Source organism: Brevibacillus migulae (genome assembly GCF_004521915.1).
Taxonomy (GTDB): Bacteria; Bacillota; Bacilli; order Brevibacillales; family Brevibacillaceae; genus Brevibacillus_F; species Brevibacillus_F migulae.
Map to the genome: position 1 here is coordinate 1 of NZ_SDKD01000022.1, position 56183 is coordinate 56183.

General features: G+C 46.3%; 61 protein-coding genes, 2 tRNA genes and 3 pseudogenes (1 of these 66 running past the window's edge). 25 read left to right on the forward strand and 41 right to left on the reverse strand.

The genetic code is table 11. From position 1 onward, the window contains the following. Positions 1-182: 182 nt before the first annotated feature. Positions 183-845, forward strand: coding sequence for a cell wall hydrolase (locus tag EIZ37_RS20670; RefSeq protein ID WP_134686674.1), 663 nt, complete (start codon positions 183-185; stop codon positions 843-845). A gap of 316 nt (positions 846-1161) precedes the next feature. Here the strand turns inward: EIZ37_RS20670 and EIZ37_RS20675 are convergent, their stop codons facing one another. Continuing rightward, positions 1162-1929 carry an SDR family NAD(P)-dependent oxidoreductase gene (locus EIZ37_RS20675; protein WP_407921162.1) on the reverse strand — a complete coding sequence of 256 codons (768 nt, stop codon included), beginning with the start codon at positions 1927-1929 and terminating at the stop codon, positions 1162-1164. 101 nt (positions 1930-2030) lie between these two features. Here EIZ37_RS20675 and EIZ37_RS20680 point away from each other — a divergent pair, with 101 nt between their 5' ends. From EIZ37_RS20680 to EIZ37_RS26100, 3 genes are all read left to right on the forward strand, one after another. Further along, positions 2031-2333, forward strand: a complete 303-nt coding sequence (locus EIZ37_RS20680) for a DUF1811 family protein (protein ID WP_134686676.1) — start codon at positions 2031-2033, stop codon at positions 2331-2333. Continuing rightward, complete coding sequence (locus EIZ37_RS20685) at positions 2333-2779, forward strand: DUF441 domain-containing protein (RefSeq protein ID WP_134686677.1); 447 nt, start codon at positions 2333-2335, stop codon at positions 2777-2779. The genes EIZ37_RS20680 and EIZ37_RS20685 overlap by 1 nt, the downstream gene beginning before the upstream one ends. Positions 2780-2886: 107 nt before the next feature. Continuing rightward, entirely contained in the window at positions 2887-3027 is a 141-nt protein-coding gene (locus tag EIZ37_RS26100) for a hypothetical protein (RefSeq protein WP_167569058.1), read from the forward strand. Positions 3028-3222: 195 nt separating this feature from the next. Here EIZ37_RS26100 and EIZ37_RS20690 read toward each other — a convergent pair whose 3' ends face one another. From EIZ37_RS20690 to EIZ37_RS20700, 3 genes are read right to left on the reverse strand one after another with little or no spacing between them, the layout of a single operon-like run. Next, entirely contained in the window at positions 3223-3516 is a 294-nt protein-coding gene (locus EIZ37_RS20690) for a hypothetical protein (RefSeq protein ID WP_134686678.1), read from the reverse strand. After that, positions 3516-4361, reverse strand: coding sequence for a DUF1444 family protein (locus EIZ37_RS20695; protein WP_134686679.1), 846 nt, complete (start codon positions 4359-4361; stop codon positions 3516-3518). Before EIZ37_RS20695 ends, EIZ37_RS20690 begins: the two co-directional genes overlap by 1 nt. A gap of 35 nt (positions 4362-4396) precedes the next feature. Next, on the reverse strand, positions 4397-5506 hold the full coding sequence (locus EIZ37_RS20700) for a DUF3900 domain-containing protein (protein ID WP_134686680.1): 1110 nt from the start codon (positions 5504-5506) through the stop codon (positions 4397-4399). Positions 5507-5618: 112 nt separating this feature from the next. Between EIZ37_RS20700 and EIZ37_RS20705 the strand changes: the two genes are divergently transcribed. After that, positions 5619-6461 (forward strand): serine/threonine protein kinase, encoded by an 843-nt coding sequence (locus EIZ37_RS20705; protein ID WP_134686681.1) that lies wholly within the window; start codon positions 5619-5621, stop codon positions 6459-6461. Positions 6462-6484: 23 nt separating this feature from the next. On the opposite strand, the gene EIZ37_RS26105 is transcribed toward EIZ37_RS20705, so the two are convergent. From EIZ37_RS26105 to EIZ37_RS26110, 3 genes are all read right to left on the reverse strand, one after another. After that, on the reverse strand, positions 6485-6640 hold the full coding sequence (locus tag EIZ37_RS26105; protein ID WP_167569061.1) for a hypothetical protein: 156 nt from the start codon (positions 6638-6640) through the stop codon (positions 6485-6487). 93 nt (positions 6641-6733) lie between these two features. Further along, positions 6734-7963 carry a DEAD/DEAH box helicase gene (locus tag EIZ37_RS20710; protein ID WP_134686682.1) on the reverse strand — a complete coding sequence of 410 codons (1230 nt, stop codon included), beginning with the start codon at positions 7961-7963 and terminating at the stop codon, positions 6734-6736. 107 nt (positions 7964-8070) lie between these two features. Next, a complete protein-coding gene (locus EIZ37_RS26110; RefSeq protein ID WP_167569064.1) occupies positions 8071-8214 on the reverse strand; it encodes a hypothetical protein in 144 nt (47 codons plus the stop codon). A gap of 147 nt (positions 8215-8361) precedes the next feature. Here EIZ37_RS26110 and EIZ37_RS20715 point away from each other — a divergent pair, with 147 nt between their 5' ends. Next, complete coding sequence (locus tag EIZ37_RS20715) at positions 8362-9417, forward strand: phosphodiester glycosidase family protein (RefSeq protein ID WP_134686683.1); 1056 nt, start codon at positions 8362-8364, stop codon at positions 9415-9417. A 68-nt stretch (positions 9418-9485) separates the two neighbouring features. Here EIZ37_RS20715 and EIZ37_RS20720 read toward each other — a convergent pair whose 3' ends face one another. Continuing rightward, positions 9486-10352, reverse strand: a complete 867-nt coding sequence (locus EIZ37_RS20720) for a HEPN domain-containing protein (protein ID WP_134686684.1) — start codon at positions 10350-10352, stop codon at positions 9486-9488. Between the two features lie 47 nt (positions 10353-10399). Beyond that, positions 10400-11260, reverse strand: coding sequence for a hypothetical protein (locus tag EIZ37_RS20725; protein ID WP_134686685.1), 861 nt, complete (start codon positions 11258-11260; stop codon positions 10400-10402). 145 nt (positions 11261-11405) lie between these two features. Here EIZ37_RS20725 and EIZ37_RS20730 point away from each other — a divergent pair, with 145 nt between their 5' ends. The 7 genes from EIZ37_RS20730 to EIZ37_RS20770 all read left to right on the forward strand — a co-directional run bounded on the left by EIZ37_RS20730 (position 11406) and on the right by EIZ37_RS20770 (position 17360). Beyond that, positions 11406-11564, forward strand: a complete 159-nt coding sequence (locus EIZ37_RS20730) for a small acid-soluble spore protein P (protein ID WP_134686686.1) — start codon at positions 11406-11408, stop codon at positions 11562-11564. Positions 11565-13197: 1633 nt separating this feature from the next. Beyond that, entirely contained in the window at positions 13198-13563 is a 366-nt protein-coding gene (locus EIZ37_RS20745; RefSeq protein ID WP_235828143.1) for a hypothetical protein, read from the forward strand. An 82-nt stretch (positions 13564-13645) separates the two neighbouring features. Continuing rightward, positions 13646-13867, forward strand: a complete 222-nt coding sequence (locus EIZ37_RS20750; RefSeq protein ID WP_134686690.1) for a hypothetical protein — start codon at positions 13646-13648, stop codon at positions 13865-13867. A gap of 330 nt (positions 13868-14197) precedes the next feature. Then, positions 14198-14404, forward strand: coding sequence for a DUF6199 family natural product biosynthesis protein (locus tag EIZ37_RS20755; RefSeq protein ID WP_134686691.1), 207 nt, complete (start codon positions 14198-14200; stop codon positions 14402-14404). Positions 14405-14954: 550 nt separating this feature from the next. Continuing rightward, positions 14955-15500, forward strand: coding sequence for an RBBP9/YdeN family alpha/beta hydrolase (locus EIZ37_RS26780; protein ID WP_407921163.1), 546 nt, complete (start codon positions 14955-14957; stop codon positions 15498-15500). 281 nt (positions 15501-15781) lie between these two features. After that, positions 15782-16228, forward strand: a complete 447-nt coding sequence (locus EIZ37_RS20765) for a VOC family protein (protein WP_134686692.1) — start codon at positions 15782-15784, stop codon at positions 16226-16228. Between the two features lie 424 nt (positions 16229-16652). Further along, positions 16653-17360, forward strand: a complete 708-nt coding sequence (locus EIZ37_RS20770; protein ID WP_134686693.1) for a hypothetical protein — start codon at positions 16653-16655, stop codon at positions 17358-17360. Between the two features lie 57 nt (positions 17361-17417). Here EIZ37_RS20770 and EIZ37_RS20775 read toward each other — a convergent pair whose 3' ends face one another. The 6 genes from EIZ37_RS20775 to pdhA form a co-directional block, all read right to left on the reverse strand. After that, positions 17418-17573, reverse strand: coding sequence for an aspartyl-phosphate phosphatase Spo0E family protein (locus tag EIZ37_RS20775; RefSeq protein WP_134686694.1), 156 nt, complete (start codon positions 17571-17573; stop codon positions 17418-17420). Positions 17574-17707: 134 nt separating this feature from the next. Further along, positions 17708-18112: a hypothetical protein gene (locus EIZ37_RS20780; RefSeq protein ID WP_134686695.1), complete on the reverse strand. Its 405-nt coding sequence runs from the start codon at positions 18110-18112 to the stop codon at positions 17708-17710. A gap of 95 nt (positions 18113-18207) precedes the next feature. Beyond that, complete coding sequence (gene lpdA / locus EIZ37_RS20785) at positions 18208-19617, reverse strand: dihydrolipoyl dehydrogenase (RefSeq protein WP_134686696.1); 1410 nt, start codon at positions 19615-19617, stop codon at positions 18208-18210. Between the two features lie 4 nt (positions 19618-19621). Further along, positions 19622-21013, reverse strand: coding sequence for a dihydrolipoamide acetyltransferase family protein (locus EIZ37_RS20790; RefSeq protein WP_134686697.1), 1392 nt, complete (start codon positions 21011-21013; stop codon positions 19622-19624). 80 nt (positions 21014-21093) lie between these two features. Further along, positions 21094-22074, reverse strand: a complete 981-nt coding sequence (locus EIZ37_RS20795) for an alpha-ketoacid dehydrogenase subunit beta (protein ID WP_134686698.1) — start codon at positions 22072-22074, stop codon at positions 21094-21096. A 3-nt stretch (positions 22075-22077) separates the two neighbouring features. Further along, on the reverse strand, positions 22078-23160 hold the full coding sequence (gene pdhA, locus EIZ37_RS20800; protein WP_134686745.1) for a pyruvate dehydrogenase (acetyl-transferring) E1 component subunit alpha: 1083 nt from the start codon (positions 23158-23160) through the stop codon (positions 22078-22080). A 225-nt stretch (positions 23161-23385) separates the two neighbouring features. Here pdhA and EIZ37_RS20805 point away from each other — a divergent pair, with 225 nt between their 5' ends. Beyond that, positions 23386-24123: an alpha/beta hydrolase gene (locus EIZ37_RS20805; protein WP_134686699.1), complete on the forward strand. Its 738-nt coding sequence runs from the start codon at positions 23386-23388 to the stop codon at positions 24121-24123. Positions 24124-24126: 3 nt separating this feature from the next. Here the strand turns inward: EIZ37_RS20805 and EIZ37_RS20810 are convergent, their stop codons facing one another. After that, positions 24127-24321: a hypothetical protein gene (locus EIZ37_RS20810; protein WP_205683864.1), complete on the reverse strand. Its 195-nt coding sequence runs from the start codon at positions 24319-24321 to the stop codon at positions 24127-24129. A gap of 217 nt (positions 24322-24538) precedes the next feature. Between EIZ37_RS20810 and EIZ37_RS20815 the strand changes: the two genes are divergently transcribed. After that, the gene (locus tag EIZ37_RS20815) at positions 24539-25972 is read left to right on the forward strand and encodes an amino acid permease (RefSeq protein ID WP_134686701.1); all 1434 of its coding nucleotides are present in this window, start codon (positions 24539-24541) and stop codon (positions 25970-25972) included. 76 nt (positions 25973-26048) lie between these two features. On the opposite strand, the gene EIZ37_RS20820 is transcribed toward EIZ37_RS20815, so the two are convergent. The 3 genes from EIZ37_RS20820 to EIZ37_RS20830 all read right to left on the reverse strand — a co-directional run bounded on the left by EIZ37_RS20820 (position 26049) and on the right by EIZ37_RS20830 (position 27362). Continuing rightward, entirely contained in the window at positions 26049-27014 is a 966-nt protein-coding gene (locus tag EIZ37_RS20820) for a metal-dependent hydrolase (RefSeq protein ID WP_134686702.1), read from the reverse strand. A gap of 167 nt (positions 27015-27181) precedes the next feature. Beyond that, positions 27182-27254, reverse strand: a tRNA-Thr gene (locus tag EIZ37_RS20825). Positions 27255-27269: 15 nt separating this feature from the next. Beyond that, positions 27270-27362: transfer RNA gene (locus tag EIZ37_RS20830), tRNA-Ser, on the reverse strand. Between the two features lie 164 nt (positions 27363-27526). Here EIZ37_RS20830 and EIZ37_RS26585 point away from each other — a divergent pair. Further along, positions 27527-27658, forward strand: coding sequence for a hypothetical protein (locus EIZ37_RS26585; RefSeq protein WP_268898760.1), 132 nt, complete (start codon positions 27527-27529; stop codon positions 27656-27658). A gap of 45 nt (positions 27659-27703) precedes the next feature. On the opposite strand, the gene ltaE is transcribed toward EIZ37_RS26585, so the two are convergent. Continuing rightward, the gene (gene ltaE / locus EIZ37_RS20835) at positions 27704-28732 is read right to left on the reverse strand and encodes a low-specificity L-threonine aldolase (protein WP_134686703.1); all 1029 of its coding nucleotides are present in this window, start codon (positions 28730-28732) and stop codon (positions 27704-27706) included. Between the two features lie 113 nt (positions 28733-28845). Between ltaE and EIZ37_RS20840 the strand changes: the two genes are divergently transcribed. After that, complete coding sequence (locus tag EIZ37_RS20840; protein WP_134686704.1) at positions 28846-29148, forward strand: HesB/IscA family protein; 303 nt, start codon at positions 28846-28848, stop codon at positions 29146-29148. Between the two features lie 69 nt (positions 29149-29217). Here the strand turns inward: EIZ37_RS20840 and EIZ37_RS20845 are convergent, their stop codons facing one another. The 4 genes from EIZ37_RS20845 to EIZ37_RS20860 form a co-directional block, all read right to left on the reverse strand. Then, positions 29218-31434, reverse strand: a complete 2217-nt coding sequence (locus tag EIZ37_RS20845) for a HelD family protein (RefSeq protein WP_134686705.1) — start codon at positions 31432-31434, stop codon at positions 29218-29220. Positions 31435-31460: 26 nt separating this feature from the next. Beyond that, on the reverse strand, positions 31461-31823 hold the full coding sequence (gene crcB, locus EIZ37_RS20850; RefSeq protein WP_134686706.1) for a fluoride efflux transporter CrcB: 363 nt from the start codon (positions 31821-31823) through the stop codon (positions 31461-31463). Between the two features lie 86 nt (positions 31824-31909). After that, positions 31910-32107, reverse strand: a complete 198-nt coding sequence (locus EIZ37_RS20855) for a DUF896 domain-containing protein (protein WP_134686707.1) — start codon at positions 32105-32107, stop codon at positions 31910-31912. Between the two features lie 73 nt (positions 32108-32180). Next, positions 32181-32546: a LysM peptidoglycan-binding domain-containing protein gene (locus tag EIZ37_RS20860; protein WP_134686708.1), complete on the reverse strand. Its 366-nt coding sequence runs from the start codon at positions 32544-32546 to the stop codon at positions 32181-32183. Positions 32547-32699: 153 nt separating this feature from the next. On the opposite strand from EIZ37_RS20860, the gene lexA reads away from it, so the two are divergent. Beyond that, complete coding sequence (lexA, locus tag EIZ37_RS20865) at positions 32700-33323, forward strand: transcriptional repressor LexA (protein ID WP_134686709.1); 624 nt, start codon at positions 32700-32702, stop codon at positions 33321-33323. A 58-nt stretch (positions 33324-33381) separates the two neighbouring features. On the opposite strand, the gene EIZ37_RS20870 is transcribed toward lexA, so the two are convergent. Next, positions 33382-33867: a DUF456 domain-containing protein gene (locus tag EIZ37_RS20870; RefSeq protein WP_134686710.1), complete on the reverse strand. Its 486-nt coding sequence runs from the start codon at positions 33865-33867 to the stop codon at positions 33382-33384. A gap of 486 nt (positions 33868-34353) precedes the next feature. Further along, a complete protein-coding gene (locus EIZ37_RS20875; protein WP_134686711.1) occupies positions 34354-34911 on the reverse strand; it encodes a helix-turn-helix domain-containing protein in 558 nt (185 codons plus the stop codon). A 208-nt stretch (positions 34912-35119) separates the two neighbouring features. On the opposite strand from EIZ37_RS20875, the gene EIZ37_RS20880 reads away from it, so the two are divergent. Continuing rightward, on the forward strand, positions 35120-36637 hold the full coding sequence (locus EIZ37_RS20880) for an L-lactate permease (RefSeq protein ID WP_205683865.1): 1518 nt from the start codon (positions 35120-35122) through the stop codon (positions 36635-36637). Between the two features lie 237 nt (positions 36638-36874). Here the strand turns inward: EIZ37_RS20880 and EIZ37_RS20885 are convergent. The 5 genes and pseudogenes from EIZ37_RS20885 to EIZ37_RS20905 all read right to left on the reverse strand — a co-directional run. After that, positions 36875-37225, reverse strand: a pseudogene (locus EIZ37_RS20885) (DinB family protein); the annotation flags it as partial. Then, positions 37226-38038: an HAD family hydrolase gene (locus tag EIZ37_RS20890; protein WP_235828140.1), complete on the reverse strand. Its 813-nt coding sequence runs from the start codon at positions 38036-38038 to the stop codon at positions 37226-37228. Between the two features lie 145 nt (positions 38039-38183). After that, the gene (locus EIZ37_RS20895; RefSeq protein WP_134686712.1) at positions 38184-39392 is read right to left on the reverse strand and encodes an MFS transporter; all 1209 of its coding nucleotides are present in this window, start codon (positions 39390-39392) and stop codon (positions 38184-38186) included. 23 nt (positions 39393-39415) lie between these two features. Further along, positions 39416-40441: an ROK family transcriptional regulator gene (locus tag EIZ37_RS20900; protein ID WP_205683866.1), complete on the reverse strand. Its 1026-nt coding sequence runs from the start codon at positions 40439-40441 to the stop codon at positions 39416-39418. Between the two features lie 317 nt (positions 40442-40758). Next, complete coding sequence (locus EIZ37_RS20905) at positions 40759-41478, reverse strand: TetR/AcrR family transcriptional regulator C-terminal domain-containing protein (RefSeq protein ID WP_167569066.1); 720 nt, start codon at positions 41476-41478, stop codon at positions 40759-40761. A gap of 101 nt (positions 41479-41579) precedes the next feature. Between EIZ37_RS20905 and EIZ37_RS20910 the strand changes: the two genes are divergently transcribed. Then, on the forward strand, positions 41580-42374 hold the full coding sequence (locus EIZ37_RS20910; protein ID WP_235828144.1) for an N-acyl homoserine lactonase family protein: 795 nt from the start codon (positions 41580-41582) through the stop codon (positions 42372-42374). A gap of 42 nt (positions 42375-42416) precedes the next feature. Continuing rightward, the gene (locus EIZ37_RS20915) at positions 42417-42785 is read left to right on the forward strand and encodes a VOC family protein (RefSeq protein WP_134686716.1); all 369 of its coding nucleotides are present in this window, start codon (positions 42417-42419) and stop codon (positions 42783-42785) included. A 166-nt stretch (positions 42786-42951) separates the two neighbouring features. On the opposite strand, the gene EIZ37_RS20920 is transcribed toward EIZ37_RS20915, so the two are convergent. The 5 genes and pseudogenes from EIZ37_RS20920 to EIZ37_RS20930 all read right to left on the reverse strand — a co-directional run bounded on the left by EIZ37_RS20920 (position 42952) and on the right by EIZ37_RS20930 (position 45885). Then, entirely contained in the window at positions 42952-44004 is a 1053-nt protein-coding gene (locus EIZ37_RS20920) for a DUF1835 domain-containing protein (RefSeq protein WP_167569068.1), read from the reverse strand. A gap of 119 nt (positions 44005-44123) precedes the next feature. Continuing rightward, positions 44124-44348 (reverse strand): tyrosine-type recombinase/integrase, encoded by a 225-nt coding sequence (locus EIZ37_RS26650; RefSeq protein ID WP_328591371.1) that lies wholly within the window; start codon positions 44346-44348, stop codon positions 44124-44126. 23 nt (positions 44349-44371) lie between these two features. Next, positions 44372-44653 (reverse strand): tyrosine-type recombinase/integrase, encoded by a 282-nt coding sequence (locus EIZ37_RS26655; RefSeq protein ID WP_328591372.1) that lies wholly within the window; start codon positions 44651-44653, stop codon positions 44372-44374. 105 nt (positions 44654-44758) lie between these two features. Next, positions 44759-44854, reverse strand: a pseudogene (locus tag EIZ37_RS26660) (integrase); the annotation flags it as partial. A 641-nt stretch (positions 44855-45495) separates the two neighbouring features. Continuing rightward, positions 45496-45885, reverse strand: coding sequence for a MerR family transcriptional regulator (locus tag EIZ37_RS20930; protein ID WP_134686718.1), 390 nt, complete (start codon positions 45883-45885; stop codon positions 45496-45498). Between the two features lie 104 nt (positions 45886-45989). Here EIZ37_RS20930 and EIZ37_RS20935 point away from each other — a divergent pair, with 104 nt between their 5' ends. After that, positions 45990-46874, forward strand: a complete 885-nt coding sequence (locus tag EIZ37_RS20935; protein WP_134686719.1) for an SDR family oxidoreductase — start codon at positions 45990-45992, stop codon at positions 46872-46874. A 690-nt stretch (positions 46875-47564) separates the two neighbouring features. Here EIZ37_RS20935 and EIZ37_RS20945 read toward each other — a convergent pair. Then, a complete protein-coding gene (locus EIZ37_RS20945; RefSeq protein WP_134686721.1) occupies positions 47565-48014 on the reverse strand; it encodes a MerR family transcriptional regulator in 450 nt (149 codons plus the stop codon). Positions 48015-48185: 171 nt separating this feature from the next. Between EIZ37_RS20945 and EIZ37_RS20950 the strand changes: the two genes are divergently transcribed. After that, complete coding sequence (locus EIZ37_RS20950; RefSeq protein ID WP_134686722.1) at positions 48186-49037, forward strand: aldo/keto reductase; 852 nt, start codon at positions 48186-48188, stop codon at positions 49035-49037. Between the two features lie 436 nt (positions 49038-49473). Here the strand turns inward: EIZ37_RS20950 and EIZ37_RS20955 are convergent, their stop codons facing one another. Further along, positions 49474-50385 (reverse strand): DMT family transporter, encoded by a 912-nt coding sequence (locus tag EIZ37_RS20955; protein WP_134686723.1) that lies wholly within the window; start codon positions 50383-50385, stop codon positions 49474-49476. Between the two features lie 160 nt (positions 50386-50545). On the opposite strand from EIZ37_RS20955, the gene EIZ37_RS20960 reads away from it, so the two are divergent. Further along, on the forward strand, positions 50546-51910 hold the full coding sequence (locus EIZ37_RS20960) for an aminotransferase-like domain-containing protein (protein ID WP_134686724.1): 1365 nt from the start codon (positions 50546-50548) through the stop codon (positions 51908-51910). A 319-nt stretch (positions 51911-52229) separates the two neighbouring features. On the opposite strand, the gene EIZ37_RS20965 is transcribed toward EIZ37_RS20960, so the two are convergent. Next, on the reverse strand, positions 52230-53336 hold the full coding sequence (locus tag EIZ37_RS20965; RefSeq protein WP_134686725.1) for a DUF4179 domain-containing protein: 1107 nt from the start codon (positions 53334-53336) through the stop codon (positions 52230-52232). Positions 53337-53348: 12 nt separating this feature from the next. Next, the gene (locus EIZ37_RS20970; protein WP_134686726.1) at positions 53349-53897 is read right to left on the reverse strand and encodes a sigma-70 family RNA polymerase sigma factor; all 549 of its coding nucleotides are present in this window, start codon (positions 53895-53897) and stop codon (positions 53349-53351) included. 354 nt (positions 53898-54251) lie between these two features. Between EIZ37_RS20970 and EIZ37_RS20975 the strand changes: the two genes are divergently transcribed. Then, on the forward strand, positions 54252-54683 hold the full coding sequence (locus EIZ37_RS20975; RefSeq protein ID WP_134686747.1) for a VOC family protein: 432 nt from the start codon (positions 54252-54254) through the stop codon (positions 54681-54683). A 384-nt stretch (positions 54684-55067) separates the two neighbouring features. On the opposite strand, the pseudogene EIZ37_RS20985 reads toward EIZ37_RS20975, so the two are convergent. After that, positions 55068-56183, reverse strand: a pseudogene (locus EIZ37_RS20985) (MFS transporter); it runs 53 nt beyond the window's last position.

The window sequence follows — 56183 nt, forward strand, 5'->3', positions numbered from 1 at the left end:
GAAAAACCCCAGTAAAATATGGGGTTTCTCGTCAGTCTGAAACACAGCCGTTTGTATAGGCTGTGTTTTTCTTTTTAGCAATCATTACCGGTTGTTTTTTGAGAGCAGGCACGTTAGACTTGCACCTGACCCGATCGCACCAATTATCCGATCATTACGATGCGAAAAGGAGGATTACATTCATGTCTTTTTATAAACTTACTCGCTTGCGAGTGATTCATATATCCGTATTCTTGATTATCTCATTCTTGTTCCTGATCACGCCTACTTCCGCCATGGCACCGCAAATGTTGAAGCAAGGCAGCCAAGGGATCGATGTGTGGAAGCTCCAGCAGGATTTGTATGTATTGGGTCTGTTTACTGGACAAATCGATGGCGTTGCTGATCCTGAAACGATCGCGGCTATCCGTGCCTTCCAAAGGTTGAGTAGCCTTGCCCCGACAGGAAAATTGGATAGCAAGACGATTAGCGCCTTGCAAAAGCAGCGTATTTCCGCGAAAGAGCTGGACATGCTGGCCCGTCTCGTCTATGCAGAGGGGAAAGGTGAACCCTATGAGGGCAAGGTGGCCATTGCGGCTGTCGTTCTGAATCGACTGCACTCCCCTCAATTTCCAACTACGGTAAGCGGAGTCATCCTGGAGTCAGGTGCCTTTAGTGTCGTAAAAGACGGAAAGCTGCCGGCTGAAACCAACGAGGAAACAAAAAAAGCTGTGCTGGAGGCGTTAAGCGGCAAAGATCCGACGAATGGCGGCCTCTATTTTTTCAATCCCGAGCTGGCAACATCAAGCTGGATCTGGTCACGGCCACAAGCGGTTGTCATCGGCAATCATATCTTCGCCAAATAAGCGATTAAGGAAAATAAATATTGTTTGATTGAACTTTATTTTTATTTTATTCCCATTTCACATTTCCTTGGTAGGATAATTCCTGTAAGCACATTTCAACGTTTTGAGAAGCAGATGTGCCGCTGCGGTTCCTTCGAGGCGGTAAGCATGCTTAGGTCTTTCGATGTAAGTATGCCTACCGTGCTTGAAACGCTGGGACTGGTACTTCCGGGTGAGAGCGGAAGCATTGGTCTGTACGGAGCATCTGCCTTCTCAGAACGCCCCCAATACTTGGACCTTCCTTTTCGGGAAGGTCTCTTTTTTTTATGTGATCATGCTAAAATCCGTAAACGGACATCCCGCCGTCGACCGCAATGGTCTGGCCTGTTATGTACGCGGCAGCATCCGAGGACAAAAAAACAGTCGGCCCGATCAAGTCTTCCAGTTCGCCAATCCTCTCCATTGGAGTCTGACGCAAAATCTCTGCTACATATTGAGGATCCTCCAGCAGCTTTTCTGTCAACGGCGTCCGGAAATACCATGGAGCGATGGTATTAATGCATACGCCGAATTTGCTCCATTCCAAGGACAAGACACGGGTCATATGGATGACGCCTGCCTTGCTTGCCCCATAGGCTACGCCTGTGCGCAGTGCTACCAGCCCGCCGACGGATGCGATATTGACGATTCTTCCGTAGCGCTGCTCTACCATGTAACGTCCGGCTGCCTGAGTCATGAAGAACGTTGCCTTCAAATCAAGATCAACGACTCGGTCCCACTCCTCTTCGGTCACGTCCAGCGCTTTGCTCCGTATGTTCATGCCCGCATTGTTGACCAAAATATGCAGCCCGCCGAGTTGTTCGACCGTTTCCTGAACGATTGCATCCGCAGCACCTGTCGCTGTCAGGTCAGCCTGAATCGTACAAGCACGCACTCCTTTTTCTCTTGCTTCTGCCACGGTCTGCTCCACATCGGCGGCAGTCCGCGCTACAGCTGCAATATTTGCCCCTGCTTCGGCCAGCCCCAGCGCAAGTGCTTTCCCAATCCCTCTGCCCGCTCCTGTGACGATCGCGGTTTTTCCGTGCAAGTCGAATCGATTGTTCATCTTCATCCCTCCTGTGCTTCCATTCCCTGTTAGTTTCGCGATCAATCGCACTGAACCCTTTTTCCTGATACAATAGGATGTGCACAAGGAGGGATACACATATGCGTTTACTTAGTCAAATGACCTTGGCCGAGCTTCAGGAAGAAATGGAGCGTCTGCGAAAGCTTATGGAAGAAAGCAAGCAAAGCGGCAATCATACCCAATATCAAATCCTGGAACAGAAATTTTTTATGGCCAAATCCTACTTCATCGGAACGGAGCCGTTTTTTGTCGGGAAAACCTATCGTCTGCATGGCTTCGACCTGCCGTTCACCATCGACTACTTTAATGGTGTATTTGCTTGGGGACGCTTTCCCGGCAGTGACGAAGCGGTTGGCTATCCTGTGGGGATGCTGGAAGAGTAATGGACATCACCAATCTGATCTTGCTGCTGTTTCTTACTCTCGGGATCATCGGCAACAATTCCTCCATTTCGATCTCAGTCGCCGTTTTACTGCTGCTGCGTCTGATCCATGTTGACAAGTCCTTTGTCTATTTGGAACGATATGGCCTGCAAATCGGTATCATCATTCTGACGATTGGTGTTCTTGCCCCTGTTGCCAGCGGAAAAATTACACCGGAGATGATTGGCAAGTCCTTCACCGACTGGAAAGCACTCCTCGCAATAGCCGTTGGAATCTTTGTGGCCTATCTCGGGGGACGTGGAGCCCATTTGCTGACAGCCAATCCATTGATCGTGACCGGGCTGCTCGTCGGGACAATCATTGGAGTGACGTTTTTGCGCGGTGTACCGGTTGGTCCGCTTATTGCAGCCGGGATCCTGTCTTTATTCCTGCAGCGGATTTCCTAATCGTGATCTTAAGGCCCTTCCTTCCATCGAAACACATTTTGTATGCATCTTTTTCGGAATGAACGCATACAATGTGTGAAAGGTTACAACGGGAAGGAAGGTTGATCATGGAAATTTACGAACGTAATGGTGTGTTTATCGCCGAGACCGAGTACCAATCCGAGCGCATTGTTAAGGTTGGAAAAACGTGGGAAGAAGCCAAGGAAAGACTTTTGACAACCTTGATGGTTCTCGAGATGATTGGGTAAAAGCTTCTGTATATTATAGAAGCTTTTTTTACTTTGTCAGAAACTTCCCGAAAGAAGGACTTGATAACTTCTTTGAGCGGACGTCTATGGAAGTTTTCTCATTGCTGCGAAAGTGTGCGGGCAATTGCTCCTACTGCGGGCAGCGATCTGGAGTTGATGTTATCCATCAGGCAGCCCGCAATTCGACGCAATCGATTATTTGGAAGGTGGACGTTTGGTTGAGGCGTTTGGTTTTGTTCGGATGCTCGGTTTCATATTCATAGGCCCAGGCTTCCGCTGTTCTTTTGCCTGAGGCTTTCCAGACGAAGCTTGCCGCGGCGCTTGCTGTCTTGGCTCACGCAGGCCAAGCTTTTTCACGATGCTCAGGAAAAGCTCATAGGTGACATTCATCTGCTCTCCCGGCTTCAATGTCTTTTGGTACGTCTCAAAATCCTCATAGAGCTCATCCATCAAATCTTCCAGCAGCTCTTTTTCCGGTTTGGTCAGCATTATTCTTGCTCCTTTCCGGTCTCATTGTGAATCACGAGATAAGAGACCAGCTCTCCGTTTTCATACAGAAACGGGATCGGTGTAATCGGGACAGGCCCCTTTCTGGCAAAATCATAGGTAAGCCGCGCTAACAGCTGCGCCCCCTGATCATCCGCCAGATCGGCCAAAATCAGCACATCCTGATGGGGGATGGCGACTCCAAGCATCCGGCCGCGTTTTTCTGCATCGTATCGGTCAAGCATCGAATCCAGCAGAACCCGACTCGCTGCATAGCCATCAGCTGGGTTGATAAAATGGATAAAATGCTCTCCGACTTGCTGAGTGCGGACAGGAACCTCCAGTTTGCGCAAATTTTCCATGGCGTACTCATGCAGCAGTTCTGGACTCCAGCCCGCTTCCTCTAGCATGGACAACTCAATAATCGAGTATCCATGCGGTTGGTCGAGTGCGTAGACAATCACGGTTTCCGATGTATGCGGCCGAAATACATACGTTGACCCTTCCCCTGCATGGCTGATAAATGAATGATGCCGCAGTACCGGGTAGATGGCAGATTCCTTCCCCTGCAATTTGCGATCGGTCATGTAGCCATGGACGCTTGCCAAAATCCGTTTGACAACCGTATAAATTGCTTCCTTTCTCTGCTCCGGATATTGCTCCACACGAGCATACAAAGCTTCGAGCGAAACTGGTTTGCGGATATTTCGGTCCCCTGCTTGATGAATGAGAACCAATCCTTCGCCCTCCACCGTGCACTCCCAGCCTGAAGGCAGCTCGCGGGTCAGCAATTCCCATGCTCGACGCTTTAACGATTCACGAATACGGTTCGACTCGCTTGCTGTCATGCATGCTCCCCCCATCAAGGTTTGTCTTTCGCCTCTTACCAAGGCGGTAAATCATCATCATTATGGTTCGCTTGAGGCGCATCCATACTCCGCCGCTCGATCTCCTGCACGATTTCCTTCAATGACCTTGGCTTCAGGAATTCAATAGGGGATATCCCTCTCTCAAATTGCAGGCTCTCTCCTTCCAGCAGGATCAAATAGCGATCATTTGCCTTCGCGATGTGAACCTTGGTGCCGTAATCTGCGAGCAACGCTTTGACTTGCATGTAATCCAGCTTGAATCTCATTTCGACTTCTGGCTGCCTGTCCGTGATGATATGCATGGCTTCCATGACGGTCTCGTGCTCCCAGCGTTCCGCCAGCTCTCGCTTGGGACTTGCCGCCATCAATTCGATCGCTTCTTCCTCCCGCATCCGTACTTCCGCATGCTCGGGCTCGGGATACATGATTTCGATATGCTGTCTGGCAAGAGATACCACTTCCTGGGAGACGATGTCCGTGACGGTTTGCGGATATTCAATAAATTTGAGAAATTCCTCAAAATAGCGGGCATGAGAAAATTGATGGATCTTTACTTGGTACCAATCGACCATCCCCGGCTCGATCAGGTGGGGATACAGAATCGCCTTCATGTTCTTGGCATTGATCGCCATCTGAACATTGGAGATCAATGTGCGTTCATCGGTAATGACCGCGGTTTTTTGTTCAAAGTCGCATTTCAGCAGGAAAAGGAAATGATCGTCAAAGCGCTCCAGCTTTGCTTTGACAAGGATCAATACCCCGCTTCGCACTTGCGCGGTGCGCAGATACATCTGGAGAATCTCCTGGCCTACCTCTTTTGCCTTGTTTTTTTCTTCGGCAGCCAGCAATTTGTGCAACAGCACGTAGTTTGGATTTGTCTCCACGCCATGCCCTTCCGCTACGACAAATTGCCCCAGCTTGGTCGGACTTCCCTCCGACTTCGGATTGGCTTCGACTTTACGTTTGGCAATTTTGGCAAACTCACTATCTAAAAAAACTTTCAATTCACTATCCTGATATTCTTCATGGGAAAGAGCCTTGGTCAAGCGAATCTGCTTTGCTCCTTGCTCCCCTTGATCCGGTTCCATTACATAAAAGACCAGCCAATCGACGGAAAACTTCATTTCTTCTCTACTCCTCGTCCAGATTGAACCTTCTGATTATATCAGACGATGCCGTATCCTGCTATAATGTTTATGGTTCCAAAAAGCTGCCTAGAGACAGGAGTGAAGCCAGTTGCTCTGGCAAAAATGGAAAGCATGGTTTCACCGGGTATGGACGGATCGGCCTTTGCCAGTTGGGACGAGGCTCGGTTCCTATCGGATCACATCGATCCTCGGATTGGGCAGCTACGGGATTGCCTATCTCGCGGTCGAAGAAGCAACAGGAGAGCTGTACGTATTGAAACAGGTGAAGCCCAGCCTGCGTCGGCATCCAAAAGGCCCTGCCATGCAGCATTACGAGGCCCAGGTGCTTCGTTCGTTATCCCATCCGCGCATACCCCAGGTGAAAGAACAATTTGAGCAAAGCGGCCACTACTTTTTAGTCATGACCTACATGACAGGAAGTACAGTGGAAGATTTGCTTTTCGAAAACCATCGTGAATATCCCCAGCTCAAAGCGCTTCAGCTCGTCATGGAGATCGCTGAAATCGTTTTGCATCTCCATCAACGGGGAATCATTCACCGGGATGTCCGGATTCCCAATGTGATCCTGCGGGAAGGAAAACCGTATCTGATTGATTTTGGATTAGCTCGTTTTTTAGGAGACCCAGCTACGTACGAAAGCGACACTGTGGACAATTACCCGCTGGAAAAGCAAATCAAGCGGAGGGTAGAGCCTGCCAGTGACTTGTATGCACTCGGTCACTTCCTGCTGTTTTTGCTTTACTCGACTTATGAAGCATCCCCTGATCAGGAGGAGCGTTCGTGGGAAGAAGAACTGTCGATTCCTGGGGAACTGCGCAGCATTCTCAGACGGCTGCTCCAGCTTGACCCACCGTACGCGAATGTCGAAGAATTTCTCGCGGAAGCCCGCTCCTTATTGGAGAAAGAAAAGAGCAGTCACACTAGCCAATAGGCCAGATGGACTGCTTCTTTCGTTTACTCTTTTATCGGTTTATTCTTGGCTTTTTCCATCATCTGATTGATTTCTTCCGCTTCGCCCTTCAAAGTCTGGCGTTCTTGCTTGGACAATGATTGTCCGCCGACACTTCCATTAACCAACAGTTCTTCTTCATCTAGACGATCTCTGCGCATGAAACCCTCCTGTGTCGATTCGAAGTGGGGATGAAGTTGACTCTTCTTCTACTTTGTTCCGAAGCCGTCTATCTTATGTATCCCTCTCCACGATCAACGCTTGGGACGCTTTACCTTCGCTTTTGACTTAGCGGCACCATTTCCATTGCGAGTCTGTCCGCTGCGATTTGTCTGCGGACGTCCCACTCTCTCACCCGGATTGATCAAACCGCCAAAAGCCATTTCCTTTTCTTCGATGGGAATACCTGTTTTTTTGGAGAATTTCTCTACAATGAAGCGCTCTTGCGGCGTAATAATCGAAAAAACGAGACCTGCTGCCCCCATCCTTCCCGTACGCCCGCTGCGGTGAATATACGCATCAGCATCTGTCGCCGGATCGAAATGAACCACGCATTCGATCCCCGGAATATCGATCCCCCGTGCGGCCACATCCGTCGCGATCAGCACCGGAACCTCTCCGCTGCGGAATTTTTGCAGGGTCAATGCCCGCTCTTCTTTGCTGGCATCGCGATGCAAAAGCCGGCAGTCCAGATGATGAAACTTCAGCTTGTCAACGATTTCATCCACCTTCTCCAATGTATTCACAAATACAATGGACGAACGGGCATTGACCAAGCGAAGCAGCCTGCGTAAGGTATCCACTTTTTTGCGGCCCTCGGTAACCAGCACAATATGATTGACCCCCATCTCGCTTTCAGGCGCTTGTGCACGGATCATCACCGGATCCTGTACGAAGGGCTGTGTCATCTTCATGACTGCATCCGGAAGCGTGGCGGAGAAAAAGACGCGCTGCGTATCCCGCATGGTGCGCTTCATGATCTCCCGCACCGGTGCAGCAAACCCTTCATCCAGCATACGGTCCGCTTCATCGACCACAACCATTTTCACCATATGTACCTTTACTTTTCGCTGATCCAACAACTCTTTCAAACGGCCCGGAGTCGCCACCACGACGGCTGGTCTCGTTTTCAGCTTGTCCAGCTGTCTCTTCGCATCCACACCGCCGATCAGCGCGACTGCGTGCATGTCCAGGGCTGCCAACAGTTGCTCTGCTTCTCTAAAGATCTGCATCACTAATTCATGCGTCGGTGCCAGGATCAGCCCCTGTATTTCTTTATTGTCTTTGTCCAGCCGAGAGCACAATGGAAGCAAGTATGCTAAGGTTTTGCCCGAGCCAGTCGGCGACTGCGCCAGCAAATCCTTCCCCGCCATCATCGCAGGAATGGCCTCTGCCTGTACTGGTGTCGGACTATCTATCTTTCTTTGCTTAATCAATTCGACCAATGGTTCTGCAATTTCCAATGATGCAAACGAAGTCACCACGTATTTCCTCCTCTAACAACACTCGTACGGGATAGCTTACCATGTTTTCCCTATGATTGAAAGAGGCGAAATCCGCGCGGGACCTCGCCTATTTCCAAATCGAATCGTTAGCGGTTATTGCTGTCCAGACGGGTTTCCCGTTTTTCCATCTTGTCATGACGATCTTTCTCCGTGCGCTGATTCCGCGTCCCCGGTGGATTTTTCGCATATTCCTCTACCTGGTTTTGAAATTCTTTATCATAGCCGCGCACTATCCTCACCTCCTGCCAGTATTGTTCCCTTCCGCTCCCATCTCATGCCCGTATGCAAAAACAGACGCGTCTCTCTCCTTTTCGAAACTTTTTGTCCCCCCATTCGTCATATGTAATGGAATCAAGATAGAAAATGGTGGGGAACATATGCAAACCTTATCTCGTATGGAAAAGCAAAAAAAGATGATACGAAAGCGGAAACGCCGCAGCCCACTGCGCTTCGTCAAGCGCTTTCTCTTTTTCTCCGTTATGTGGCTGTTTATAATGGCAATCGGCGGTGGCATCTTCCTTTTTGGCACCGATAAAGGGCTGGAACTGCGGGAATGGGCCGCAGGAACCCTCCTGACGACACAACACGATTACTGGGCTCCTTACACCTTCTTGCCGGAAGACAGGATGGACAAGCTTAAGCAGGAAATCAAGCAGCCTGTCATCGTCAATTCACAGCCGACAGTGGCGAAGCCTGCCCCTGAGCCTGCCACGTTGCCCGAAAAACCGCGCGAGCTGATCACCATCGAAGAAATCAGCGTGGATAAAGGAAGCTACAACTTCAAAGGGAAAATCATGTATATCTCTGACCCCAACCGTGTCCACCTCGTCACCACACAACGAAAGGATCGCGGCGATTTGCTTGACGAATTTACCAAGAAGCATCAAGCTCTCGGGATCGTAAACGCCAGCGGCTTTTATGACCCGGATGGGTACGGAAAAGGAAAGCAGGCTTTTGGACTTGTGATTTCGGACGGGCGGATTCTGCAAAACTACAATCCAAAGGGCGGCGATACGGCACTTGCCATCACGTATGATGGAAAGCTGATCACCGGCAGCTATTCCGCTCAGCAATTAATCGATATGGGTGTCCGCGATGCGATGAGCTTTCGCCCACAGCTCATTGTGAATGGGAAAAATTTGTTCACGGATCGTCCTGCTCAAAGCTGGGGCATTCAGCCCCGTACGGCAATCGGTCAAAAAGCGGACGGCACCATTGTCTTTGTGGTCATCGATGGCAGGCAGCCCGGCCATTCCATCGGAGCAAGCATGACCGACCTGGCGAATCTGCTGGAGCAAAAGGGAGTCGTCAATGCGATGGCGATGGACGGAGGTTCAAGCTCCATGATGCTTTATAAAGGGGAAGCCATTACCAAAACGTCCTGCCCGTATTACCGGGGAAGATACCTGCCCAATGCATGGGCGGTATTATAGGCATAGAAAAAAAGCAGTGAGCACACCATTGCGTGCCACTGCTTTTTCTTTTCCCAGATTGATGAACGTCACAGAGAAATTTCTTCAAAAAACGCAGGCTGATAGCGCTGCCGATAACTTTCCCCTGACAGAATCAATTCGTCCAGCCGATTGCGAAGCTCCTGTTGGCTGATGGTCTCCAGATACATGTTAATCAGCGCTGCCCGTGCCATACTGCGCAGCAGCAGGATTTCTTCTTTCAAATCATTCCCTAACTGCTTGCCGCTATGGACGATTTCCGAACGGTGATTGTAAGAGCGTTTGATAAAATCCGATATGCGCTTGCGTTCCTCCAAGCTTTGCCCGAAATAATAAGCAATCCGCAAACGCAGCTTGTACATGATTTCGCCCTTTTTTCCATCAGGAACAAACAGCGACTCCAATGCGATCCACAAGTCCAGCAAACGGTCTTCCCAGCCTTCTTTTTCCAGAGAAAGCATGTACCGGTTATAGGCCAAATCAGGAAATTGTCCATCCTGGGCAAGTAACCGTTCGAAGATATTCCGTGTCTTTCCGGAAAAATGGATCGGATCGCCTTCCAACGATCGCTTGAGGTAGGTGATCCCATGGGTCGGCTTTTCTCTGGTCATCACATACGGTATCGAGCATACACCGGCTTGTGCTGCCAAGTTCAGCTTATGCTCAAAGCTTTCAATGAGCGTTCGATCTTCATCGGTCACCTTCATCTCGGGATATTTGGCAACGATGAACAAGCTTTGTGCACTCACCTTTTTATCAAAGAAAAAGCGATTTTCATTCATTTCATTTCGCAAGTACCTGGACGTGACATCATACAGCCATTCTTCGCCAGACACAAGCATAAAAGGGATACCCAATGGGATCGCTACGGGCTCGTCAGTCATCGAATTGAAAACAGGCGCTATCAGTGTTGGCATGCCCTCAAACTCCCCTCTCCCTGCCGGTGTATGATTCCGTGATCACGCTACCTTTTCTTTTTGTCTTCTCCCATGATTTCATTGAGTTTTTGGGCGAGTCTCGCCGTTTCTTCATAATCTGCCAGAGCGGCAGGCTGCCCTGCGTAAAACAGATCGTATTTGGTAATCGTTGCCACCATTTTCCCATCGGCCGCTTTTTCAGCACGCAATGCGATGTGATGGTCGTAATCAATGAATTGGACAAAGGTATTCGTGATTCGAGTAACCTTCCCATAGGAGTTAATCAGGTCCTGAAATGTGGCAGTTCCTTTTTGTTGTTTTTCATACAGCTCGTCCCGCAGTAAAAAAACGGGGGCTGCTGCCAATATTTTTCGTTCCTTCGTAAAGTAAAACGGATATGGCTTGTCGTACTTTTCTCCTGTTATGGGGTTCACCAGAAAAGAAGCCATGATTTGCTCGACTGGTTTTGAGCCTCCCGCTACTGGCACTTTATACGGTGTTGGTCTTATATCCGTCTTGACGGGTTGTCCATACGCCGCAATCATCTCATCCATAGTCGTTTTTCCGATCACGATAGACGGATGCAGGATCAGTTCATTGGTTAAGTTGTTTTTATTCGCAGGTGTCGGCTTCTTTTGCGGGACGGCCACCGTTTTTCCAGCTTCAGGTTGAGTCGGGGCTGGCTGCTGCTGCTGCCCACCCGTTGCAGGCTGAGGCTGCTCTGTTGGTTTTTGCGTATTGGGTGCCGTATTGGGCTCCGTTTTTTCAGGAGTCTTCCCTGCTGGTGGTGTCTGCGGCTGCTGTGCCGTTGGTTCTTTGGCAGGCTGCTCGGGAGATGATGCACAGCCGCTTGCAAGCACGAGCACACAGGCGCTCATCACGGCCATCCATGCTTTCTGTTTTTTCATTGTCTATTCCTCCACTCCTTCCAGTATCTATTAGGATACCAATAATTACCCTCATTAGTCATCACTTGTTCCAAGAGAATCGCGTTTTCCTCCTCGAATGGGAAGCCAGCAAGGATCACATACTACACCAGAAGGAGATGATCAGATGAAAAAGGATAACCGCATTAATGAAACGGTCGAAAATCCGCATCAAGTATACAATAACGAATTCGAGCCGATTGAAACAGGCGGTCAGCCCATGGCTGGATCCAAACAAGTGAAGCAAGAAAACCATTCCCGCCAAATTCAGACCAGAGAGGGCTAAACAGCTTTGGGTAGACAAGTCATCATCGTGGCAGGTCTACCCTGCTTTATTTGTGGGCTGGCGTCCAAGCCAACCATCTATTCTTACCTGCAGATTGATATCCTATGTTTCATGATATCGGTAATACTCTATTTCCTTTTCTGTCTTATCGATAATTTCTGTGCGATTATTTATCTGTATTTCTATTGATTTCCTCTCTTTTTCGCCATTGCGTGGTCAAATACGTGGTAATACAAAAAGCCCCCAACCAACTTCGGTTGGGAGGGCCATATTCATTAAAACCTCTGAATTCAGCAAGAACGCCTGTGTATTCGTTCATTACAGAATGATTCGAAACACTTCTTTGTGTGCAGTTTCTTCTATTATCATAAGGCAGTCATCCATCTTTTCTATTGATTTAGATCGCCTTTTTCAAAAGAAGCCATTTTTTAACTTATTGCTTTGGAAAATAGGCATTTGCCCAGCGCGGTTTTATATGTATATACACTTTGAATCAATTGACGATCCGATACAATTTGCATATAAAGTTCGTCATGCAATATCAGTCCTGAAACATTAATTTCCCCCGTATCGGGGGATTTTTATGTTGGCTTAATATGTGTATAGCATGCTGCCCTTAACTGTTTTGAATTATTTCTCGTCTTTATCCTTAATATCATTGTGTGAAATGCCAACTACTGTGTGTTTACATTTCGATAGAGTTTCTGCTAACGCAGTGTTTTCCAGGCCTATCCATTTTTTAATAACGAAATATTTACCCTTCACTAAAGCTGAGGTAATAAGTAATGGACGAGATAGAAAAATTCAGATGATTTGTGTAAAGACATTTTGTGTGATTTACGACCAAAGTCTATTGTAGATAGAAAAAAGGTTGATGATTTTTACGACCTTATTAAGAAAATCAGCGATCTCTTGTGTAACAAAGAGAAAATTAATAGGTTGTGATAAATCATCTTGCTCATGTATGGTATTATTTGGTTGAGGTGATTTTTCTTGGATACTTTCATAGCGGTTTCCGCCTTATACCTTAACCCATTGCTTGCGATTTGGTTTTTTGTGAACTTTACAACTATCATTAGAAAAATTGTAAACAAAGTTGATTATGAGACGAATTTATGGATTGGTTCAGTCATACTTGCTTGGATCGTTTTTTCTTTTACATTTATCTCAATGGCAAGCTAACTTACTGATACCTTAATATCCCTCTTTCTCCTCAAAAACTAATCGTTATCTCATTCATGATTTGTGATTTATCTGAATGAAATATTTTTAAAGGAGAGTTATAATGCCCGAAAGAATGACTGGATACTTGATAGGTACATTCGGTTTGTCGATATTATTGTTTCTTGTTATAGCATCTTGGTTAAAAACCGATGAACCAGCTACCACATATTTTTTAAGCCTTATAGCCTCACACTTTATCAATGATAAGATTGATAAATTATATGGTGAAGCCAAGAAGTCTAAATGAATTTTGTCTTCGTTCGCCTTAATACCGTACGCTCTTGTGCGTGGTGTTACTCTTTACAAACTCCAAGCGAAAGGACTTTATGTTTTTGATGACAATAACGTAATGATGACTTATACAATTGAATCAGATAACAGGGATAAGGAGTGTAACTCTTTGGAACTAATGCCACTAAAGATACCCGCAGGATTCGCTGTTACTTACAACAATTTTTATGATGTATTACCCGAAATGCCAGAGGATCCAGATGACGACATCATTAAAAACTGGTCCTTCTTTACGGAAGATTTATTACAGATTGTAATGATGGATTTGAAAAAAGGAAGCTATTCTATTCCTGACGAGCATCTGTTAATTGATCTAGGTTGGTATCCAGATAGTGATCCGAAAGGTGAGTATTATTTACAACTTGTTAAGGTTAAACGTGATCGGAGTTGGGAAGAAATCAAAGATTTATCCTCAGCTGATAGGTATTTGATAAAGCGAACGATTGAAGAATGGATGAAATCCCTTCACAATAACTCAATATGATTCAAATGCCCCCTCTCTTAATAGAATTTCCTTTTTTTGTCTCAACCCTTTATGGGATACTGGTGCCAAGGAGCGTGATCACATGAATAAATCGTTTTACTACCTCGTCACCTGGGATGAAGCCAGTTACCTCCGTCAAACCCTCGAGGAATTAGGGATTGAACACGTTGTAGAATCATCTAATGAAGCCCTTTTAATCCCTGACGGCCGTCTCGCCATTGTCTTCCCAGACTTACACGTTCGTACATACAGTACTGTTCGTGAGCTATTTCAAGGAGATCATTGGCTTCCTTATCAATCGTGATAACGCTCCTCCGTTCTCCACATGTAATGCTGAGTTATATCAAAGCCGCTTGATCTTGCAATCGTCCCGCAAAACGACGGTATCACCTGAATCCATGCATCGTATTCCCTGTGCAGGCGGACTTGAATCACGTTCAAATGAAACCTTGTCTTTGACGAAACCCAGCAACATCATCCACCCGGTAGGATGTTCTTACCTCTCCCCCAATCGAAACAAGAAACTTATCATTCACCCCTTTTAGACAACGTGTGCTTTGGTTAATCCCCTTCTGCTTAGTTTTGAAACGATTACCAATGTCAAAACGTAACTCCTTAATAAGGGAGGGTGTTTATGGATACATTTTTTGATTTCATTTTATATTTTTTCATCTTACTACTTACTGGATTATTAGCTTTAAAGCCTCGTTTTTTCTGGGACAATATTGATAAATGGTATTCCGACGATGAACCTTCTGAGTTTCGTACCGATATGATCCGTATCGTTTGTGCAGTGATGTTTTTCATTTTCTTGATTTGGGGAATTGCTCAATTGTTCTAAACCCTATATCTAATTTGCATTCCCGTGACGATAGGAGGATGTTTTCCCCTTTTTACATGTGGTGAGGGAAAATAAATGAATGATCTTCAAGTTGAGGTACCAATTCTTATTGGTACTTTTTTTCTTTTATTAAACCCTGATAATTAAACATGATTAATCAAATTTCATACATACAGAAAAGAGTGATTGGTATGGCATACAAAATCGTTTCTGCCATTTGGCTTGTTTTATTACTCTTTCTTGCATATATTTTTTATACAGAACAAGACTCCTTATTTGGGATATTCGTCATTGTTATGTACCCTATATTCGCTATATTGATTACTGTGTTTTATATCATTTGTCTCATACTCATAGGGCTCTTTAGGAAAAAATCAAATGCTATCTGATAACAAAGTTCATTTTCCTCAAATTACCGTTGTATTAAACGACATGAAGTTTCTTCCTTCAATTTTTATATTTCACAAAAAGAAACCGTTTATGTTTTACGAAAGTTATTAAGTTGGATTATTAAAAGGGGGTTTATATAAAAAAAACAAGTTTTCTTCTTATTCATGGCCTGGGCGGAAGCGGTCCTAAACATTGGCAATCATGGTTACACGCACAACTAGCGGAACTAGGTTTTGATGTACACTACCCTACCTTTTCCGACTTTGACTCTCCAGTTAAGGATGTGTGGTTGCAAGAGCTCTCAACTTGTTTCGAGAAAATTCCTCCGGAGAATGAAATCATCGTTCTTACGCACAGTCTCGGTTCTATTCTCTGGCTACATTATGCAACTACTCATCCAAACCAAAAGGTAAGTCAGGTGATTCTTGTCGCCCCTCCCTCACCAACTCAAATACTCCCTGACGCCCATACTTTTTTTCCGGTACCATTAAATCAGCAACAATTAGAAAGTGTGGCAGATCGTACCTGGGTTGTCATTTCAACTGATGATCCTTATTGTAGTATCGATGACTCAACTCTCTATTTAAAATTAGGTTTTCCTACGATCGCCTTTCCCAAATCGGGTCATTTGAATACAGCATCTGGCCATGGGGAATGGCCATGGATTCTGCATACATGCCTTATGAAGAAGCTAAGTTTTACATAGTGTCAAATAAATTCTTGGGGGCTACCAGGGTTTTATTTTGTTTCCGGTACCCTCCGTAACTATTGTGATCAATGACTAGTTAATTCGTTTGATCAACAATACAATCCAATTAAATAATAAATCGGTGTATGCGGTAACACATGTGTGAAATTCATCTTTTAAGCAGCGATATATTTCGATTCGTGGTCCTAGGCCCCGAGTTCGGCACAGTCGTACGACTAATTGTCAATAGCTGTGCTACCACCTTGCTGCTACTCTAGTAGCAAAAGGGAGGGAATATTATGATAAATGGTCTGTTTGAAACTCATGTCTCTACAACATCGCTGGAAACAGCGATACAGTTTTATTGCAAACTGGGGCTACAACATGCCTATACCGAAAAAGCGCGACGAGTTGCGTTTTTCTGGATTGGCAAGCCGGGACATAGCATGCTCGGCGTCTGGGAGGTACCGCGAGAAAAATGGGTGAGTCAACATTTTGCTATGCATGTGGATATCGAGCAATTCCGCGAATCACTGACCTATCTCAAGGATATTGGTATGACGCTCCGTAACATTAGTCGTACAGGCGAAGATCCAGAGGTACATGCCTGGATGCCGGCCGTCAGCATTTACTTTAGGGACCCGGATGGCAATTCGCTTGAGTTTATCAGTATGCTACCGGATGAACCGCAACCGGACCTCGGGATTGTGCCATATACCGAATGGGAAAAGATGCACCAACGCTAATGATATATTTTTGCAAACGTAAATCGCTATAACGTAAGACCCCGGTTGTCGAGAAAACTCGGCAACTTTTTTATTACTCATGCAACATCTCCTATAAATAATGGGTAAAGGTATCCCACCGCTTCCTTTCTCAAACCACTGCCTAACTATCTGGTCCGATCGAACAACACAGCGACAACCGTTCTCTCCGCCGGTATTTTTGTCCAAATTTCCAATCGAAGTCTTGAAAAGATGAGCTGTTCAACAATAAAAGTAGACTCTATGTGGTCAAATTGTGGTCAAACTTCATATCACCAGATCTTTAATAGTGGAAAAAACCTGTATTCTCAATGGTTTTACCGAGTAGTCGCTTTTCGATATTGTCTTTGTCCCAATTTCCTGCGTATGATGAAAGAAGTATACGCTAAGAGGGGATGCGGTACCCATGATCAATTTGGCACCTCACAATCTTTTGCATAATCACATCACTTGCATTTATTCTCCTCTGTTTGAATTGGCATCGAGCCTCCTCGTCCTTACCCGTTCACAGACGGAAGAACGTCATCGGGAATGGGTAAACCAGACTCTCGCTGTGTTCGATCAGGAGCAATTGTCGGCAGACTTTCACTATTTTTCAGCGATTTTTCTTCGTACAATCCCGTGGATCTTCCATCCGAACCAGACAAAAAACATTCAGAATAGCGAAGAGATGTATGAATACTTGCTGAATATTCCGCTTGAGACCTTTCACGAAGCATGTTCCACTGCATTGCATGGCGAAAAAATCGTGCAAGTACAAAAGCCGCTTCCAGTCGAAATTGATCTGCAGCGTGATCCGGAATTCGTCAGAGGCCGATTCCTCTTGTTTATGGCAGCTTATTGGGAATTGTTTTTTTCTTCAACATGGGAGCGCATCCTTCTTCTCCTCGAGAAAGAAGCGGCACAAATCAAAGAAGCCTGCACATCTGTTGAACAATTTTCTCATTTTCTCCAATCCCGAGCTTTTCCGTCGCCACAGGGTGAAAACCAGCAAACGGACCCACATCCAGATGAACTTCAATATGTGCACATGTACCCCAGTGTCTTTTACGAGGGAATCCCCATTTTTCACTCCCGTTCTGGCACTGGCCACTTTCTTTACCCGATCCATTGAAGGCAAAAAGACGCCCACCCTGCTTCACCATCCATGTGCAGGGGGGGCGTCTTATCATCACTTCGCCCATTTTCTCATATTCGCTAAGATAAGCTTGTCCAATTCCTGGCTGATCTTCAGAATCTCCGGATCGATAAAATAAAAGCTTCTTTTTTCTGCAGCCTTTACCAAGTCACTTCGCACTTCTTCCAATAATGACTGTGACTGATTCATTTCGGTCTCCTCCGCTCGACTTTTCCTCCCACTATTTTACAATAAACGCATGGAAGTGGGAACAGCCAAACACAAAAAGTCATGCATCACTTTTCGACACATGACTTATACAAGAGCGCGAAATACCGCAAATCTTAACTAACTTTGATGATAACCATGATGATAATGAAGATTGTCAATAAAATGCTGACTACCTGCAGTTTCTTGATACTCGCTTGGTAATCGCGTCCGGCCTGTGCATCCGACTGGATCGTCTTTAGCGTTTTCGAAGCGATCCCAATCATGGCCCCGATTGCGAGAAAGACAATAATCACCATCAACAGCCACGTGCTAAAAACCCAACCGCTTTGCATCAAACCTGTAATCAGTGAAACCAGCAGGATGAAGTTCGGAATACGCAAAAATACCGTCAGTTTCCGCGCACGCTCCGCTGCCTGGGCAGCACTAAGCTTGCCAAATCCCATCGCAAAGAAAGGCAGTACAATACAGGCAATGATAAATACCGCCGCTGTGCTGTGGATCATTCCCGTTACCGTCATGAAACCATATTCCCCCCATAATTTATTCTGTTAGATCGTGTTTTCTCGAAAAAAAGAGAAGGGATGAGAGAAATCCCTTCTCTTTTTCATCTGTTTTATTTTACCACATGAATCGGTCGACCTAAAGCCAGTTCAGCAGCTTCCATGGTTACTTCACCCAAAGTCGGATGCGCGTGGATGGTCAGCTCGATGTCTTCAAGCGTTGCACCCATTTCGATCGCGAGTCCAATTTCGGCGATGATGTTGGATGCTTCTGGTCCAACGATTTGCGCACCGAGTACGATGTTGGTCCCTTTTTCAGCTACCAGCTTCACAAAACCTTCGCCAGCATTTACAGAAAGCGCGCGGCCATTCGCTGCAAATGGGAAACGACCTGTAACGACGTCGAATCCTTTCTCTTTTGCTTCACGCTCACTGAGTCCTACGCTCGCCATTTCCGGATCGGAGAACACTACAGCTGGAATCGCTTTGTAGTCTACCTCTGCCGGATGCCCTGCGATTGCTTCTGCCGCTACTTTTCCTTCATAAGAAGCTTTGTGCGCGAGAGCAGGACCCGGCACGATATCACCAATGGCGTACACGTTTGGAATACTTGTCAGCCCTTGTTTATCCACTTCGATGTAGCCGCGCTCGTTCATCTTCATCCCGATTTCTTTCAAGCCCAGTTCATCGGTATTCGGACGACGGCCCACTGTTACCAACACATAATCTGCTTCGAACGTTTTCGCTTCGCCTTTTACTTCCGCTTTCACAATCACGCCGTTCTCGGTCTCTTCCACGCCTTGCGCAAGCGCCTTGGTATGGATATCGACATTCAGCTTTTTCAGCTTGCGATCGACCAGACGAGTCATGTCCGCTTCAAAGCCAGGCAGGATCTGTTCGCCGCCCTCAAGAACGGTTACCTGAGTGCCGAACTTGGCAAATACGGTACCCAGCTCGATACCGATATAGCCGCCGCCGATGACTACGAGGCTTTTTGGCAGCTCAGTCAGAGCCAGTGCTTCCGTAGAAGAGAGCACGCGTTTGCCAAATGGGAACGCAGGCAATTCGATCGGACGGGAACCGGTTGCGATGATGCAGTGGTTGAAACGGTAACGGTTCACATCATAGCCATGGAATACGCGCACTTCGTTTTCGCTGACAAACAAGGCTTCCCCTTCGATCACCTGGATCTTGTGGGCCTTAAACAATCCAGACACACCGCCTGTCAGTTTGTTCACAACGCTGCCTTTCCATTCTTGCACTTTGGCAAAGTCAACGCGTACATTTTCCATGGTGATTCCCATGTCAGCTGTATGCTGGCTGTGCTCATACGTATGGGCAGCGTGAATCAGTGCTTTGGACGGGATGCAACCGACATTCAGACACACGCCGCCAACATTTGCTTTTTCAACAACTGCTACAGTTTTCCCCATTTGAGCGGCACGGATGGCAGCTACGTAACCGCCAGGACCTGCCCCGATGACGAGAACGTCCAGTTCGGTGGTAAATTCTCCTACTACCATGTTGTTATCCCTCCATTATCAACAGCGTAGGGTTTTCCAACAGCTGCTTCAGGTAGTTCATAAAGCGTTGAGCCGGTTCTCCGTCGATCAAACGGTGGTCGAAGCTGAGCGAGAGATGCAGCACTTGGCCAACCGTGATCTCGCCGTTTTTCACGATCGGTTTTTCGCTGATGCGGCCAACACCCAGGATCGCTACTTCAGGATGGTTAATCACTGGAGTGAAGAACATGCCGCCTGCAGATCCGATGTTGGTGATGCTGAAGGTAGAGCCTTTCAGTTCATCAGCGGTTGCTTTGCGGTCACGTGCTTTCACAGCCAACTCATTGATTTCAGATGCTACATCAAAGATCGATTTGCGATCCGCCGATTTGACAACCGGTACGAGCAAACCTTCGTCTGTCGAAGCGGCGATCCCGATGTTGTAGTATTTTTTGAAGATGATTTCTTGTTTTTCATCATCGATGGAAGCATTCAGCTCTGGGAACTTTTTCAAACCCGCTACTACAGCTTTTACGATGAAAGGCAGGTAGGTCAGCTTGATGCCTTTTGCTTCAGCAAGAGGCTTGCCTTCTTTACGCAGGTTCACCAGCCCGGTTACGTCCACTTCGTCGAAAATGGTTACGTGCGGAGCAGTGTACGCAGATTTCACCATTGCTTTCGCGATCGCTTTGCGGATGCCTTTCAACGGTACGCGCTCTTCCACTTCGCCTGCTTGTGCATTGTAATGTACAGTTGGTGTCGCGGCTGCTTGAGCTGCGTTTGTTGCCACCGCTGCAGGTGCCGCTGCTTCAGTCGCAACTGGAGCTGCTGCTGCCGTTTGAGGTGCAACTGCACCGCCTGCAACGAAACGATCTACGTCTTCACGGGTAATACGGCCGAATTTGCCTGTTCCTGGAACGACAGCCAGCTGTACGCCTTTTTCACGTGCATACTTACGCACAGATGGAGTAGCCAAAACATGCTTGCGATCAATTGGCGCAGCAGCAGGAGCAGGTGCAGCAGCTGCCAGAGGCGTATCCAATGCTTGGTTTGCATTCGCACTCACTTGCGCACCGATATCGCAACCCGGTTCCAATTCAGCTGCTGGCGCTGGAGTTGCTGCCGCCGCTGGAGCTGCATCCGCATGACCATGGTCAGGCAGATTCGGAATTTCGCCTTCTGCTTCAAAAGATACGAGTGGGTCACCCACTACGCATACGGTTCCTTCGGTTACTTTCAGTTCCAATACTTTTCCTTTTACAGGAGATGGAACTTCTACAACCGCTTTATCATTTTGCACTTCCATAATCACTTGATCTTCTTCAACTTGATCGCCTGGCTTAACGTGCCATTTCACGATTTCGCCTTCGTGTATGCCCTCTCCCAATTCCGGGAGCTTAAATACGAAAAGACTCACGAGAAACCCTCCTCAAACAGATGTGGTCATGAATAAGACTTGAGAAAGGCGGAAAGCTGTCCTTTCCGCCGGTATGTTTCTTAGAAATCAAGAACTTGGGTAGCTGCATCGATCACGCGTTTTACATCTGGCAGCCAGATATCTTCCGCTTGCGCAAAAGGATATACCGTGTCAGGTGCAGTTACGCGCAATACTGGCGCTTCCAGGTGGAGGATGGCTTTCTCATTGATTTGTGCAATGATTTCAGCTGCAACACCTGCGTGTTTTTGTGCTTCTTGAACCACGATCGCCCGGTTGGTTTTTTGTACGGAAGCCAGCACAGTTTCCATGTCCAATGGCGTGATGGTGCGCAGGTCGATGACTTCAACCTTCGCTCCACGCGCTTTTTCCAACTCTTCTGCCGCTTTCAGGCTAGTATGTACCATAGCACCGTAAGTGATGATGGTCAGATCGCTGCCTTCGCGTACTACGTTTGCTTTTCCAATTGGAATGGTGTATTCGCCCTCTGGCACTTCACCGCGGAAAGAGCGGTACAGCTTCATATGCTCAAGGAAGATTACCGGATCGTTATCGCGGATCGCAGAGATCAACAGTCCTTTTGCATCGTAAGGGTTGGAAGGAATGACGACCTTCACCCCTGGAGTTTGCAGGAACAAACCTTCCAGCGAGTCAGCATGCAGCTCAGGTGTTTTTACCCCGCCGCCAAATGGAGAACGGAAGGTAATCGGGCTGTTGAAGCGTCCGCCGGAACGGAAACGCATACGCGCTGCTTGGGAAGCGACCATGTCGAACACTTCAAACACAAAACCAAAGAACTGAATTTCCGCTACTGGACGGAAGCCATTTACGGAAAGACCCACTGCCAAACCACCGATTCCGGATTCAGCAAGAGGTGTATCGAATACACGGTGTTCACCGAATTCTTTTTGCAAACCTTCCGTCACGCGGAAAACGCCGCCGTTAACGCCGACGTCTTCCCCGAACACGAGTACTTTTTCGTCGCGTGCAAGCTCAACGCGCATTGCGTCGTTTATCGCTTGAACCATTGTCATTTGTGCCATGGATTACTTCGACTCCTTTGCCGCATATTCTGCCTTTTGCTCTTGCAAATAGTCAGGCAGGGTCTCGAACATGACGTCGATCAAATCGGTAACTTTCATCTTCGGATATTCATCCGCTTTTTTGATGGCGTCTGCAACTGCTTGCTTCGCTTCTTCGATGACAGCCTCTTCGTCTTTTTCGCTCCAGAGACCTTTGTTTTCCAAGAATTTGCGGAAACGAATCAATGGGTCTTTTTGCTCCCACTCATTTTGCTCTTCGCTTTGACGATAACGAGTCGGGTCGTCACCAGCCATGGTATGCGGACCATAGCGATAAGTCAGCGCTTCGATCAACGTAGCACCTTCTCCGTTGATTCCGCGTTCTTTCGCTTCTTGTACCACTTTGTATACAGCCAGGATATCCATACCGTCTACGCGCGCGCTTGCGATACCAGCCGCTTGTGCTTTTACAGCGATGTTCTCGGCAGCTGTTTGCTTTTCGAATGGTACAGAAATGGCGTATCCGTTGTTTTGAGAGAAGAAGATCACAGGCAGTTTGTAAACGCCTGCAAAGTTCATGCCTTCATAGAAGTCACCTTGGGAAGTCGCGCCGTCACCAAAATAAGTGATCGCCACTTTCTTCTCACCGCGCAGCTTGTAGCCCATTGCTACACCAGTTGCTTGCGCACATTGGGAAGCGATGATGATTTGCGGCATCAATACGTTTACGCCCTCTGGAATTTGTCCACCATGGATATGTCCACGGGAATAGAGGAACGCCTGATACATAGGGAAACCATGCCATACCATTTGTGGAATGTCACGGTAGCTTGGGAGAATGAAATCTTCCTTGTCAATCGCAGATTCGGAACCGATCATGGTTGCTTCTTGGCCCGCTACAGGAGCGTAGAAACCGAGACGGCCTTGACGGTTGAGCGAGATGGCACGTTGGTCCCACACACGTGTGAATACCATTTTGCGCATCAAATCGCGAAGTTGATCATCAGACAGATTTGGCATCAGATCCGGACGGACCACGGTGCCATCTGGCGCTAAAATTTGCAAGGGCTCATTTCCCTTTTGTTCTACTGCTGTAGAAACGCTCATCATGTTCACCTCTTTATGGAATGTGGAGCGACACGCTTGACAAAATTCGAGAAATCCTGTCGCGCTTATACACCCCTGTTATACCTCAGTGACAAACCCTGTTCATAGTGTATCAGTATTGATATAACAGGGTTTATTTATCATCTGTTATCATTTATCATAAAATCTGTATTAGAATTTTTCAAGGTTTTGTTTGTAAAATCATGCAATTAGGAGTTGATTTTCGTGGAGGATTACCTGAAAAGAACCATTGTAAAAGAAACGGTGCCGAGCACTTTGCTCGATTCTCCTCGTCCCATCAAGATCTATCTTCCGCCCGGATACAATGAGCTGCTCTCCTACCCCGTCGTCTATTGCCAAGACGGGAACGACTTTTTTACGATGGGCAGAATCGCGACGATCGCCAATCAACTGATCCTCGAAGAAGGAATGGAGCCCGTCATCATCGTCGGCGTCTCCGTCGAGCGAAGCAAACGCACCAGCGAATACTCGCCAGTCGGTTCTCTTAACGAACGATATAAACAGTTTTTCATACAAGAGCTGCTCCCCTTTGTCGAGGGGCGGTATCCAATCCGCAAAGACTCTCGCTCACGCATCCTGGCAGGCGATTCGCTGGGGGGAACGGTTTCCCTGCATATCGCCTTGGATGCTCCCGAGCTGTTTGCAAATGTCCTTGCCCTCTCCGGCGCATTCTTCAAACCGACCCTCGATCAGCTCAACGAGAAAGCAGATCTGTCATGGCTAAACATCTGGATGATCGTCGGACTGGATGAGCTCCAAGTAGAAACCCATATCGGCACGTTCGACTTTGTTGAATGGAACCGTAAAGCAAAAGTCCTCTTGGCACAAAAAAACGCCCAGCTCACCTACGGGGAACAGCCGGGGGATCATCTCTGGGGATTTTGGCAAAGAGTGCTGCCTGATGGGCTCACACACTTTTTCCCGATCGACGGCTTGCGCTAACGATTAATAAATGCCGTTGATTTCCTGAATATCTTGGTAGGCATAATGCCGTCCATCCACCAAATAAATGCCGTCACTGGTTGCCTGGTCAATTTCACCGGCAATTTGTTGATCATCCTTCAACACGATATTGACAATCTTGCTCTCTTCCCGCTTCATCTGTTTTTCGATGGTAGCGCGATCTTTTGCTGAAATCATGTTCATCCCTCACTTTAATGTAGGCATACTCCTATTATTGCTAAGCGAGGGGGGATTTACTCCCAAAACATACCGTATGTCGTCCGTTCAATCTCATTGACTTTTTGTTTAATCAAGTGCTATACTGACCTTCGTTCAATACAAAGCGAATGGATACAAAAACGCCCTGAACCTGAGTTCATCGCGTTTTTTTCTTTTCAGGAGGTACCACATACAAATGAATCAGGGAAAACAATGGGGTTTCTGGCTTCTCACCGCCTTTGTGGTAGGAAATATGGTCGGCTCCGGAATATTTATGTTACCAAGTACGCTTGCTCAAGCAGCGAGTCCGCTCGGCGTCACGCTAGCGTGGCTGTTAACCGGATTAGGGGTGCTAATGATTGCGCTCGTATTCGGGAATTTGTCCGTCCGCCGACCGGAGCTGACAGCCGGTCCGCAAAGTTACGCACGTGCCTTGTTCCGTTCTCCGCGCACCGGAAATATGGCTGGCTTTTCCATGGTATGGGGCTACTGGATCGCCAATTCATCCGGTAACGTCGCCATCATCACCACGTTTGCCGGATATTTGTCAACATTCTTCCCGATCATGAAGAATGAAGCCATTTTATTCACAGTGTTTGGCTTGCCCGTCGAAATCGGGAAATTTATTACCTTCCTTGTATGTTCCGCCTTGCTGTGGGGCATCCATGCGATTTTGATCCGCGGGTTATCGGGTGCCGGCAAGATCAATTTTGTCGCCACCTTCACCAAACTGCTTGGCTTCGCTTTATTCATCGTCGCAGCCCTTTTCGCCTTCGATCGCAGCAATTTGGGCGATCTGTACGTACCTGTGACGACTGACGACGGAGTTACACATTCCCTCTGGGGTCAAATCAATATGGCTGCTGTCTCAACCTTGTGGGCTTTTGTCGGCATTGAGTCAGCAGTGGTCCTTTCCGGTCGTGCCCGTTCACAACGAGATGTGAAAAAAGCAACCATCGCAGGCCTCTTGATCGCTGTGACCATCTATTTGGCTATCACGATCCTGACGATGGGCGTCTTACCTCAAGAGGTATTGAAAGCTTCCGACAAACCATTGGTTGATGCATTGTCCATGGTGATCGGAGATTCCGGTTCGACATTGATGGCTCTGCTTGCCCTCACGTCCTTGCTGGGGACTGTGATCGGCTGGGTATTGCTTGGTTCTGAAGCGCCGTTCCAAGCTGCCCAATCCGGTATGTTTCCTGCCTTCCTGGGGAAAGTGAACCAAAAGGGCAGCCCCGTCACCGCATTATCAGTGACGAATGTCATGTCCCAATTGTTCATCTTTTCCACGATCTCCGGGACAATTGCGCAAGCGTTTGAATTTGTCATTACTGTAGCTACACTAGCGACCTTGATGCCGTATCTGGTTTCCGCGATCTATCAATTGAAGCTTGTATTCACAAGAGAAACGTACAGCAATCAACCACGCGCTCTTGTCATGGATGGATTGATTGCCATCCTCGCAGTCCCTTATTCTCTGTGGGTGATACGCAGCGGCATTGCCGATGCGAAGACACTTGTATTTGGTCTCGGGCTTTTCGCGGCGGGCTTCGTCCTGTATCCGTTTTTGCAAAAAGGACGAAAAGCTGAGTATTTGGAAGCAGCTCACAAACTGGAAAATAGATAATGATAGAGAAGCAAAAAGGGTTCTGCCGCGATTCTTGGCAGAGCCCTTTTTTATCCGAACCACATTTTACGCCTTGTCACACAAATGGCGGATCCCACGTTTTTTTGCGCCAGCCTAAATGATGGCTCAGCACGTTGAGATCTTTGTCCAAATGAACATCTACTCCAAATGGAAGTTTCCGATTATAGCAGAATCGCACATCGCTCCAGCTGACAACATATCCATCCTGCATTTCTTTGCAGGTCACATGAATTCGCTGGGCAAAGTTGAGAAATGCTCGAACCCCGTCTGTTCCCATCGTGGCCCGAATGGCTTCATGCTCCTCTTCTTTGGGAATCTGCTCCTCCAATAATAAGCAGCCTCGTACGATTCTTCCTGTGTAAAAACAGTTTGCCGTTTCCAAAACAAATCGCCAGGTATGCCAGGAAAAACTCGGGACAACATGACAAACCCCTTCTTCCCGAAAGGAATTTTTCACTTGATGCACACGTTTTTGATGGATCCAGGCACGAAGAATGATGAACATTACTGTGGCAATATAGACAAGCGGGAAAAGGACAAGCGGATCAACAAGGAAAAAGATCCAGAGGATGGCGGCTGACACATGCAGCAGAAACAAAATGGGCTCAAAAATCGATAAAATGTCCAGATGAATCCACTTTTTCGTAAACGGCCGGAAGCATTGAACTCCATAGCTGTTTAACATGTCAAGAAAAACGTGAAAAACGACGGCGATGAATGACCATAACCAGACAGACCACCAAGCGGATCCTTCCAACCCATAGATCGCACCGAGCGGCAACGATATGACCAAAGGCCAGATAAACAATGCGGGAATGCCGTGCGTGATCCCACGATGATAACGCAGGTAGGTACGATACCCCTTTATCCGTACCAGCGTATCAAAATCAGGTGCATGCGAGCCGATCACCGTACCAATCATCACCGCTTCCGCAACCCCCGGATGTTGTGAAACCATCGGGTCCAAGTAAGCAAGGCCAGCTAGTGTACAGCCAAAGAGCAGATGACTCCCCGTATCCACACAATCGCCCCCTCTTCTCGCTTCTTACTGTTTCTCCTCCATCATACATGTACACTTTTAGTGAATCGTGAACACAATGTAAAATTTCAAGAAATCATGCCATAAAAAAACACCTTTTTCGATTCACATTCGAATCAAAAAGGTGTTTGTATGTTTGAATGAAAGGATGCCGGCGATAGGACTTGAACCCACAACCCCCTGATTACAAGTCAGGTGCTCTACCAATTGAGCTACACCGGCATGACGGTGTATAGATGGCGGATGGGGTGGGATTTGAACCCACGAGACGGTTCAACACCGCCTACACGATTTCCAATCGTGCTCCTTCGGCCACTCGGACACCCATCCAGCTGTCTTCACTTGTTGACAAAAATGAGTATACTATGCTCGTCTAGAAGAATCAATAGGTAATTTTAGTTTTTCTCCTCATGTTTTTCCCTATTATCGGACAAACTATTCCTGAACCCATATCGGGGATTTTCTCCACCCTCTATCAGAAAGGAAGATGCAAAATGGATCCCCTTCGCAAGCTAGAGGAATCAGATGCGATGCTGTCCGACCTGTACGAACTCTATTTCCCGCCACGGGATGAAGAAATGTATCACGATCTCATCAACTGGGATGAATGGACCGACCCTCTATAATAGAAAAGAGAGTACAGGAAGCGCATACTCCCTGTACTCTCTTTTTTATGCCAGAATCTTTTCGAATGCCTGAAATACGTCGAGAATGTCTTGTTCCGTTATATGGCGATGTGTCGTAAAACGAACGACATGTCGGTCAAAATCGGATGCCCGTATGCCTTCCTCTGACAATTTTGCCAGCAGCTCCAACGCTGTCATGCCGGTTCCCTGCGTATCAATGAGGACGATATTCGTATCCACCGGCAATACACGAACCGGAAACTTGCTCAATCCTTCAGCGAGCAGCCTTGCATGCTGATGATCTTCCGCCAGGCGGTTCACCATCTCCGTCAATGCAATGATACCTGGCGCAGCGAGGTAGCCGGCTTGACGCATGCCGCCGCCAAGCTTTTTCCGCCACCATCTCGCTTCTTCAATATAGTCTTTCGGCCCAGCAAGGATTGAACCGACCGGCGCGGACAGCCCTTTGGACAGACAGATTTGTACAGAATCGGTATATTGGGTAAATTCCGTCACGTCGCGTCCCAGCGCTACAGCAGCATTAAATAGTCGCGCTCCATCCAGATGCACAGGAATTCCATGTGCATGGGCTACGTCATACACGGCCTTCATCTTCTCGGGCGAAATGACGGCTCCCCCTGCCCGATTGTGTGTGTTTTCCATGCAGATTAACGTGGTTCTCGGTAAATGTATGTTCTTTTCACGAATCGCTCGTTCTACTTGTGCCGCATCTAAGGCGCCGCGACTCCCTGTGAGTGTTCGCGTCTGCACGCCGGCTAAAGCAGCCATGGCTCCGCCTTCGTAGTAGAACAGGTGGGAATCTGCTTCCAATATCACTTCATCGCCGTTATGACAGTGAGTCAGCACGGCAACCTGGTTTCCTTGCGTTCCGCTTGTCACAAACAGCGCATCTTCTTTATTCAACAGTTCGGCAGCGAGTTGTTCAAGGCGAAGTACCGTAGGATCTTCCCGGTAGACGTCATCTCCGACTTCAGCTTCCATCATCGCTTTCAGCATCGCTTCAGTTGGTTTTGTGACGGTATCGCTGCGTAAATCAATGATTTTTCTCTCCATGCTCCCGCTCCCCTCCAAGGAATAGACCTATTGTAGCAAAATTCTCGACATTTGCAACGCGATTCGACTCCTGATAAGATGAAAGAAACCCATTCACAGATAGGAGAATAGCCATGAAATGCAAAATCACTCGCAATGCAGCAAAACAATTGGCTGCCGTGCTGGAACAAGAAGAAGATAAAGAACTGAAATTGCGCGTATATATTACCCATGCACACGGAAACCACGCCCACTATGGACTCACGCTGGACAAGCCAACCGATGAGGATGTGGTCGTTTCTACGGATAAAGACATCGATGTCATCATGCAAAAAGATCAGGAATTGCTGGATGGCGTAGTGATTGATTATCTGTACCTTCCTGAAGAAGGCTATGTCATTACCAACCCATCGAAGGGCAATACAGGCGATCACTAATTTTACATACAAACGCAAAAAAACGCGGGTCGAAAGGTTCCTTCCTTCCAACCCGCGTTTTTCTGTTCTTTACTCATCCAACAGCTTGCTGAATGATCGGTTCACGGCTGTGATATACAAACGGTGGACCGGACGCGTCATCGCCACGTATAACAGTTTGGCATCTGCATCCGCAACTGCGTAGTGATCTTCGTCTCCATCCAGCAAGATCACCACGTCAAACTGCAGCCCTTTGGTTAAGTAGGCAGGCATGATCGTCACACCGCCTGGAAAAGAAGTATCTTTGGTGGAAACGAGCGAGATCCCCTCCACCTTGTTGTGCAGCGCCTTGTACGCCTTTTTGCCGCCATCCCCATTTTTCGTGACAAGCGCGATCGTCTGGAACCCCTCTGACTGCAGGGTGTTGATTCGTTCGACCAGATCTGACCACATCGCAGCGCGTTCTTCATAGCGGATCATTTCAGGCTCCTTGCCATGCCGCAGAACAGGCTTTGCTTTTACATCCTCAGGCAGCTGGATTTTCTGAAGCACCCGATTGGCCATATTCATGATCTCGACCGTCGAACGATAGCTTTGCTCCAGCTTATAAAACTCAGTCGTCTCTCCCCCGAAAATGCCTTTGCGAAGCTCATCCCAGGAAGATAGCCCCCGATAGGCGTGAATGCCCTGAGCGATATCCCCCACGATGGTTACCGATTTGCGTTTTGTGAGAAGCGTCACGATGGCGATCTCCAATGCGCTGAGATCCTGCGCTTCATCCACAACCGCATGGTCAAACTGCTCCGTTGAACCGAACCCTTCCAGCAGCTGCTTCAGATAGAGCAATGGGGCAATATCTTCTGCCTCTACCCGTTCACGGGCAAATATGTCGGCTGTCGATCCGGTGATGATGGCAATCGTGTCGTTATCAATCTCTTCGGGAGCCAACCTGCGCAGGAATTCCGCATCAGTCATGACTTCCCGGTAAGCCGCGAAAATGTCCGGCGAGGGCCATTCAGCCAGATATTGGTCCAACCGCTGTTCGATCATTTTTTCAAAGCGTGCCAAGCCTTGTTTGTCCAGATCGATTTTTTGTTCACGCAAATGCGTATACACCTGCTTATTCAACTCCTGCTTGAGTTGGCGGCGCAGGGTCTCCACACGGGAACGATAAGGCAGATTGGCAAGCGATTCGGTAAATATGTGCCGGATCTCTTCCCCTTTGATCGAGAACACATGTTTTGTCTTGTTATACATAAAGCGTAAATCTTGATACGTGATCCGTTCGTTGATCAGGTGCCCCAGATATGCATGCAAGGTTTGCTTACACGCCACTGAACCCTTGAAGTGCAGCCGTTTCCAGGCGTTGTTCCGCTCTTCTTCAGGCGCTTCTTCAAAAAAGAGGGTCAGCAGCTTGTTCGGGTCAATCACCCGCCATCCCTTTGGAAGCAACGGCTTTGCCAGCTTGGCTGCCCATTCCAAAAAGGTCGACTGCTGGACATCATCCACTCCTAATTCCGGCAGCACTTCGGAAATGTAATGAAGGAACAATTTGTTTGGCGCAAACACCATAAATTTTTTCGAAGCAACCGTATCCTGATAGTTGTAGATCAAATACGACAGTCTATGCAGCGCAATCGTCGTCTTCCCGCTTCCCGCAACCCCTTGTACGATTATCACCCGATCTTTTTCTGCGCGAATAATATCGTTTTGCTCCGATTGAATCGTCGCGACAATATCTTTTAGCCGACTGTCATTGGTCTGGTTCAAGCTGGCAGCCAAGAATTCGTCGATATAGCCTTCTTCCAGAAATTCATCAGGCATCCCCATTTCACGATGAATCGTTTCTTTTAGCGCGCCATCATAAATTCCGGTGATTTTTCCTTTTTCGATCGCAAAGTTGCGTTTCAGCTGCACTTCGCCACGGACGATGCCATTCTTCGTGCGAAAAAAAGCATCCTGGCTTTCCCCGCTGTAATACAGGCCGGCGATCGGTGCCCGCCAATCGACGACAATCGAATCAAACGTGTCGCTGCGTACAATCCCTTGCTTGCCTATGTATACCTGATCCAAATCATCTGATTCATGTTTGCGAAAATCGATTCTGCCAAAATACGGTTTTTCTCTACCATAGCGTTCCAGGTAATGAAGCTCCTTGGCCTTTTTTTGATTGACGACTTGTTTCACGTAATCATCCGTCGCTTCCTTGAGATCTTCACGCAGGAGAGAAATCTCTTCGTCGATCACATGCAACGTTTCATCTAACCGCTTTTGTTCTTCTTCCATCGTCTGGTGTCGTACGGTCATATGCTCCACCTACCTTTCCTGAACCACTATAGACCCACTTGTTTTCCGGCCAAATATCCCGCATAGGCAGCGAAGATCCCTACGCTAACACTGATCACTGCATAAAGCAAGCCACGGCCGGGATGACCTTGCAAAAAAAACTGCACCGTTTCCAACGAGAACGTGGAAAACGTCGTAAACCCTCCAAGCAACCCAGTCGTGAACAGCAGATAAAGCTGAGGCGGCCATTTCTCTTTCCCCCAGATAAAAAACAAACCGATGCAAAAAGAGCCAAGGATATTGGCGATCCAAGTACCCCAGGGCCAATTGCCTCCATTCGCAGCAAGTCCCAGCATATAGCGTATCAAGGAACCAATTGCACCGCCAAGCGCTACAGCGACCCATGTCATATCATAACCCTGCCTCTCCATTGCAGAAAAAGACATCCAGTCAACATTGAATGGATGTCTTTTGTTCCTTACGTGCTATATAGAGTTTAATGTTTCGGACCATTTTCATCAAGATCTTCGACATATCGGATCGAATCCAAGCTGGATCTCAAAGAAGTTTTCATCGCATCAATATACTTCCTCCGCAATGTCTGCTGTTCTTCTTTTTCTTCTGTGGAAAGTCCGCTACCCTTCGCCTTTTTCGCCAATTCATTAATGCGTTTGATTTCTGCTTCGCTGATCAAAGCTGTACCTCCTCTGCTCCATGTCCGTCCATTATATCATATGGAAACAGAAGGATGAAAACAAACTGTACATCTATCTGACTGGGATTTTCAGGTTTTGCCCCGGATAGATGGTGACGTCATCAAGCCCGTTCAATTCGACGATTTCCGCCATATACGAACGTATGTCTCCATCCGTCTCTTCATGGTAACGAACGGCCAGGTTCCAGATGCTATCTCCCTTCTTTACCGCTACCAACTTGTAAGCAGGCTCCTCAGCCTGGACTTCTCCGGTTCTTTCCATGGATTGTGCCTCCGCTGAGAACACAAGACCGCCAAGCATAAAGCACAGCAGGCAAAAACAAAACAGGATAAACAATGCTTGTCCCCGCGTCATTCTTTTCTTTTGGTGAACTTGCCCGCCATTATATTTGGAATGATTCATCATATAAGTATTCATTTACGACCCCTCCACAAACGTTTGTTCGCTTTATGGTTTTATCTTACATGCGAACACATGTTCATGTCAATAGAAAAAAACGAACTTATGTTTGTCGAACGCAAGATCCCATGGTATAATATAGAAAAATGGAGCGAAAATTGAGGTGTCGTCATGTCAAAACTATCCAATCGTCAGCAATCCATCATAGATTTTATTCGCAGGGAAGTGCGGGATAAGGGATATCCGCCATCCGTCAGAGAGATTGGCGAAGCTGTCGGACTAGCTTCCAGCTCGACGGTTCACGGTCATCTGGCCCGTCTGGAGAAAAAAGGCCTCATCCGCAGAGACCCTACCAAGCCACGCGCGATCGAACTGCTCGGTGAAGATGATCGCAATTTTGAAGAATACGAGACATCGATTGTACGGGTTCCGGTTGTCGGGAAAGTAACAGCAGGACAACCGATTACGGCTGTCGAACATGTGGACGAGTATTTCCCATTACCGGAAAACGTCGTCTCTTCTGACAATGTGTACATGCTGCGTGTGTCCGGAGACAGTATGATCGAAGCTGGCATCCTGGATGGTGACTATGTCATTGTTCGTCAGCAAAGCGTCGCCAACAACGGCGACATCGTCGTTGCCATGACCGACGAGGATGAAGCGACTGTGAAGCGTTTCTTTAAAGAAAAGAATCACTTCCGTTTACAACCGGAGAACTCTACACTTGAGCCTATTATCCTTGAATCGGTCTCGATCCTCGGAAAAGTAATTGGCGTCTACCGTCTCTTTCACTAGTTGGCCTCAGTAAAGAAAAAAGCCGGATTTCCCAAGGAGGAATCCGGCTTTCTTTATGCTATCTCGCCAAAAAGAACCACACAATCATCACGATCTGCAGCACCACTTTGACCACCGCGCTGCCCAGAAAAGCAATCAGGGAACCAAACCCGACCTTGACCGCTTGTTCGATGGGACGCTTCTGAATCAACGTCTCAATCCCAATCACGAATAGAAACGGCAGGACGATCATCCCTATCGGCGGAAAGAAAAATATCCCAAGAATAATCCCAAGGACTGCGCCAATGGACGATAACTTGGAACCTCCGTATTTCTTCACAAAATAAAGGTTTGTCATCAAGTCAGCACCATAGAGAAGGATGCTCATGACAACCATTCCCCACCAAAAGGACGCAGGAAGCCCGACTCCCGGTTCCGCGATCCCAAATTGATACAGCAGGAAGCCCGCCCAAAGCAATATCGTATCGGGCAATACCGGCAGGAAAATGCCTGCGATACTCAATGCGAACAACAGTACGACAATGATCCATAGAATGATATCCAACCAGTTTCCCTCCATCTGCTTACTTTCAAAAAGCGTTGCTTCGTTATGAATTGTGGCCAAGCCTTAGCGTTCTGTGTCTACCTAGAAGGAATACGTCTCATCACACAAAAGGTTTCAATCACAGCTGCTTATGCAATAGAGAGGAAGTCTATGAATTGGCAATCACTTTTTTCTTCGTTTGCTAACCGCGCACGGAAGCAAGAAATTGGAACATAGTTCGTATGCGCCTGAGCTGTTAATTTGAGAGCACTCAATTTGTTAACATAACAATTATTATGTAATGTATTATCGAACAACACTCTAGTTCGTGCTTCAAACACTCTGTGACTTTTCATATTACACGGATCCAAAAAGCGATTGCTCTAGTGATCTCCTCCAGCATTTCTTTCTCCCTATCAGATCGATTGATGATTGTATCCGTCTACAAAACGCCAGTGGAAAGACCGCAGAAATGGGATGATTTCAGTCGGTCTTTTTCATTCACACTCATTTTTCTCCGTACGAATCAATCACCAAATAATACTGGCAATCGTTTTGTCCCGTGTTGATGAAGCGGTGCTGCACATCCGCCTCAAAGTAGAGGGAATCGCCCTGCTCTAGATCCACGACAAAATGTCCATTGCCCAATTCAACGCGAAGCTTTCCTTGTGCGACCATGATGTACTCTTTTACCCCCGGTTTATGCGAAGGGAACATACCCGACTCTTTGCCCGTCGGCACGATGTTCAGTACAAACTCAATCCCCTTTGACGGAAACGACGGCGAGAGCAAATGCCGCTCAAAGCCTGACTTCTCATCCCGATACACCATCCGCTCGCCTCTGCGAATGACAATCACCTCTCGACGCTCCTGCTCTCCCAACAACCGAGACAGGGTCAAGTCTAATGCTTCTGCAATCTGACAGGCCACCTGCAATGTCGGATTTTTTTCCTCTCGTTCGATTAACGACAACATCGAAGGACTTACACCGCTGCGGTCAGAGAGCTCCTGGAGAGTAAAGCCTTTCTCTTTTCTAGCTTGCTTTACATTCTTTCCAAAGCTCATGATGCTCGCGCCCCTCTCCTTTTTTCTTTGACTAAAGGAAAAATAATCTTGACGAGTCAAGTTTACATTTACTATGATAAACGATAATTTCCTATAGTAAAATCCTTTATTACTTGCCAATGACCCAATTGTTCATAAAAACGGAAGGGCTTGGTCACCTGTCGCTTCTTACGTGTATGTACTATAGGAAAAAATGGAGGGGGATTCTATGCTGAAACTTTTGCTCTCGGCTTCGCCCATCGTCATTATATTGCTTATGCTGTTTGTATGGAAACAGTCTGCATGGAGAGCTGGGCTTGCCGGGTACGCCGCAGCCATCTTGCTGTCCTTGCTAGCTCCTGCATTTGACACCACGCTTGCGGAACTGCTCCATCCCGCGGTAAAAGGGGCGCTGACAACCTCACTTGTCGCCTACGTCCTGCTGTTTGGCATTCTCCTGTTTCACCTGATGAAAGAAACGAGCGTCATCGATACCATCGCTTCCTACATCTCTCAATCGACGCGAGACCCAATCCGTCAGGTGCTGATCCTGGCATTTGGCTTGTCCCCTCTGGTAGAATCATCGAGCGGATTCGGCATTGCCATGGTGGTCACTGCTCCCATCCTGATTACACTCGGTTTTGACCGATTCAAAGCCGTATTGATTTCACTCGTCAGCTTAAGCGCCGTTCCCTGGGGATCGCTCGCACTGGGCACGATCATCGGGGCAAATCTGGGGAATATTCCCGTCCATCAACTCGGTACGGGTAGTGCTGTCCTATCGCTTCCGACCTTCCTCTACTTTGCCTTTATCGCGGTGCTCATAGCGGGTGGCTGGAGCGGTGTGAAGCGCAGAGGCTGGGAAACGCTCGCGGTGAGCGGCGCATTTGCCTTATCCGTTTTGTTGTGTAACGTCTACCTGAGTGTAGAGTTGGCCGGTGTTTTTGGATCGCTTGTGGCTATATCGGTTGAGCTTCTGTTTATTCGTTATGCAGCTGATTCCGGCAGCATACCAGCCAACAAGGCCACCTCGGAAGTCTCCGTGACGACGGCCGCAGCGCACAATCAAATGGGCATCCTGAAGACGTTCAGCCCGTATCTGCTCCTGATCTTGCTGCTGCTTTTATCGCGAGTGTTTACACCGTTGTCTCTTTTTTTGCAGACTCATTTCGTCATTACCCTCCCTCCCTACCAATTTGCATTACCCTTGCTTCACTCTCCCGGCTTCTTCCTTTTTCTGGTCTGCCTGTTCACCGCTATCATGTTTCGGGCTGACAGCCGTATCTGGCAGAAAAGCATTCTAGCTACTTGGAAACAGGGGGTACCGGTCATTGGCTCGACATTGTTCTTCGTAGGCATGTCTGAGATCATGGCTACGTCCACGATGACGCAGACGCTTGCACAAGCGGCAGCAGCCTCTTTTGGAACTGCATTTTTGGTGATCTCCCCTGTGATCGGCGGGTTGGGCGGATTTTTGACAGGAAGCAACACCGGTTCCAACGCCATGTTCATCAAATTGCAGGTGCAGACCGCACAACAGCTGGGAATGATCCCGGAGGTATTTGCCTACGGACAGAATACCGCTTCCTCCCATGCCATCATGGCCTGCCCTTCTCGTGTCCTTCTCGGTGCCTCCGTGGTGAACGTGATGGATCGCGAACACGAATTGCTGAGAAAAGTCACGCTGGTCATGCTGGGAACGATCGGTTTGGTCATTCTCGGTGTTGTACGGATGTATCTTTTCTAGCAATAAACCAACAGCTCTTGCCGCCTATCAAGAACTTTATTTTCCGGTCCGTCCTTTTCTTTTTCTTCCAAAACCATTTGTCCATGAACACGTGAAAAAAGCCAGTCAACACAAGAAAATAAGCGTTGAACTGGCTTTTTGTTTCATTCACGACAGCCGATCATTTTGGTCGACAGCCAACGTGTCATGCTTGAGCTGCTCAATCTCCGTTTTTGTAATCACAACTAGCTTGTAGGGTTATACCCGATACTCCCGATACGCCTGCTTTACCCTCTCGATCTGGGCGAGGTGGTCACGTACATGGAGGACGCGCAATTCAACCAGTTCTTTGAGCGTGTACCGCACACCATCGGGATATTGCCCGACCCGCTCAAACTGCTGGGGCGTCAGATTTTCCAGAAGTGGCAGCATGCTGGCCCGCAGCATTTGGAACAGGAGCAGATGCTGCTCACGGTCCAACCGTTCATATCCCAACTTATCCGTCCAGGCTTCCTGATCAAAAGATAGCAGAAGGGGTTCTTCCTCCGCCAAGACTTTTCTCAACCGATGTGTCGACAGGATTTCATCATCCGTCACATGGATCATAACCTATTGATGGCTGTTTACCTGTAAGGATAGCATTTGCATGATTGTTTTCATTACAGCATCTTCGTCATTGGAACGGGTAATAAAATTCGCGACATCTTTTAATTCTTGAACTGCATTTCGGACAGCAAAACTATAGGTAGCGCGAGTCATAAGTTCTAAATCATTATAACCATCTCCGAATGCCATCGTTTCTTCAGGCGTCACATTCAATAATCGCTGCAAGTGTTCAACGGTAGTGCCCTTATGGACATTGGCATTCGCGATATCGATCCATGCAGCTTCCGAAGCAACAATATAAGCTGACTCAAAAAACGGCTTTAATTTGTCTCTGGTTTCCATACACCTTAATAAAGGGTCGTGAATCGTAATTTTAACAAAATCATCTGTTATTTCATGAAAATTAGAGATTTGTCTTATTTGCGCATAGGACTTTCTGACAATAGCTGCTTCCTCGTCAGGAATGTCATCTTTGATGACCGCACCATTTCTTGTACACGCGATAATGGTATGTTCTGAGCTAATTTCTTCGAGTACGCGGATGATCTCCAGCCCTAATGTATTGCTTAGCAGAGATTCATATACAAAGTTTCCGTTATGCTTGATACGAGTTGCACTATCCCCTAAAATCCATAAATCATCTGCATCCTCACCCAATAACTCTTCTACACGTTCACATTGCTTGCCGGTAACTGGAGCGAAAACTACCCCTTTTTCTCTCATCATCTTTCTTACATCCTTGTAGAGCTCCCTGTTAAAATCACCGCTGCTATTCAAGAACGTTCCGTCCATATCAGTTAGCACTAATTTAATCATAGGATTCCCTCCCGTATTCGCTCATTTTATTGCATCAGAACTCAAGATCATTCTTGCAAGAAAGCCTGTCGTAAAGAAGCCGCCAGTCCGTTTCTATTGCAGCTATTGGTGTACATATTAACGTGCGTTTCCCGTTTGTTCGATGCTAACCCCTGGCAGAAAATTCGTTCCGCTTGTCTAGGAGAACGTTCAACCGCTCCGAAAATAACAGCATAGCTCCAGCCAATACCACAATATATAACGGGAAGATGCCGATGGTCGAGAACCCTGCCAGCAGACCGAGAAGCGGCGGCATCAAGGCGCTTCCCGTATAAGCAACTGCCATCTGATACCCCATAATCTTTTGTGCTCGTTCTTTCCCGAATCGTACAGGCGTCTCATGCAGCATGCATGGATAGATCGGTGCAAGCCCCAGTCCCATGATCAGCAATCCGGCCAAAGCGAAACCAGTCGGGAGCGGCAGCAGCAGGAGCAACGCTCCCGCAAATGCAGTGATCTGGCCTCCTCGGATCAGAATCCGATTGCTCAACTTGAATGTGACGAATCCGGTGATCAACCTTCCGATGGTGATTCCCGCAAAGTAAATGGAAACCCACTGCGCGGCATCGTAAGCAGTCAGTCCTCTGTCCTTCAACAAATAACTGCTGCCCCACAAGCCCACCGTCATCTCGACCCCGCAGTAGAACAAAAACGATGCCAATGCATACTTGACACCTGTCACATGCTGAGGTTTGTACGTCCCCTCGTATGCAAGTGACGTTTCCGTCTCCGATGGCTCCACCCCCAGACCAGCGCCTCGCTGCTCTGCTCTTGACCTCCATAACGGGAGGGTTACCATTAATAAGATCACCAACGCGATCTGAATGCCGGCCACGGTCAAATAGCCGTCTCGCCAGGAAACATTCCCCGATAAGAACGGGGCCATAATCATCGGACCAGCCGTAGCGCCAACGCCCCAGAAACAATGCAGCCAACTCATGTGATGGGCTTTGTACCGTGCCGCGACGTAGTCGTTCAGCCCTGCATCAACAGCACCTCCGCCGAGTCCCAGTGGGATTGCGCAGACGATCAGCCATACGATAGATGGTGCGTATGAAAATCCCACCAGCGAGCTGGCCGTCATGATACAGCTTGCGAGCGTCACAACCCCCGTGCCGAACCGACGCACAACTGCCCCGCTAAATAAACTGGACACGATCGTACCGACCGTAATGGTCATCGACAACACCCCGGCCATCCCGAGTCGCGCTTCCAGATCCGTACCAATTACTGGCCATGCCGCACCAAGCAAGGAATCCGGTAGCCCAAGACTGATAAAAGCCAAATAAATAATAATGAGCAAAATCGTCCCCATACATGCAGCTCCTATCCTCAAAATCAATCGTCTGCAGCAATAATCAGATTCAGTCCCAGCCTCTTCAAACCGTGCAAATAGTCTTCTCTCCAATCGCTCGCCGTAAGTTTTGGAAGATGTTCCTTTACCATATAGGAAGCGCTTCTTGCTGCGATGGCATCCAGAAGATCATCACTTACTTCATCGCGGCAAAAGATGACGGCATGCGGGTTCAGAATCGCTGAAAACGTGGCGACCAGCCGGCTCACCGCATCGACCCCGACGGACTCGTGCATGACGATAAGCTTTCCTCCAGCGTCCGTAATCGCTTGTTGGAAGTTTCGGCCGTCATAAAGGGGAACGAAAGAGACTTCACCCGAGAATGACGTCTTTCCCCGCACTAAATGGCCGTTGACCAATAGACCCGCCCCCGGCCCGTTCTGACCGAAATACAGATAGATCAGCGATAGATTCTCGCGGGTGTCCAACTTGTCGTAATAACCCAATACCGCCGCATTCATGTCGTTCTCCACGACGACAGGCAGTGAAAACTGGTTTTCACAAAAACTTTTCAGGTCAAAATTCTGAAACTTCTCATATCCAGGAATGTGGATGATTCGCCCTTCGTTGACTGATCCAGGTACACCGAAAGCCAACGAACTGATTCGAGGATGCCGTTCGATCAAAGCCTCGACATGCTGCGCCAGTGTCGCAATATCGTCCAGCAGAAAACCGCAAGTACTCCCTTTTTCCCTCACTTCGCCTAGAGCGTTATAGATCGTGTATTGCGTTTCCGTTTTCTCGAGAAACAGTGCGGCGACCAGCTTATAATCAGGGTTGTAAGCGTAACGCTGTGCTCTTCTTCCCCCACTTGATTCATCTAGACCGACGGTAAGCAGCTCGCCTGCCTTCTCCATCTGGGTGATAAACTTGCTGATTGTCGGAAAACTGATTCCCAGCTTTTCGCTTAACTCGACCTTTGTTGCACTTCCAGATGCCAACAGCATCGTCCGAATGCCTCTAAGAACCGCTTTCTTCATTTCTTTCGGTGTTGATATCTTTTCACTCACAGAAACATCACCCCGGTTGCAGAATCTTATTAAACGCATTTAATAAGTGTATTTTTATCGTACCAGAGTTCCAATGCAATGGGAAGCTCCTCTGCACAGGCTTCAGCTCCCGAACTCGAAAATTAACCTCAAATTATCGGTTCGCGCTGCGGGTAGTTTGTGGACGTAGTTTTTGGGTTTTGAACGCCCCTGTCTGTTCCTTCAATGAAAAACGGCAACCGATTGTTGTGGCCGGTTGCCGTCATGTCCTTATTGAGCTTTCGATCCCCGTTAATCCAATCTTACCTGTATAAAAAACGGTTCGGTTCTCCAAATGTCTAAGTTTCCTTATTTCCTCGCAGGAGTATGGCTGAAAAACCATCAATTAATACACTTAATCCAAAATGAAATTCTTTCTCCCAATCGCTTTTGGTGGTATGGGAAGCTAAGCGAATCATATTCGGAAATCGTTCTTCCGGTAGTTGACGATAAAATTGGTCATACTGTTCGCCCAATTCCTCGAATGTAGAATGACGGTTCCGTGCAATGATCTGCAGTTGAGCCTCTTCGGCTGCAAAGCCTTGCACGTAATTTTTCAGCATGGAGGCGATCCACGGAACGTGGGGGTCTGAAAAACCCGCTGAAACCAGTAAATGATATAGTTTTTCGATTTGGGTTAGCCGTTCGTAGCCCATGGCAATCGTTTGATGAAACAACTCTACTGCATCTCGATGGGAAAGAAGAACCTTTCTGAACTCCCCCGCCCATTGATAAATCTGTTCTTGCCAAGAAAGGGACTTATCCGGCCAAACCATTTCTCGACTGATACGGTCTGAAAGCAGCTGCATCAACTCTTCTTTATCTTTGACATGGTAGTATAGGGACGCAGTTTTTACCTGTAATTTGTCCGCTATTTTCCTCATACTTAACTCTTTCAAGCCAATCTCGTCCAATAACTGTAGGGCGGTTTCCAGGATTCGATTGCGGTCAAGCGGAATATGTATAGTTCCTTCATCGGTTACATTGTTTAGTAATGGGGTAGTACGACGTCTTGCCAAAGCATTCACCTCTTTCACTTGACAAGTATACCACGTTTTTGTATTCTAACACCATTAGATTATTCTAACGCCATTAGATTGGGAGGTGACGCACCTTGAATGTGTTCGCAAAATTGCATATTTTACACTGCGGCCAAGTAAAGGTCGATCAGCGCTTAGCTTTTAAAACGGCTGAACTAATGGATGTTCCACTTGTAGGATCAAGATCGGAACAAGATCAGCTCCTGCTCCCCGTTTCTTGCTATTTGATTGAACATCCAAAGGGAGCCATTCTCATTGATGCTGGTTGGAGCGAAGCAGTACGTTCTGATCCAGAAACGGCCATAGGATCTTATGCTTATCAGATCTGCCACCCTCATCTGCCCCCAGGACAATCCATTCGGGAACAATTGGAAGCAAGAAACATACCGGTTCAGCAGCTCAGATATGTTTTGATAAGTCACATGGATGTCGATCATATCAGCGGCCTTCATCATCTTGAAGGAGCACAGTCTTTCATCGTTAGCGAGCCAGAATGGAATGGGGCAAAAGCCCATCAAAAGGCCAAGTGCCAAGGGGTTGCCATCCATCCCTTTTCTCTTGATCCCATTCCATTCGGTCCCCTACAACTGGGGAAAGATTTGTACGGCGACGGAAGCATTTACTTCATCCTTACTCCCGGTCATACGGATGGATTGATCTCTGTACTTGTACGCGTTCAGGATGGTTGGGTGCTGCTCGTCTCCGATGCCGGCTATTCCGAGATATCGTGGAATGAAATGGTTCTGCCTGGATATACAAGCGATGACGAAATGGCTTTTCAGTCTTTGCAATGGATCCGTGAATTTTCTCACAGAGAGGATTGCATCGCGGTTATCGCTAATCACGATCCGCTCGTCAAAGCAGCCAGCTTTTGAGTTTTACACGAAAATACTACTTAACTGAGAGGAGATCATCAAATGAAACTTAACCATTTGAATTTATGTGTTAATGATCTGTCAGAGGCAATTTCATTTTTTCAAAATCTTTTCGACTTTCAACTTTCCGATCAAAAAGGAGACTTCATTGCCGCGATGACTGACGGCCATGGATTTAGCCTAGTCCTTAGTAAATTAAAGTCCGACCAAAACGAAGCCGCTCCTTACCCAAAAGACTTCCATCTAGGGTTCTATGTCGAAACGATGACAGAAGTCGACCAGTTCTATAAGAAACTTGCGACAATCGGCATCGCAACGGAACATGAACCTAGAATGATGAGAGGCGGTTACACCCTGTATTTCACAGCTCTGGGCGGAATTCTTTTTGAGGTAACCTGCTATAACCTCTAAAAAAAAGCTCAGAATGAAGTCTAGACCGCGTCACGCAATGCCCAGTGCTCCCTAGGAGCTGTGCATCGAACCTTGCCGCGAGTGTCTCAACAATTTTTTATTATGCAGACGGCAGCCGGTTACTAGCGACTGCCTTTGTGTTTGAGTTGTTGGGCTAACGAACCCGTTAGCTTAATCTACGGGTGCCCAGTTTAACAGAAAATTGATGCAAAGCCCCCGGTAGTCCTCTAAACAATAAAATTCCTTGGTTAACTAAGATCCAAATTCTATAGGAAATAAATGAATCCCCTATGAGTTGCTGCGATGTATCCAACACCCTAGCGACTACACTCCCGGCCTTGATAAACCCATTCACATCTTGTTCTTGCTCCAGGTCAATGACTGACCTTATTATAACCTCGTCTAGTACACTTTCATCACTGCCTCTAACAGTACCTTCTTCCCACAGACGGAGCACATGATTTTCTCCCGCAAGTTTTAGCCATTCTGATTCATACCTTCTTCTTTGGATAGGATCAAGAGGGACACCTTCATAATATTTTTTTACGATTGCTTGAAAATGCTTTGGATCGATTAAACCGATAGCATAGGGAATAACTCCTTCTTTGTTTTGAAACCCATTATTATTAAAGAGCTTCGTCACATTGACAACATTAACCGGCTGTTTTCGTTCTCTCAACAAATGCAACACGAAGCGTAAGCCAGTTTGATCATGTGCGTTATCCGCGCACCAAATGACGATGGTTTTGTTTTCGGGGATGTTTTTTACTGCGTTTACCATATTGGCAAGCTGATGCTCTTGGTTCGAATGTTGACCATATCTGAAATCCCCATCGTATTCCATCAACCAAAAGAACCTTTTCTGCTGTCCATTTGTTGTATCTAAGTTAGATATTGGTCCTACTGAAAACAACTCATTGAATGCTAAGACTTGGCATAGCTTCCGTTTGCCGATCTTACTGAGAGTTACTTTTAACGAACCTGCATCAGAGAGACTGAAAACCAGATGGACATATTGTTGGAGTTCATACGTTTGTAATTGATAGTTGCGAACTGCATCTATATGGCTTTGAAGTATGTTAGCGATTCCTTCTGCTAACTTTTTTTCTTCAATGCTACCGTCCTTACAATAGCGATCTACTGTATTCAATAACTTGTAAAAGAACATCCGCAAGTCCTTTTCACCGAATTGATGTAGGGTTTCGTAGAAATTCTCCATGGATATCCTCCTAACGGAACCATATCCATCATAATACCACATATTGGAATATACTGCCCAATAGTTGAATAGCGGCGGATCGCTAATAGAGAATCCACCGCTTACACCCACTAAAAAAATCAGCGATAAAGTTCTCTCCGTCGCTCTCCTCGAAGCTGAGCATAGATTTGTGTGGTTGACGCTTTTTCATGCCCCAACATACCCTGGATAAAATCTAACGGTGCCCCATTATCTAGAAGTTTGCATGCATAGGTATGACGAAATCGATGGGGGTACACATTTACCTCGATTTCACCACGATCTGCTAGCCGTTTTAATGCCCACCTGAGCGTCGGAATGGCCATTCGCTTAACTGGTTTTGTATCAGTTACAAATAGTGCTTTACCTCACGATTGTCTAAATACTTCTTCAACCATACTTTACACTCCGTGGTGAAGTAAACTTCTCTCTGCTTTGAACCCTTCCCATTTACAATAGCAGAACAGTTCTCCCATTTCAGATCCTCAATGTTTATTTTCTCGACCTCCCCGATACGGCAGCCAGTGCTGTAGAGAAATTCAAGCAGCGCTCTTTCCCTTAGTGTCTGACATGATATCTTCAGATGGATTACATCCTCCTCCATCAAGAACTTAGGAATTTGCTTCTCCATTCTAGGCTCACGTAGTTTAAGGGAAGGGTTGGAGGGTAAATAGGTTTCTTTATATGCAAAACGAAATAGAGACCGCACAAAACGGATACGGTGACCTAGGCTGCTTGGCTTCAAGCGATCTGACTGCTTAGCTAGGTATTCTTTAAGGACACTCAGGGTTATTTCAGATATATCTATATCCCCGAGATGTGAAACCAGCATCTTTAGCTGCAAGCCATAAGCCTTTAATGTATTTGGACTAAAACCTTAGATTCGCTTATCCGCTTCATATTGGTGCCAAAGTTCACTTAAATTCATAATAAAACCTCCTAATTAGAGCAATTAATTCTCGTTTGCTTCTAATAGAAGGTTTTAGACTGATTGATTCAAATAGTGTTCTCCGTTAGTGCAACAAGCAGTGATTACCAACCAAGTAGACCGAACATTATTTGTTCTTCTAATAGTTTCTTTTCCCCTTATTTCGGACTGCGCATTAACGTTCGCATAATGGAATTGACGTGGATCTCTTTTATTTAAATGTTTCGCTACAGTCTGATGAATTTCATGAAGTCTCCTCAATTCATTTTCTCTATATTGGGATTCATATGCTCGCGCGAAAAGCAATCTCATATCAATAGGAACATCGGTATGGATTTTTGCAAACTCGTTTTCGCGGTAGTTTGGATAACTTTGAATGAGTTCACCAATAGCAAGGGTTTTACCAATGAATTCTAAATAATAGTAGAAGGGCGAATCCCCTTTTAACCCACTCTCAAGGGACTCGGTATAAGTTATATGTGATGTATAATTAGCGACTAAATTTTGCTCAACGGAGATCTTAACACGTTATGATCGCTGTTTTATTATCTGTCCTCTTGTAGTTTATCTGAGTCCTCTAGATTTTTGAAAAAATTGATTTTAAGATCGATTTTCTTCAGCGTCTTTTCAAGTTCCTTCATTTGATCAATAACTTTCCCGCGATAAGCTTCCATAAATTCTCGTCGTGCTGTTGTTGTAGAGACCTCACTATTATGCAAGGCGATAAACTGCTGCATCTCCCGTATGGGCATCCCCATCGCTCGAAAGTAACTTAAAACTTGAAACCATGCGATATCGGACTCTGAATAAAGACGATATCCATTTTCGTCCCGTTCTATACCGTCAACTAACCCAATTTGCTCATAGTATCGCAATGTGTGAATGCTTAATCCCGTCTTTTCAGAAACTTGTTTGCTCGAAAATTTGTTTTCCATATTTTTATTATAGCATTGATTCGAACTATATTGCTATTGAGTGCACTCTATACTTTATCATTGCAAATGTTAGTAATGATTTTCATTTTAGGGAGGAATTCATTATGCGTGTTTTTGTTACCGGAGCAACTGGATTCATCGGATCTGCGGTTGTTCGCGATCTCATCGAGGCAGGTCATCAGGTTATCGGGCTTGCCCGCTCGGACACAGCCGCCGCAGCCTTGATGGCCGCCGGCACCGACGTGCACCGCGGCGCCCTCGACGACCTCGACGTCCTACGCAGCGGCGCCCTAACAGCGGACGGCGTCATTCACCTGGCCTTCATTCACGACTTCTCGGACTTTGCGGCCGCGGCCGAGACAGACAGACAGGCGATCGAGGCGATCGGATCAGCGCTCGAGGGCTCCGACAAACCATTCGTGGTCACCTCGGGGACGCTCATGCTTACGCCTGGACGCCTCGGGACGGAAGATGACGAGCCGATCCCGGTTACGCCGCGTCGCTCCGAGGAGGCGGCGATCGCGCTAGCTAAGCGCGGGGTGCGATCATCGGTCGTCCGACTCGCACCGTCAGTGCACGGTCCAGGCGATCATGGCTTCGTCCCAACGTTGATCGGCATTGCTCGCGACAAGGGCGTCTCTGCCTACATCGGAGACGGGTCCAACCGCTGGCCGGCCGTGCATCGCCTCGATGCGGCACGCCTGTTCCGGCTGGCGGTGGAAGCCGCCCCGGCGGGGGCACGGTTGCACGGGGTCGGTGATGAGGGTGTGCCATTCCGCGACATTGCCGGCGTCATCGGTCGCCGCCTGAACCTGCCGGTCGTAAGCATTTCCCGCGAAGAGGCAGACGCCCACTTCGGCTGGCTTTCCTTCGCCGCGTCGGCCGACAATCCGACGTCGAGCGCACTGACTCAGGAACGCCTGGGATGGTGGCCGGTGCAGCCCTCGCTGATCCCGGACCTCGAAGAAGGACACTACTTCAACGGCTGAACCGCCAAAAAAATGTGACACAGGACGATTTCCTGGTAATTGCCGGGGAATCGTCTTAACCGTATTCAAGTAAAATTACCAAATTGTTATTTAGTCCTAATTAAATTGTAAGGGTCAAGATCTTTATCTTCAGCCACGTTAAACTGCACGTTAGTTGATAAAAGACCGCCTGCATTTACACCGGTATCCTTTTTTGCGTTTACTACACTATCGATCTCCATTACCTCAATCATCACTACTGAATACTAATTACATCACCATTCAAATTCAGCATTTCTCATAGTTCTATCTCATCTTGATCTGAGCATCCAATTACGATGTCATAATGGTCCTTATCTTTCCTGATTTCCGTTATACCGCTAGTCAATTGTAGGGAATTATTCAGGAATACATGAATTTCCATTCCCTTACTTAATCGTCCCTCCAAGAGAATACCTTTGATGATAAAAGCTTTATCCCTCCTCAACGTTTGAGTAACTTGGAACTCTGCCATATCCCACCTCAATCTACTTCAAAGAAACTGAGTGCGAAGTTGCTGGGCATGCCGGCAGCTTCCCCTTGGGTTGATTGATGAAACTATCGATCCCGTTTGTTCTATCAAGACTGTTGTGAATCTTGTTCATTGCCAAGCCAATCAGAAATTTTAAACCGAGTATTTTCTTCAGAACGGTTGTGTCTCACGTAAATCTCTCACGCCTTCTGAACAGAGGGCGTGTAAAATACGTCACTATGCATATGCTTGATTTTGTCCCAGTTGCCAGGATTGGTCGTGTCTAAAGTGCCGTGCTCCAGAATGGCCTGATATAGAGCGGTTTTTTGTTCCAAATGCGCAACGTGCTGTTTGGCTTCCTCGAGCTTAACGAGCGCGTCTTCTTTGTGCTCCATCATGAGTGCGTATCGTTGCGGAATGGTCGAATCTCCTTCAAGACAGAGATCTACGTACTTTTTGATCACTTCAATCGGCATCCCGGATCGCTTGAGGCATTTGATGCCATGCAACCAGTTGATCGATTCTTCGTCAAACATCCGAATATTGTTTTGATTACGCTGTACGCTTGGCACCAGACCTTTATCCGTGTAAAAGCGTACGGCATGCTCGGTGAGTCCCGTTATTAGGGCGGCTTCTTTGACCGTATGCATGTGAAATCCTCCTAGGAAAAAAATTTGAAAACAGTTTGACTTCGTGTTACACGAAGGTTTTAAGCTAAGTGTAACTCAATATGAGTCGCAAGTGGAATCCCCGCTGCAGTGCCCGATTCAGGGGATAAGCGCCGTTTGCTGTTATACATTTGAACAATGGGAGGAATTACAATGCAAACTGTAACATTGAACAACGGTGTGAAAATGCCAATCATCGGCTTCGGTGTCTACCAAATTCCCGATGCTGATGAATGTGAGAACGCGGTATATGACGCACTGATGGCCGGTTACCGCCTGATCGATACCGCCGCCGGTTATCTGAACGAAGAAGCGGTCGGTCGCGCGATCAAGCGCAGCGGCATACCGCGTGAGGAACTGTTCATCACGACCAAGCTCTGGGTTCAGGATGCCGGCTACGAGAGTGCCAAGCTGGCGTTTGCCAAATCCTTGAAGAAGCTGCAGCTCGACTATCTCGATCTATACCTGATTCACCAGCCGTTCGGCGATTACTACGGCGCTTGGCGTGCGATGGAAGACCTGTACCGCGAAGGCAAGATCAGGGCGATCGGTGTCAGCAACTTCCTGCCCGACCGTCTGATGGACCTCATCGTGCATAACGAAATCGTGCCCGCCGTCAACCAGATCGAAACGCACCCGTTCTACCAGCAAATCGAGAGCGCCGCTTTTATGAAAGAGCAAGGAGTGCAGCATCAGTCATGGGCGCCGTTCGCTGAAGGACGTAACAACTTGTTCGGGAACGAAGTGCTGGCCTCGATCGCAGAAAAACACAACAAGTCCGTCGCCCAGGTCGTGTTGCGCTGGCTTGTTCAGCGAAAAGTCGTTGCTATACCAAAATCGGTGCGCAAAGAGCGGATCATCGAAAACTTCGATATTTTCGATTTTGAGTTGAGCGCGGACGACATCCAACAAATTTCCACTCTCGATACGCGGGAAAGTCTTTTCTTATCGTACCGCGATCCGGAAGTCGCCAAGATGATGGGCAACTGGAAAGTCGAACTGTAAACCTTGATTAAACCGTAAACTCATCATGCGTTTATCTTCATCTATTAAGAAAGGACAAGGCGATCCCCTGTCCTTTCTTTACTTGAATTGTAAATTCTAAAACTGCTGCTCTCGTACCATGTATTGAATGAAACCGTTACCGCTTTAATGAGTGCCATGTTTACGGTAAGAACGTAAATGTTACAGTGATTTCCTATATTTTCAGGGCGTTAGAGCCGAAGGAAATCACTCATACTTGAATAAACCATGAAGGTAAGCCGCTGTAGTAATCCACAAACCATTCGCAGTTTTTCTTTAGAAATGTTCAATCTGATACGTTCAAACTTACTATTTGTCACTACGTATCAATGTGGGGAGGTCAGCGCATGCCTTTGAATGAAATCAAATGGGACTCCTTTATCTAGTTTTCTATTCACTCATTCTTTCTTTCCCTCATTTATCTCAAATCCATCTTTTCTATTTGTTCCGCCGGTGTCTCCTTTTTCAATATCGGAGCATTTTTACCAACGATTACCGAAACAACCACAATGATCGCTGTTATGATTGTTACAATCGTTATTGATTCATCTAAAAAGATAGTGGCAAATACAATCATTAAAAATGGTTGTATATATTGAAGTTGGCTAACCCTCGCAACTCCTCCTAGAGCCATACCACCATACCAAGCAACATATGCCAAAAACTGACTTACAATGGCTAAATAGAGCAAACCGATCCAAGCTTGAATAGGTGCATGTAACATTTCAACAGAAAAATTCATACCTACTGGAATGACGAAAAATGGTGCTCCTATCACAATCGCCCATGCGATTACTTGCCAACTTCCGATTTCTTTTGACAGTTTGCCCCCTTCGGCATAACTGAAGCCTAAAATAATTACTGCAGCCAAGAGTGCTAAATCCGCAAATTGAAGTTTTCCAAAACCTAAATGCATTGCATACAAAATGACTGCTCCTGCCCCAATTACACTTGAAATCCAAAATTTTAATGAAGGTCTCTCCCCCGCTCTTATTATCGCAATCCCTGCTGTTGCTAATGGTAATAATGCTACTTCAACCGCTCCATGTGAGACTGGCAGTGTTTCCATTGCCCATGAAGTAAGCAGTGGAAACGCTAGGACAGCTCCCATTGTGACAATTAGGATACTTTTCAATTGAGGTCGAGTCGGGATTTTCTCCTTTCGAACAATAAGGATCATACCAACTAAAATCGCTGCAATCACTGTTCTTCCTAACCCAACAACCGTAGTACCAAAATATTCAACAGAAATACTGGTAAATGGTAAAGTTAGGCTAAAGCAGATGACTCCCACTAAGCCTAACAATAATCCTAATTTTTCCTTTTCCATTCGTTTTCCTCCCCAACCATTTTCTTATTTCATCTGTCTTAAGAAAATCAAATCCAGTGACAGTTTTGTTATAATTCAGATCATACTGGATACAGAAAACGAAAAGAAATCTCTATTTTCTAAATCTGTCATGGTACAGTTTAAGGAGGTTGTCATTTATTTGAGTTCAAAATACGTAAAAATCGTAGAAGAAATTAAGAATCAACTCACAAATGGGACTCTAGTTGCCGGTAGTAAACTCCCTTCTGTTCGACAACTATCTGAAACGTTTGGCTGTAGTAAGAATACGGTTATTAAGGCTTACAGTGAGTTAGAAAAAGAACACTTGGTATATGCTAAACCTCAAAGCGGCTATTATATCGTAAATGAATGTAGAATCTCTGCTCATGATCCTGCTATGATTGATTTTTTATCTGCAGGACCAGATAACAATTTAATACCTTATATTGAATTTCAACATTGCTTAAATCAAGCAATTGAAAAGTATAAGAAAGATATTTTCACCTATTCAGATCAACAAGGTTTTCACTCATTACGTTCAGAAATCGTGAAAAACCTTCAAAATTCACAAGTATTCACCGAGCCCGATCGTGTAGTAATCGTTTCCGGTTCACAACAAGCTATCCATTTACTGACAGCACTGCCTTTTCCGAACGGCAAAAAAAATATTCTCATAGAACAACCAACCTATTTTGGCATGATCGAATCTCTCCACATACATCAAACTACAACCTTTGGAATTGAATTATCGATGAATGGAATCAATTTCGACCGCCTCGAATATATTTTTAAAAATAATGATATAAAGTTTTTCTATATCATTCCAAGATTCCATAATCCTCTGGGACATTCTTATACAAATCATGAGAAGAAAAAAATAGTAGAGTTAGCAAACAAATATGATGTTTATATTGTTGAAGATGACTTTTTGGGTGAATTAGACCGGGATAAAAAATCCGATCCGTTATTCTCTTTTGATACATCTGGAAGAGTAATTTATATTAAAAGTTTTTCAAAAGTATTTCTTCCAGGGCTACGGATTGCTGGAGTGGTATTGCCAGCCATTATGATTAAAAACTTCTTACGTTATAAATTTAGTGCAGATTTTACCAGTTCCGTCCTTTCACAAGGCGCATTAGATATCTATTTAAAAAGTGGTATGTATAATCGTCATTTAAAAAAAATAAAAGAAGTTTATTTTACTAAGATGCAATTACTCAAGCGTTGTTGTGAAGAATTACTTCCCCAAGGCACACATTACACGAAACCTGATAGCGGATTTTATCTTTCCATATATTTGCCTGAAAAAGTATCCGCAAAAAAACTTGCTCTTTTATTATCTGAACAACGAATTCACATTGATGATACAAATAGAATGTTCTTATCCGAATATAAGAAAGACAATCTCATTCGTTTATGTATTTCTCAAGTACATGACCATCAAATACAATTTGGCGTAGAAAAGATAGCCCAAACCATTGCCTTATTGGAAAATAAAAAACACTATCATACCTCCCTCATTTGATAAAATTTCAAAACAGCACCAATCCATAACATGGCTGGTGCTGCTTTAGTTCCCCTAAATAACCGTGCTTACTAATGATACGGTTCACCGTAATGTATCAAAACAAAGTACAGTTTGGGCACAAAGTATTCATCAGTATATAAATGCAAAACCACTCCTGACACAATGGAGTGGTTCTTTGCAAGTAGGCAACTATTCTATTGTTCGTCTTACATTCGCATAAGATTGCTTCAGTACATCAAAGGTACGAACCATCATCACGTTGCCTTCTTTCTTCCTAATAAAAGAGTGTCGGTCCCCTAACCGCTCAATGAAATTCTTACTTTACATCAATCGTGATTTCATCCATCGAGAAGGTGCGATTCTTTATCGATTGTTTCGATTCGATAATTGTCTCATTGCCTTTCTCATCAAAGGAAACCCCGCCTGAGTTGGCAGAACAATATATGGTCGGGATCACTACGAGTTTCGTCGCTCTCTCATCCAGCTTTTTGAAGGTCATACTCCAATTCATAAGCCCCGTAGAAGTATCTCCTTGTCCTCCGTTTTGTCTGCCTTCATAAATATTCCCCACATCATCCCTTACCTCAAAATCAACGGTAACGTCCACCAGATGATTCCGGTATGCTTCCGGCACCAGTTGGGAATACATCATCACGAATGACATTGGCGTTTTCTGGATTTTATCAATCTTGATGGTGAAACCGTCTTTCTCCACGGACTGATTCACGATGATCTCTTTTCGCTTTACTGCATCCAGTTGGAAGGCAAAGGACCATTTACCCTTGATCTCTTCCTTGTTGCTCGTATCGATGAGGCGGATACTATCAAACGTGATCATGCATTTGACCCGATCCATTTCTCCATCGATGCTGTAGTCTGCTTGTCCGATATAGCTGCCTTCTGCAATTTTTTCAACATGATTGCTACCTGTAAGACCGCCTGTATAGCCTTGTATATTCAAAGGGGGCATACTGATTAAGGGTTTTTCGCCCAAATCACGCTTTGATGTAATTTCATAGGTAAAGGAAACCGTCTTCCCATCAAAAATGGCATCCTGAATCTTGAATTGAATCCCGTTGCTTTCTTTTGCCATATTGATGTCGTTCGCATTTTCTTTGTATAAATCATATACACCGGTGCGACCATTATCCAAAAATCGGAAAATGTCACCGATTACCGGTATAGATGCAGCATACGCCGGATTGCTGATGCCGATATACGCCGTGCTCCCGATGGCGGCACCAATGATTGCAGCCGCGATGATTCGCTTGGCTTTCCCGCCCTTATTTTTTCTTATATTTTTTATCAAGCGTTTTTTCGCTCTCGTTATTTCTACCTCGGTGACTTCCACTTCATTTTCAATCTCGCTTATTTCCATATCGTCAGTCTCAACCTCATTCAATAGCCTGTAAATATCTTTCACGCAGTTTTCCTCCTATCTATATATTGTCGCCTGTTCGGTCAACTTTTTCTTTCCGCGAAACACTCGGTTGTCTACCGCCGTTCTGGTCAGCCCTAATTGCCGAGCAATGTCATCTGATTTGATTCCCAAAAAATACTTCATGGCGAAAATCTTCCGGTCAAGCGGTGGCAAGGTATGGATGTATGCCAAAAGCTCCCGTTTGTCCTCATTTAACAAAACTTGGTCCTCTGTTGATCGCTCCTGCACGAGAACGTTTTCTTCCAAAGTAACCTCTTCACGTCTCTTTAGCCTGCGGTAGTAGTCGATCGCTTGGTATTTGGCGATTTTGTATACCCATCTCTTAAAGTCGTCTGTATTTCCTTCGAATTGGCCAGCGTGGTTCCAAATAGCGAGAAACACATCATTGATGCATTCTTCCACTTCTTCCCTTCTCTCTAACGGGCCTAGTACCTTATACACCGTCCCTTTCACCAAGCCGAAATACTTGTCTACGATAAATGTCAGCGCATCCTCTTGCCGCCTCAGCAACCTCTCTATGTAATTTCGTTCATTACTCCTCATTTCTTGAATTCCTCCTACATGATCCGAAAATGCCTTTCACAATAAACAACGAATGAAAATAGACTTTCTCTCGTTGTATAAAAAATTTTTTATTCAAACCTACGGGTGCTGTCGACGACTCGGCGAAGTCAATGTTTCCAGAGGAACTGTCTGGCGTATTGCTGAGCCTAGCTCATTGGGATAATTTGTATTACAAATGAAGGCCAATCAATTCCATAGGTGTACAGCGATTCCTTTGTAGTCAGGCATTCCGACATTTAGCTAAGGCATTTTTATAACTATGACAACAGTTGTCACCAATACTAATTACAATAAAAACGAAAAGATAATATGACGTATTGGAGATGGTCAATGATGAAATTGCAGCTCACCCCTTTTATCATGCTGGATGGAAACGCCGATGAGGCAATCCGATTTTATGAGCAAGCATTGAATGCAACTGTTGTTTTCAAGCAGACGTTTGGCGATGCACCAGAAGATCCCGAACACCCGCTCCCGGCCGATGCCAAGAATCGTATTGCTCATTCTGTATTAAAAATTGGCGATTCGGAGCTGTTCGTAGCCGATTTGGATCCAGGGAAACCTCACAATAAAGGTAATCTTGTCAACATTTGTATTACGACAGAGGATGCGAAACATTCGAGACAATTATTTGACTCGTTGCGGGAAGGCGGTCAGGTGAACATGCCGCTTCAAGAAATTTACTTCAGTCCCGCCTACGGCGTTGTGACAGACAAGTTTGGTGCCGTATTTCAAATTTTCACCAAGAAAAACAGAAACCGCTAACGATAAGTAGGGGTCGAATAGGTTTTGCGATCGAGCAAATTACTATTTTGAATAACTACATGTAAATCGCGTATGTGCTTAGAAATCTAATTGGAAATTTAAAAAAGGTATTCAGGAAAAATAATACATTCCTGAATACCTCTTCTTATTCAACTATCGATTTCAGTTAGTTGAACATCTACCACATCAGGTTAAGAAGGATTCCTATAACTTATGAATTATATATTTCTCTATTTATATTAACAATATCTTTATGTGAATATCCGGCTGGTGCAAGAGCTGATAACTTCTCTATCGCCTTATCCCGTAACTTTATCTACAACGTTGCGAATGCTTGGCAGCATCTTCTACACCCACGGGTGATTTGTCACAGTGACATATAAGTCACGACAATTGTTTTACAGGATGATAAAAGGAATTCCTCAGAAAAATGGATACAGAACTTGCAATCAAAAACAGAATTCCTCCAAATACAACGTATTGTGTGCCGATTCCTGAAATAAATAATCCGCATACAGTGGCACCAAATGTTGTTCCTAGGTTTGCTGATGTTAAAAATAATCCATTAGCAAATTCAGGAGCCTCCGGAGCTGCGGACGTAATCCAGTATTGGTTAAAATTTGCCCCCATACCAGCCAAGATTCCCCAGAGCGAAACAATTAAGGCCATTGGAACGCTGAAATGTCCTATCAAGAACCAGATGATGTAAACGGCGCCTAGCGCAAACGGAAAAGTCGCTACCGATTTGAAAGCATTTTTCGTAAGCAGCTTCCCTGCAAAGATATTGCCAAGAATATTGGCCGCACCGTATATAAGCAACATAAAGCTTATTGTGTTCCAAGTCATCTTCGTTATGGTTTCAAGATACTCCGCAAGGTAGCTATAAACACCGAATACGGCTCCGTTCATAAAGATGACAGCGGCAATGGACAGCCAGGTGATTGATTTTTTTAGTACGGTTAATTGTGCGCCGTAAGACTGTTTTTCACTTACAGGCATTGATGGCATAAGAAGGAGAGTGGTTACGAATACGGCAGCATTCACAATAGCGAAGAATAACATTGCCATGCTTAAGGAAGTTGCAGCAGCTATCATGCTAGTGACAGGCACACCTAGCACCATTCCTGCAGAAACGCCAATAAATATTTTGGAAACCGCTTTAGGGGCCTTTCCTTACTAACCGATGTGGCTGCTACCGTAAAAGCCAAAGACACATACACCGGGTGGAAAATGGCTGGGATCACACGAGCAATTACTAATACGGTAAAGTTTGATGTGAGCGCGGAGACAACGTTACCCAAAATGAAAACGCCAAGAACAAGCAACATGGTTGTCTTACGATTCATGCGTGAAAACAAAATGGGCATCGTTGGGCCAGATATTGCAACCGCAAGTGCAAAAAGACTAACGACCAACCCTGCGCTGGATATACTGACATGATAGTTATCGGCAATTAACGGCAATATACCAATGACACCCATTTCCGTATTTAAAATGCCA

Excerpts from the sequence above, each read along its gene's own strand:
- EIZ37_RS20880 (WP_205683865.1), top strand. The coding sequence starts at position 35,120 with ATGCTGAAACTTTTGCTCTCGGCTTCGCCCATCGTCATTATATTGCTT.
- EIZ37_RS20765 (WP_134686692.1), top strand. The coding sequence starts at position 15,782 with ATGATAAATGGTCTGTTTGAAACTCATGTCTCTACAACATCGCTGGAA.
- EIZ37_RS20780 (WP_134686695.1), bottom strand. The coding sequence starts at position 18,112 with ATGACGGTAACGGGAATGATCCACAGCACAGCGGCGGTATTTATCATT.
- EIZ37_RS20715 (WP_134686683.1), top strand. The coding sequence starts at position 8,362 with ATGCAAACCTTATCTCGTATGGAAAAGCAAAAAAAGATGATACGAAAG.
- EIZ37_RS20700 (WP_134686680.1), bottom strand. The coding sequence starts at position 5,506 with ATGAAGTTTTCCGTCGATTGGCTGGTCTTTTATGTAATGGAACCGGAT.
- EIZ37_RS20875 (WP_134686711.1), bottom strand. The coding sequence starts at position 34,911 with ATGAGCTTTGGAAAGAATGTAAAGCAAGCTAGAAAAGAGAAAGGCTTT.
- EIZ37_RS20975 (WP_134686747.1), top strand. The coding sequence starts at position 54,252 with ATGAAATTGCAGCTCACCCCTTTTATCATGCTGGATGGAAACGCCGAT.
- EIZ37_RS20845 (WP_134686705.1), bottom strand. The coding sequence starts at position 31,434 with ATGACCGTACGACACCAGACGATGGAAGAAGAACAAAAGCGGTTAGAT.
- EIZ37_RS20795 (WP_134686698.1), bottom strand. The coding sequence starts at position 22,074 with ATGGCACAAATGACAATGGTTCAAGCGATAAACGACGCAATGCGCGTT.
- EIZ37_RS20970 (WP_134686726.1), bottom strand. The coding sequence starts at position 53,897 with ATGAGGAGTAATGAACGAAATTACATAGAGAGGTTGCTGAGGCGGCAA.
- EIZ37_RS20955 (WP_134686723.1), bottom strand. The coding sequence starts at position 50,385 with ATGGAAAAGGAAAAATTAGGATTATTGTTAGGCTTAGTGGGAGTCATC.
- EIZ37_RS20695 (WP_134686679.1), bottom strand. The coding sequence starts at position 4,361 with ATGACAGCAAGCGAGTCGAACCGTATTCGTGAATCGTTAAAGCGTCGA.
- EIZ37_RS26655 (WP_328591372.1), bottom strand. The coding sequence starts at position 44,653 with ATGGAGAAGCAAATTCCTAAGTTCTTGATGGAGGAGGATGTAATCCAT.
- EIZ37_RS20720 (WP_134686684.1), bottom strand. The coding sequence starts at position 10,352 with ATGCCAACACTGATAGCGCCTGTTTTCAATTCGATGACTGACGAGCCC.
- EIZ37_RS20770 (WP_134686693.1), top strand. The coding sequence starts at position 16,653 with ATGATCAATTTGGCACCTCACAATCTTTTGCATAATCACATCACTTGC.
- EIZ37_RS26105 (WP_167569061.1), bottom strand. The coding sequence starts at position 6,640 with ATGCGCAGAGATCGTCTAGATGAAGAAGAACTGTTGGTTAATGGAAGT.
- EIZ37_RS20935 (WP_134686719.1), top strand. The coding sequence starts at position 45,990 with ATGCGTGTTTTTGTTACCGGAGCAACTGGATTCATCGGATCTGCGGTT.
- EIZ37_RS20945 (WP_134686721.1), bottom strand. The coding sequence starts at position 48,014 with ATGCATACGGTCAAAGAAGCCGCCCTAATAACGGGACTCACCGAGCAT.
- EIZ37_RS20755 (WP_134686691.1), top strand. The coding sequence starts at position 14,198 with ATGGATACATTTTTTGATTTCATTTTATATTTTTTCATCTTACTACTT.
- lexA (WP_134686709.1), top strand. The coding sequence starts at position 32,700 with ATGTCAAAACTATCCAATCGTCAGCAATCCATCATAGATTTTATTCGC.
- EIZ37_RS20725 (WP_134686685.1), bottom strand. The coding sequence starts at position 11,260 with ATGAAAAAACAGAAAGCATGGATGGCCGTGATGAGCGCCTGTGTGCTC.
- lpdA (WP_134686696.1), bottom strand. The coding sequence starts at position 19,617 with ATGGTAGTAGGAGAATTTACCACCGAACTGGACGTTCTCGTCATCGGG.
- EIZ37_RS20815 (WP_134686701.1), top strand. The coding sequence starts at position 24,539 with ATGAATCAGGGAAAACAATGGGGTTTCTGGCTTCTCACCGCCTTTGTG.
- EIZ37_RS20930 (WP_134686718.1), bottom strand. The coding sequence starts at position 45,885 with ATGGAAAACAAATTTTCGAGCAAACAAGTTTCTGAAAAGACGGGATTA.
- EIZ37_RS20915 (WP_134686716.1), top strand. The coding sequence starts at position 42,417 with ATGAAACTTAACCATTTGAATTTATGTGTTAATGATCTGTCAGAGGCA.
- ltaE (WP_134686703.1), bottom strand. The coding sequence starts at position 28,732 with ATGGAGAGAAAAATCATTGATTTACGCAGCGATACCGTCACAAAACCA.
- EIZ37_RS20680 (WP_134686676.1), top strand. The coding sequence starts at position 2,031 with ATGCGTTTACTTAGTCAAATGACCTTGGCCGAGCTTCAGGAAGAAATG.
- EIZ37_RS20840 (WP_134686704.1), top strand. The coding sequence starts at position 28,846 with ATGAAATGCAAAATCACTCGCAATGCAGCAAAACAATTGGCTGCCGTG.
- EIZ37_RS20860 (WP_134686708.1), bottom strand. The coding sequence starts at position 32,546 with ATGAATACTTATATGATGAATCATTCCAAATATAATGGCGGGCAAGTT.
- EIZ37_RS20745 (WP_235828143.1), top strand. The coding sequence starts at position 13,198 with ATGCCACTAAAGATACCCGCAGGATTCGCTGTTACTTACAACAATTTT.
- EIZ37_RS20890 (WP_235828140.1), bottom strand. The coding sequence starts at position 38,038 with ATGATTAAATTAGTGCTAACTGATATGGACGGAACGTTCTTGAATAGC.
- EIZ37_RS20750 (WP_134686690.1), top strand. The coding sequence starts at position 13,646 with ATGAATAAATCGTTTTACTACCTCGTCACCTGGGATGAAGCCAGTTAC.
- EIZ37_RS20730 (WP_134686686.1), top strand. The coding sequence starts at position 11,406 with ATGAAAAAGGATAACCGCATTAATGAAACGGTCGAAAATCCGCATCAA.
- EIZ37_RS26585 (WP_268898760.1), top strand. The coding sequence starts at position 27,527 with ATGGATCCCCTTCGCAAGCTAGAGGAATCAGATGCGATGCTGTCCGAC.
- EIZ37_RS26650 (WP_328591371.1), bottom strand. The coding sequence starts at position 44,348 with ATGGCCATTCCGACGCTCAGGTGGGCATTAAAACGGCTAGCAGATCGT.
- EIZ37_RS20895 (WP_134686712.1), bottom strand. The coding sequence starts at position 39,392 with ATGGGGACGATTTTGCTCATTATTATTTATTTGGCTTTTATCAGTCTT.
- EIZ37_RS20950 (WP_134686722.1), top strand. The coding sequence starts at position 48,186 with ATGCAAACTGTAACATTGAACAACGGTGTGAAAATGCCAATCATCGGC.
- EIZ37_RS20810 (WP_205683864.1), bottom strand. The coding sequence starts at position 24,321 with ATGATTTCAGCAAAAGATCGCGCTACCATCGAAAAACAGATGAAGCGG.
- EIZ37_RS20775 (WP_134686694.1), bottom strand. The coding sequence starts at position 17,573 with ATGAATCAGTCACAGTCATTATTGGAAGAAGTGCGAAGTGACTTGGTA.
- EIZ37_RS26100 (WP_167569058.1), top strand. The coding sequence starts at position 2,887 with ATGGAAATTTACGAACGTAATGGTGTGTTTATCGCCGAGACCGAGTAC.
- EIZ37_RS20685 (WP_134686677.1), top strand. The coding sequence starts at position 2,333 with ATGGACATCACCAATCTGATCTTGCTGCTGTTTCTTACTCTCGGGATC.
- crcB (WP_134686706.1), bottom strand. The coding sequence starts at position 31,823 with ATGACATGGGTCGCTGTAGCGCTTGGCGGTGCAATTGGTTCCTTGATA.
- EIZ37_RS20920 (WP_167569068.1), bottom strand. The coding sequence starts at position 44,004 with ATGGAGAATTTCTACGAAACCCTACATCAATTCGGTGAAAAGGACTTG.
- EIZ37_RS20670 (WP_134686674.1), top strand. The coding sequence starts at position 183 with ATGTCTTTTTATAAACTTACTCGCTTGCGAGTGATTCATATATCCGTA.
- EIZ37_RS20690 (WP_134686678.1), bottom strand. The coding sequence starts at position 3,516 with ATGCTGACCAAACCGGAAAAAGAGCTGCTGGAAGATTTGATGGATGAG.
- EIZ37_RS20675 (WP_407921162.1), bottom strand. The coding sequence starts at position 1,929 with ATGAACAATCGATTCGACTTGCACGGAAAAACCGCGATCGTCACAGGA.
- pdhA (WP_134686745.1), bottom strand. The coding sequence starts at position 23,160 with ATGAGCGTTTCTACAGCAGTAGAACAAAAGGGAAATGAGCCCTTGCAA.